Source organism: Blautia sp. DFI.9.10, from assembly GCF_024461705.1.
Lineage (GTDB): Bacteria > Bacillota > Clostridia > Lachnospirales > Lachnospiraceae > Blautia_A > Blautia_A fusiformis.
This window is the reverse complement of sequence record NZ_JANGAA010000027.1, coordinates 1-45,827: the sequence shown is the minus strand read 5'-3', so window position 1 is coordinate 45,827 and position 45,827 is coordinate 1. Positions and strand designations below refer to the sequence as shown.

General features: G+C 44.8%; 37 protein-coding genes and 1 riboswitch. Of the genes, 5 read left to right on the top strand and 32 right to left on the bottom strand.

From position 1 onward, the window contains the following. The first annotated feature begins 96 nt into the window (after positions 1–96). A complete protein-coding gene (locus tag NE671_RS14045; RefSeq protein ID WP_044962240.1) occupies positions 97–1,230 on the top strand; it encodes an ROK family transcriptional regulator in 1,134 nt (377 codons plus the stop codon). Between the two features lie 109 nt (positions 1,231–1,339). Here the strand turns inward: NE671_RS14045 and udk are convergent, their stop codons facing one another. From udk to NE671_RS13960, 17 genes are all read right to left on the bottom strand, one after another. After that, positions 1,340–1,960, bottom strand: coding sequence for a uridine kinase (udk, locus tag NE671_RS14040; protein WP_021976352.1), 621 nt, complete (start codon positions 1,958–1,960; stop codon positions 1,340–1,342). Between the two features lie 175 nt (positions 1,961–2,135). Then, positions 2,136–3,014 carry a methylenetetrahydrofolate reductase gene (locus tag NE671_RS14035; protein ID WP_015526188.1) on the bottom strand — a complete coding sequence of 293 codons (879 nt, stop codon included), beginning with the start codon at positions 3,012–3,014 and terminating at the stop codon, positions 2,136–2,138. A gap of 124 nt (positions 3,015–3,138) precedes the next feature. Continuing rightward, positions 3,139–3,759, bottom strand: a complete 621-nt coding sequence (locus tag NE671_RS14030) for a methylenetetrahydrofolate reductase C-terminal domain-containing protein (RefSeq protein ID WP_021976351.1) — start codon at positions 3,757–3,759, stop codon at positions 3,139–3,141. 1 nt (position 3,760) lies between these two features. After that, positions 3,761–5,725 carry an electron transport complex subunit RsxC gene (rsxC, locus tag NE671_RS14025; RefSeq protein ID WP_173740535.1) on the bottom strand — a complete coding sequence of 655 codons (1,965 nt, stop codon included), beginning with the start codon at positions 5,723–5,725 and terminating at the stop codon, positions 3,761–3,763. Between the two features lie 419 nt (positions 5,726–6,144). Further along, complete coding sequence (locus NE671_RS14020) at positions 6,145–6,669, bottom strand: hypothetical protein (protein ID WP_114001781.1); 525 nt, start codon at positions 6,667–6,669, stop codon at positions 6,145–6,147. Positions 6,670–6,780: 111 nt separating this feature from the next. Beyond that, positions 6,781–7,407 (bottom strand): response regulator transcription factor, encoded by a 627-nt coding sequence (locus NE671_RS14015; RefSeq protein ID WP_022426201.1) that lies wholly within the window; start codon positions 7,405–7,407, stop codon positions 6,781–6,783. Continuing rightward, positions 7,355–8,698 (bottom strand): ATP-binding protein, encoded by a 1,344-nt coding sequence (locus tag NE671_RS14010; RefSeq protein WP_244095962.1) that lies wholly within the window; start codon positions 8,696–8,698, stop codon positions 7,355–7,357. The genes NE671_RS14015 and NE671_RS14010 overlap by 53 nt, the downstream gene beginning before the upstream one ends. Further along, positions 8,695–10,362, bottom strand: a complete 1,668-nt coding sequence (locus tag NE671_RS14005) for a histidine kinase N-terminal 7TM domain-containing protein (protein ID WP_059086716.1) — start codon at positions 10,360–10,362, stop codon at positions 8,695–8,697. The genes NE671_RS14010 and NE671_RS14005 overlap by 4 nt, the downstream gene beginning before the upstream one ends. Positions 10,363–10,508: 146 nt before the next feature. Then, positions 10,509–11,495, bottom strand: a complete 987-nt coding sequence (locus NE671_RS14000) for a DUF4428 domain-containing protein (RefSeq protein ID WP_173733520.1) — start codon at positions 11,493–11,495, stop codon at positions 10,509–10,511. A gap of 162 nt (positions 11,496–11,657) precedes the next feature. Next, positions 11,658–13,394 carry a S8 family peptidase gene (locus tag NE671_RS13995; RefSeq protein ID WP_256164106.1) on the bottom strand — a complete coding sequence of 579 codons (1,737 nt, stop codon included), beginning with the start codon at positions 13,392–13,394 and terminating at the stop codon, positions 11,658–11,660. Beyond that, positions 13,376–13,666, bottom strand: a complete 291-nt coding sequence (locus NE671_RS13990) for a hypothetical protein (RefSeq protein ID WP_022426196.1) — start codon at positions 13,664–13,666, stop codon at positions 13,376–13,378. Before NE671_RS13990 ends, NE671_RS13995 begins: the two co-directional genes overlap by 19 nt. 50 nt (positions 13,667–13,716) lie before the next feature. Beyond that, positions 13,717–15,414, bottom strand: coding sequence for a carbon starvation CstA family protein (locus NE671_RS13985; RefSeq protein ID WP_022426195.1), 1,698 nt, complete (start codon positions 15,412–15,414; stop codon positions 13,717–13,719). A gap of 508 nt (positions 15,415–15,922) precedes the next feature. Next, positions 15,923–16,144 carry a hypothetical protein gene (locus tag NE671_RS13980; RefSeq protein WP_059086708.1) on the bottom strand — a complete coding sequence of 74 codons (222 nt, stop codon included), beginning with the start codon at positions 16,142–16,144 and terminating at the stop codon, positions 15,923–15,925. 178 nt (positions 16,145–16,322) lie between these two features. Beyond that, positions 16,323–16,820, bottom strand: a complete 498-nt coding sequence (locus NE671_RS13975) for a nitroreductase family protein (protein ID WP_114001788.1) — start codon at positions 16,818–16,820, stop codon at positions 16,323–16,325. Positions 16,821–16,853: 33 nt separating this feature from the next. Then, entirely contained in the window at positions 16,854–16,991 is a 138-nt protein-coding gene (locus tag NE671_RS13970; protein ID WP_161209391.1) for a hypothetical protein, read from the bottom strand. Positions 16,992–17,250: 259 nt separating this feature from the next. Next, positions 17,251–18,279, bottom strand: a complete 1,029-nt coding sequence (locus NE671_RS13965; RefSeq protein ID WP_129974772.1) for a zinc-dependent alcohol dehydrogenase — start codon at positions 18,277–18,279, stop codon at positions 17,251–17,253. A gap of 381 nt (positions 18,280–18,660) precedes the next feature. Then, entirely contained in the window at positions 18,661–19,845 is a 1,185-nt protein-coding gene (locus NE671_RS13960) for an SAM-dependent methyltransferase (protein ID WP_015526215.1), read from the bottom strand. Positions 19,846–20,193: 348 nt separating this feature from the next. Here NE671_RS13960 and NE671_RS13955 point away from each other — a divergent pair, with 348 nt between their 5' ends. Then, the gene (locus NE671_RS13955; RefSeq protein WP_015526216.1) at positions 20,194–20,715 is read left to right on the top strand and encodes a hypothetical protein; all 522 of its coding nucleotides are present in this window, start codon (positions 20,194–20,196) and stop codon (positions 20,713–20,715) included. Positions 20,716–21,234: 519 nt separating this feature from the next. Here the strand turns inward: NE671_RS13955 and NE671_RS13950 are convergent. Then, positions 21,235–21,846 carry an NUDIX hydrolase gene (locus tag NE671_RS13950; RefSeq protein WP_015526218.1) on the bottom strand — a complete coding sequence of 204 codons (612 nt, stop codon included), beginning with the start codon at positions 21,844–21,846 and terminating at the stop codon, positions 21,235–21,237. A 182-nt stretch (positions 21,847–22,028) separates the two neighbouring features. Here NE671_RS13950 and NE671_RS13945 point away from each other — a divergent pair, with 182 nt between their 5' ends. Further along, a complete protein-coding gene (locus NE671_RS13945) occupies positions 22,029–23,417 on the top strand; it encodes an MATE family efflux transporter (RefSeq protein WP_256164104.1) in 1,389 nt (462 codons plus the stop codon). A gap of 127 nt (positions 23,418–23,544) precedes the next feature. On the opposite strand, the gene NE671_RS13940 is transcribed toward NE671_RS13945, so the two are convergent. From NE671_RS13940 to NE671_RS13875, 14 genes are all read right to left on the bottom strand, one after another. After that, positions 23,545–24,180, bottom strand: a complete 636-nt coding sequence (locus tag NE671_RS13940) for an ECF transporter S component (protein WP_022426189.1) — start codon at positions 24,178–24,180, stop codon at positions 23,545–23,547. Positions 24,181–24,310: 130 nt separating this feature from the next. Beyond that, positions 24,311–24,428: riboswitch (FMN riboswitch) on the bottom strand. A 110-nt stretch (positions 24,429–24,538) separates the two neighbouring features. Further along, positions 24,539–27,715: a fibronectin type III domain-containing protein gene (locus NE671_RS13935; RefSeq protein ID WP_173740532.1), complete on the bottom strand. Its 3,177-nt coding sequence runs from the start codon at positions 27,713–27,715 to the stop codon at positions 24,539–24,541. Between the two features lie 314 nt (positions 27,716–28,029). After that, complete coding sequence (gene thiC / locus NE671_RS13930) at positions 28,030–29,334, bottom strand: phosphomethylpyrimidine synthase ThiC (RefSeq protein ID WP_022426187.1); 1,305 nt, start codon at positions 29,332–29,334, stop codon at positions 28,030–28,032. A 475-nt stretch (positions 29,335–29,809) separates the two neighbouring features. After that, positions 29,810–30,811: a bile acid:sodium symporter family protein gene (locus tag NE671_RS13925; protein WP_015526222.1), complete on the bottom strand. Its 1,002-nt coding sequence runs from the start codon at positions 30,809–30,811 to the stop codon at positions 29,810–29,812. Positions 30,812–30,814: 3 nt separating this feature from the next. Further along, the gene (gene panC, locus NE671_RS13920) at positions 30,815–31,654 is read right to left on the bottom strand and encodes a pantoate--beta-alanine ligase (protein WP_022426185.1); all 840 of its coding nucleotides are present in this window, start codon (positions 31,652–31,654) and stop codon (positions 30,815–30,817) included. Positions 31,655–31,755: 101 nt separating this feature from the next. After that, positions 31,756–32,148: an aspartate 1-decarboxylase gene (gene panD / locus NE671_RS13915; RefSeq protein ID WP_015526224.1), complete on the bottom strand. Its 393-nt coding sequence runs from the start codon at positions 32,146–32,148 to the stop codon at positions 31,756–31,758. Positions 32,149–32,659: 511 nt separating this feature from the next. Continuing rightward, positions 32,660–33,523, bottom strand: a complete 864-nt coding sequence (locus NE671_RS13910; protein ID WP_330604151.1) for a mechanosensitive ion channel family protein — start codon at positions 33,521–33,523, stop codon at positions 32,660–32,662. 284 nt (positions 33,524–33,807) lie between these two features. Next, positions 33,808–35,964, bottom strand: coding sequence for a Tex family protein (locus NE671_RS13905; RefSeq protein ID WP_015526225.1), 2,157 nt, complete (start codon positions 35,962–35,964; stop codon positions 33,808–33,810). Between the two features lie 72 nt (positions 35,965–36,036). Beyond that, positions 36,037–36,984 carry an L-lactate dehydrogenase gene (locus tag NE671_RS13900; protein WP_144095413.1) on the bottom strand — a complete coding sequence of 316 codons (948 nt, stop codon included), beginning with the start codon at positions 36,982–36,984 and terminating at the stop codon, positions 36,037–36,039. Positions 36,985–37,330: 346 nt separating this feature from the next. Continuing rightward, on the bottom strand, positions 37,331–38,944 hold the full coding sequence (locus tag NE671_RS13895) for an FMN-binding protein (protein WP_044962221.1): 1,614 nt from the start codon (positions 38,942–38,944) through the stop codon (positions 37,331–37,333). A 164-nt stretch (positions 38,945–39,108) separates the two neighbouring features. Further along, positions 39,109–41,358 carry a penicillin-binding Tp47 domain C-containing protein gene (locus NE671_RS13890; RefSeq protein WP_173740530.1) on the bottom strand — a complete coding sequence of 750 codons (2,250 nt, stop codon included), beginning with the start codon at positions 41,356–41,358 and terminating at the stop codon, positions 39,109–39,111. A gap of 126 nt (positions 41,359–41,484) precedes the next feature. Beyond that, positions 41,485–42,549 carry an FAD:protein FMN transferase gene (locus NE671_RS13885; protein WP_129974767.1) on the bottom strand — a complete coding sequence of 355 codons (1,065 nt, stop codon included), beginning with the start codon at positions 42,547–42,549 and terminating at the stop codon, positions 41,485–41,487. Positions 42,550–42,552: 3 nt separating this feature from the next. Next, on the bottom strand, positions 42,553–43,326 hold the full coding sequence (locus tag NE671_RS13880; RefSeq protein ID WP_173740529.1) for a 4Fe-4S binding protein: 774 nt from the start codon (positions 43,324–43,326) through the stop codon (positions 42,553–42,555). After that, positions 43,323–43,925, bottom strand: a complete 603-nt coding sequence (locus tag NE671_RS13875; protein WP_129974766.1) for an FMN-binding protein — start codon at positions 43,923–43,925, stop codon at positions 43,323–43,325. Before NE671_RS13875 ends, NE671_RS13880 begins: the two co-directional genes overlap by 4 nt. A 448-nt stretch (positions 43,926–44,373) precedes the next feature. Between NE671_RS13875 and NE671_RS13870 the strand changes: the two genes are divergently transcribed. Together NE671_RS13870 and NE671_RS13865 are read left to right on the top strand one after the other, a co-directional pair. Continuing rightward, complete coding sequence (locus tag NE671_RS13870) at positions 44,374–44,748, top strand: NusG domain II-containing protein (protein ID WP_129974765.1); 375 nt, start codon at positions 44,374–44,376, stop codon at positions 44,746–44,748. Positions 44,749–44,863: 115 nt separating this feature from the next. Beyond that, complete coding sequence (locus NE671_RS13865) at positions 44,864–45,352, top strand: Gx transporter family protein (RefSeq protein ID WP_022426176.1); 489 nt, start codon at positions 44,864–44,866, stop codon at positions 45,350–45,352. The last annotated feature ends 475 nt before the right edge of the window (positions 45,353–45,827 follow it).

Below are 45,827 nucleotides of genomic sequence, written 5' to 3'. Positions count from 1 at the left end.
GAGCAGGAAGCCCCCACTTCAAAATCGTAAGATTTAAGTGGTGGGAGCATGTCACGACTTAAACATATCTATAATTACTTTTATCAGGAGAATCTCATGAGTGAAAAAGGATTAACCACCATCAATTTAAAAAAAATAAACCGCTCCAAGGTTTACCAATATATATACAAAACACACCAGACTTCCAAAATGCAGATCGTCCAGGATCTTCAGATGGGGCTTTCCACCGTAAGCCAGAACCTGAACCTGCTGGAAAAAGAAGGGCTTATTGACAGAAACGGATATTTTGATTCCACAGGTGGTCGAAAGGCCCAGGCCATCCAGATCGTCTCGGATTTCCGGATTTCCATTGGAATCGGGATCCTGAAAAACATGTTCCATATCACAGCAATCGACTTATATGGAAATGCCTTTTATACAGAAACCATTGCTCTTCCCTATTCCAACACAGAAGAATATTACAGACAGCTGACCGATAAAGTACGAAAATTCATCGCAGAAAATCACTATCCGAATGAAAAGATCCTGGGTATTTCCATTGCCACACAGGGGATCACTTCTCCGGATAATTCCACTGTGATCTACGGAAACATCATGAACAATACCGGAATGAAACTGGAGGATTTTTCCCGGCATCTTCCTTACCCCTGCCATCTGGAACATGATTCCAAATCCGCTGCTTTTCTGGAGCTGTGGAATCACCCGGAGCTTGACAGTGCTGTCGTGTTCCTTCTGAACCGAAACCTGGGCGGTGCCATTATCACCAATCATCAAATTCATCAGGGAAGTTCCATGCACAGCGGAACCCTTGAGCATATGTGCGTCAATCCTGACGGCCCTTTATGTTACTGCGGAAACCATGGCTGTCTGGAAACCTACTGCTCTGCCAACGCTCTGGAACAGTCTGCCGGGATGCCTGTGAAGGAATTTTTCCCTCTGCTCCGCGAAAAAAAATCCCCCCGGCTTGCTGAGCACTGGGAAGATTATCTGAACCATCTGGCCTTTGCCATGAAAAATCTGAACCTGATCATCGATGCACCGATCATCATCAGCGGATATCTGGCACCTTATTTTACAGAAGAAGATATTAATTATCTGTTAGAACACATCAACACAGACGCACCATTCACCCTGGACAGAAGCCAGATTCTGGTCGGCACCCACGGGCAGTATACACCTGCCATTGGTGCAGCTTTATATTATGTAGAGAAATTTACACAGAGCGTGTGAATACAGACATATTCACCTGAACCGGTCAAAAAAGCATGTCATACACAGCCAGACGGATACAATCTGATCCGCTCTGTCCTAGAGTATGACATGCTTTTTATTTTACTTATTATTTTTTCAGTTCTTTCAGCAGCTGCCCGATTTTTGACACAAACAGATCAAAGGCCACATTATTCTTACCGCTGTTGATCACAATATCTGCTTTCGCCCGTGTGGGCTCCACGTACAGATAATGCATCGGTTTTACTGTGGTAAGATACTGATCGATGATTCCGTTTAAATCCCGTCCACGTTCCTCCACATCTCTGGAGATACGTCTTAAGATCCTCTCATCTGCATCTGCTTCCACATAAACCTTGATATCCAGAAGATCTCGGATACGGGGATCTGCAAGAAGCAGGATTCCCTCTACCAGAATGACCGGTCTTGGTTCGATCTTCAGCACTTTGTCGGATCGGTTGTGCTGACTGTAATCGTATACCGGACATTGGATGGTTTTGCCCTCCTTGAGTTCTTTGAGATGCTCGACCAGAAGATCGGTTTCCAGTGAATCCGGGTGATCGTAATTCACCTTCACACGTTCTTCAAAGGGAATTCCGTCCTGTCTGCGGTAGTAATTATCATGATAGATCACCACCACATCGTCTCCGAAATGCTTCTTCAGTCTGTTTGTAAATGTAGATTTGCCGGAGCCTGACCCTCCGGCGATCCCGATAATAATACTTTCCATCGTCTCTTTACCTCTTAAGCTAGAATTCTTCCGCTGTGGATCCCGCAGGCTTCCCGAAGAGTTTTTCCGTATAAAGAAGCTTTTTCTTACACAAAAGCTGCCCGGTCGGTGTGCATCTCCTGCATCCGGTTCCGGACAGCTTTTCTGGTTATTTTTTATAAAGCAATCGTTCTGATCAGATCTCAGCCTGCTCCAGAAGTGCCGGGATCTTGGACTCCCATCCAAGTGCCATGATATGTACACCCTGGCAGTATGGCTTGCACTCTTTAATGATACGTGCAGCGATCTCAACACCAGTGATACCAGCTTTTGTTTTCTCTTTGTCTGCTTTCAGCTCCTCGATCATCTCATCCGGAACATGGATGCCGGCTACGTTGTTGTTCATGAACTTAGCCATTCCAGCAGATTTCGGAATGATGATACCAACCTGTACAGGTTTTCCGAACTGTTTTGCCTTTTCCATAAATTTGATGAATTTCTCCGGCTCAAATACAGCCTGTGTCTGGAAGTAGTCTGCACCTGCAGCAACCTTTCTTTCCATCTTTGCAAGCTGAGCGTCAACGGAATCGCTGCATGGAGATACAACGGCACCCTTGGAGAATTTCGGTGGCTCACCAACCAGCTGGTTTCCTCCAAGATCTACACCGGACTCGAGAAGCTGTACTGTATGAAGAAGAGATACAGAATCAAGATCGAATACCGGTTTTGCCTGCGGATGATCACCCATCTTCGTATGGTCACCTGTCAGACAGAGGATGTTCTCAATACCAAGCATAGCAGCACTTAAAAGATCAGACTCCAGTGCAATACGGTTTCTGTCACGGCATGCAAGCTGGAAGATCGGATCCATTCCGGCGTCTTTGAGAACTTTACACATTGCAAGGGATCCAAGACGCATAACCGAAGACTGGTTATCTGTTACATTGACTGCATGAACGCCTTTGAGATAAGTTTTGGCTTCTTCTACCAGTTCATCTACATGGATCCCTTTTGGCGGTCCTACTTCTGCAGAAACTACAAATTCACCACGGTCGAATAATTCTTTCATTTTCATATTATATTTGCTCCAATCATTTAAAATTTGGGGTACGGTCCACCTGCTCTGCTGCATACATTGCGGAATATTTCCGGTGAACCGTATCATAATTTAATTTGGCTTCTTAATAAATCTTTGCTTATTATTTCACTTCATCATCTGTAGCGAAATTATGGATCTGTGTCGGGCATTTCAGTGCGTCAAGGCGTCCGATCTCTTTCAGACGTCTGTAGATGCGCTCCCATCCACACTCCATATCACTGTCCACTTCGCATTTACCATTCTTGGAACCGCCGCACTGGCCGTTGACAAGACTCTTGGAGCATGCTGTGATCGGGCAGATCCCGCCGGTAAGGTTCAGATAACACTCACCACACTGGTCACATTTATATTCTAACGGTGTTACACCCTGGAAACCAGGTACCGGGTATGTATCGCAGGCTGCGCATACCATCTTGTCTTCCAGATATTCTGCGATGGTCTGTACACCAACACCACAGGAGAATACCAGGACCAGATCCGCTTCTCTGATCTTATCCATGTGTTTCTGAAGACGTAACTGCATATTTTCCGGATTACAGATATAATCCGTTGTCATGATCCCTGTCACATTTCCTTCAGCGGAAAGCTCCTTCTGAAGTTCAACAGCTTCTTTTTCCGGAAAACGAACTTCCTTGCATCCATGGCAGTTGATGATAAAAACTTTCTTTCCGGCTGCCAGTGATACGATAGTTTCTTTTGCTTTTAACTGGGTAATCAACATATCACTTCATCCCCCTTACTGCATTTTTTCCGGCTTTGATACTGTTAATGATCGGAATCTTGGAAGAACAGATATACTGACAGCATCTGCACTCAACACAGTCCATGACATTCATATCCTTCATGCCCTGCCAGTTCTCTTCTTTCGCATATTTTACGAAATACAGAGGAGAAAGTTCCATCGGACATACGTCCACACAGCGTCCGCACTTGATACATGGCTGCTCTTTGGTCTCGTCTGTATCAATGACGATGATACCGTTGGAGCCCTTCATCATAGGTACCTCCAGAGTGTTCAGAGGGAATCCCATCATAGGTCCGCCCATCTTGACCAGAACATCGTCATCTGTAAATCCACCGCAGTAATCGATCAGCTCTTTTACGCTGGTACCGATCTTGATGATAAAGTTGCCAGGATTCTTGATCTTCTCGCCTGTTACGGTTGCAACACGCTCGATCAGCGGCATACCCTTCTGGATCGCATCGGAGATCGCTTTTACAGTACTGATATTATCTACGATAACGCCAACATCTGCCGGAAGGCCGCCGCTTGGAACCTTTCTGCCCATGACACGCTTGATGAGAGTTTTCTCAGCACCCTGCGGGTATTTGGTTCTTGCAACAAAAACTTCCATATTTCCGATATCGGCAACTTTTTCCTGCATTAATTCGATCGCATCCTGCTTGTTATCCTCGATGACAATGATGCCCTTCTCAGCACCTGTTGTCTTAAGGATCGCTTTCAGACCGAAAATAATATCATCAGCAAACTCAAGGAGAACCTTATGGTCTGCTGTTAAATATGGCTCACACTCACATCCGTTGAGAAGGATGGTATCAACCGGTTTTGCAGGTTTCAGCTTGACACAGGTCGGGAAACCTGCACCACCCATACCAACGATTCCGGCTTCTTTTACGATCTCAATGATCTCATCCGGTGTAAGTTCGTCCAGGGCTTTATGTGGCTGTACGGATTCGTGCAGAGTATTTTTTCCGTCGGATTCGATGACAACTGCCATCACCTCACTGCCTCTTGTACCATGCATACGTGGCTCAACAGCAACTACGGTTCCGCTTACACTAGAATGTACCGGTGCGCTGATAAATCCGGCAGCTTCTCCGATCTTCTGTCCAACCTTTACTGTGTCGCCTACTTCCACGATCGGGTTGGCAGGTGCACCAAGATGCTGGGACATGGAGATCACAACCGTCTTCGGATCCGGGAATTTCTTCAGATCGATATGCTCGCTGAATTCCTTATGCTCTGACGGATGAACGCCACCATAGTATCCGTTCAGTCTATCCTCTCTGATAGACTTCACGTAATCATTGATCACCTTAAAGTTAACCTTGGAGTAATCACGTACCTGTACCGGCTGATTCAGGAACTCTTCCAGACGACCCTGTTTTGCCAGTCTCTGGTAGATCTTCTCCCATGCGCAGTCCTTGTTAGGATCCACTTCACATTTCCCGTTCTTTGCTCCGCCGCACTGTCCATTCACAAGACTCTTGGAACAGTCGACGATAGGACAGACGCCTCCGGTAATGTTCAGATAGCACTGTGCACATGCATCACAGCTCTTTTTGGTAAGTGCCATGCCGTGATGGCCTCTGTAGTTAAGGGTATTACTTGCTGCGATCACCGGCTTACCGGTCAGATCTGCAACAGTCTGGATACCAAGACCACAGGAGATCACAACTACATTCTCTGTACCTTCCGGCAGCAGATCCTGTAATTTTCTTTCTGTGTGCATCTTGTTGCACAGAAAATCGAATTTCGCACTGCCTGTGACGGTTTTTCCCTGCTCCGCAGCAAATTTCAGGAATTCCTCGCAATCCGGTTCGTCAACGGTCTCAAATTCCTTGAAACACTTGTTACAGGCGATTACAAACAGATTGTCCCTGCCGTTCAGCACTGATGCAAGCTCATCACTGCTTTTCAGCTTGTACTTAGTATAGTTTTCCAATTGCTCACCTTCCTTATAAAGATTATATCCTTATGATTATCTGCTCTTATCCGTTCCCTCCTTCTCTGCACTCCCAGGAAAGAAACAATAAAACCAAATAAATAAGTTCTTTGTTATTTGTTCAGCCCTTCGAAAATCCCGGTCCAAAAAAAGGCCGCAGTATTTCCTCTGACTGCTACAATAAATGTACCATAATTTGAACATATTATCCAGTTTTATTAGCTATTTTTATAAATTTATTCTATGATTTCATTCCAATCGTCTATGGATGTACGGATATTTGTACAACTTCTGTTATGCTGCATGCGTTAGTTATATGCAACTTATATAATTTTGTTTATAAAATATCCTTTTTATGCATTGAGCATATTGCACAAGGATTTTATCTTTAACAGGGCAGATCCGAAAGGTGTCTTTTGTCATGGGGTAAGACGCTGTCCGCAATATTCACAGGTGCTCAGACGACCTTTTATTACCTGATTCTTTGCACCGCAGCTGGGGCAGGTAACTGTAATATAGATCTTCTCATTTACGCGTCTGTTCGGTGCAGTGATCATAATATAATTTCCTTCTCTGTCTATCTGGATATTCCGGATATATCCCCCCGCAATAAATTTTTCCAGCTTTTTCACTGCACCTTTTCCCAGTTCCTGCTCAAGCTTTTCAAATGAGACGGTATTCTGGGCATAGGATTCAAACCAGCAGGCAATTTCTCCAGCTTTTTTCTTCTTTAATGCTTTTTGAATTTCCCGGAAGGTTGGATACAGAAACAGCAATCCAAGTATGATCTCTGTTGCTGCCATTCCCCAGCGCCCTTCACCGATATACTTCTCCGATGCGCCAATAGCTCCCAGGGAAAAAAGTATAAAAAAGCCACAAAGAACCCATTTCAGTTTCCCAAGTATTCCTGTTTTTTTATTTTTTTCTGTCAAAAAATCGCTCATGTCTGTTTCCTCTTTCCTATTATTCAAAATCTTATGCTATATTTGTGAATGCTCCGTCAGCTCACGCCAAACTCCCTCTGTCCGAATATGTTTCTGCATTCTGTGGATCTTCTATTTCAGTGTGGTTACGATCAGTTTACTTTCCAGTGCAGCTGCTATCAGATCCTCTTTGCAGCTGTATCCCGCCTTGGCGATCATTTCCTGAAAATTCCATCTCACCCCAGAAGCAGAACAGTCCATTTTCCTTGCGATCTCGGAATATGACATCCCGTGAATATACAGGCGCAGCATCTCCAGCTGTCTGGGACTGATATCACCGCTTGTGATCCAGTTAAGTTCCACCTCCGGTGCCACATCCGGAAATACATGCTCCCCATTTAACGTTCTGTAGATCACACTCCGTATTTCCTCTTCACCGTGATCCTTATACCATAGACTGTCTGCACATCCGCTCTTTGCTCTTTCCAGCACCTTGGGATCGATCAGCGAAGTAACAACCAATACCTTTGTATATGGATATTTTTCCCGGATGATCTTTCCGGCACTCAGCCCATCATGATTATGAAATGTCTGCACATCCATAAGCACAAGATCAATTGCCGAGTAAGAGCAGATCTTTACAGCTTCACAGGCATCCGAAACTGTCTGGACATGTCGGAATTCCGGTTCCCGCATAATAATACTTTCAAAATACTTCTGCATGATCCTCTGATCTTCTACTATCAGTATCCGTACCATAGACTCCCATCCTTTCTGTCAGTGGCATTTTCAACACCAGACAAAACTCCGGCGAAAAAGAAACCTGCATAATACATTTCTCTGACTCCGCAGCTTTTCTCAGTGCAGACAGACCACCACCTTCTTCTGCATTTTTTTCAGGTGCATCTCCATCATTCGTTATCCGGATGCTGTATTCATTTGCACCTTTTTCTATCTTCACCAGAACTGTACTTCCATGGGCATGTCTGGCACAATTTGTCACACATTCACGGATCGCTCTGTCTGTCAGCAGCCTGTAGGAGGGATGCTGAGGGAAATTCCCGCTGATCTGAACATAAATTCCAAGCTCTTCTGCATGCCTGATCGTATCCGCGCATAATTCTTCCATATTCTCAACAGAAGAATCTGTAAGAATATAGACCAGATGCTTTAGTGCAGATAGCTGTTCATCCATTTTATCCTGATTTTCTTTTCTTTCCAATATCCTGCGTATTGACAGAAGGCTTCGGCCAAAATTGTCATGAACCTGCATTTTCATGGCAAGTGTCTCCTGCTCTCTTATTTTATCTCCGATTTTTTCATACATTTCCTCCAGCTTATGATTCAGGATTTCCAGCTTTTCATTATTTGCTCTGATCTTTTCACCATTGTAATAAATTTCTGATACATTAACTGCCACTGTCTGCAGATATCCTGCACAATCCGGCTCCTGCAGACGATATTCCTGAAACATCCAGACGGAATCATCCGGAAAATAAAATACATTACTGTCACTGTTTAATCTGCGAAGTCCCTCTGCTTCGGATCCTCCATTTATTACTTTCCGCAATGCCTCAAAATCCTGCAGATAGGAGCCTGTCATTATCCTGCTCAGTTCATGCATCTTAGTGTTGCATAAAACGATCCTTCCAAGAGGATCCGAAAAACACACCCCACAGGGAACATCATCAACAGCTTCATTCACAGACCAGTAAGACAGAGAATGATGATATCTGCGTCTCTCTCTCCAGATTGCCCAGCAAAGATAAAGCAACAATACCACCATCGCTGCCATCAAAACACTGACCGGACACATTCGGAGCATTAGCTGATATGCGCTTTCCCCCTGGCAATATCTGTGATCATTCATCAGGAACCCCATAAGCATAAAAGAAACTGCAAAAACAGTCACTGCTGTTATAATTTTCTTTTTCCCGTAAAAACAGGTTATCCTGATCAACAGAAGGATCAATTCCAGAATCAGGCAGATTTCAAGAAGGATCATCAAAAAATCCTGCATTGCCATACTGCATTCCGCAAAATCAGTCATCTTCCGCCTCTCTTTCTGAATACGATACATCCGATAAACCATTCGTTTTCATCTTCCTGCTGCACATTTAATTCCGGTCTTTCTGACATTAATCCCCGAAGATCTGCTTCTGCTACAATATGAACCGAGATCCGCAAAGCATCATCGATCTGCGACACACGGTAAAAAACAGACTGCATTGTATCAAACAATCGTTCCACAAGCCATTCAAAGGTATCATAGCATTTTAGTATATCATCTGCATTCAGCTGCACTTCACCATTTTCGACATAATAAGCTGCCCGGATCTTACATAATTTTAAGCTGTCACAGGATTCCGCAAGACTCTGTCTGAGATCCTCCATTGTAAGCAGATTTCCGTCTGATGCATATTGTGTCAATACCAGATTTTTTCTTCTTTTTAAATATGTACCAACAACCACGATTTTTCCCAGGATCCGGTCATAGTGTTCCCTTGACTCCGTTCTTTCCAGCTCATCCATCAGCTGTGACAGCAATTCCAGCTGCCCGGCTGTCTGATTCTGTATCATGTTCAGCAGTCGGTTCTGTTCTTCTGTTTTTCTCCGCTCAGCTTCTTTCTGATAGGTTTTCTGCAGCAGACGATTTCTGGCAGTCAGCTCCTCCTGCTGTTCCCGGATATCCTGATACTGATCCAGAAGCACCGAAATATCTTCTGACCAGAACAAATGTCCTCCTCTTATAGGAATATGGTTGATCCGGATTCCCTGTTCCTGTACAGCTGATCTATTTATTACAATTTTACGCAGTTCCGGTGACAGCTCAGGAAAATCACCGGAATGATAATATCGCTGAAAGGAATCATCCGTAATCTCTGCATCCAGTCCTCCGGAGGTCTGGAATAATTCAAAATATCGATTGTTCGTCTGTATCAGGCCGCATAATATACATCCCTGGTAAATTGCCGCCATCAAAAGGCAGCATACCGCTGTCATATCTCCGGCAATTGTTTTGATCAGAGGCAGACGGAGTAAATTCCCGATATTCCATCCCAGAAGCAATATTCCCGGAATAACCGGCAGCCAAAATTGCTTTCTTCCCGGAATCCTGCTTTTTCTGATCAGCATGATTTCCATCCATATCAGGCAAAATATGATCCATCCCTGGATCACTATAAAAAGAATGCCATAGCTGTAATCTCTATCTGAAAGCGGCGGCCGCCCGGAAAACCGAAACACCAGCTGATGCAGATCATTTGTAAAAACACTGATGATCAAAACCACCGCAAAAGCAAGCAAGGCAATAATTTTTCTGACTGTTTTCTCTCCATCCTTTTCCCCTAGAAACATCGCTGCTGCCAGTCCAAGGACCGGGATCAGGATCATCGGGATATAATACAGATACCAGCAGATATGTTCTCCAAGCGGATCATGAAAAATATGAAATTTTACTGTCCGTACAAAAAACCAGAAGACCATCAGACAGCCAATTGCAGTCAGACATCTGCGCGTTTTTCTATGCACTACATGCTTTTCCAGATAAATCACCCAGGCACAATACATTCCCAGATAAATACAGTTACGACACTGATCTGCGAGATTTCTCATAAAAACATTTTCCGGTCTTCCCAGCCTGCAGAAATACGCCAGAAATACACTTATCAGGATTCCTCCATACGACAGTGCCCTTTTTTTATTGTATGTCATGAAAATTCCTCTCTCATTAATACACCTCTGTGATAAGTATACTATAAAACTCTATTTTATTATATAGTTTTCAGAGAAATCATCCATTCTCAACCCCTGTTATCACAAACAGAGTGAACAATTCTGTCCACTCTGTCTATCATCACTCAAAATGGTCTTGGCTGACCACAGTATTCGCAGAACCTTCCGGTATTCTCTGCACCGCACTGACATTTCCATAAACTGCCGGGCTGCTGCATTCCGTTGTTCATCTGCATTCCAGATTGCTGCATTCCGTTGTTCATATTCATCCCAGGCTGCTGCATTCCACTGTTCATGTTCATTCCGGACTGCTGCATTCCGCTGTTCATGTTCATCCCGGGCTGCTGCATTCCATTGTTCATGTTCATTCCGGGCTGCTGCATTCCATTGTTCATGTACATCCCGGACTGCTGCATTCCGCTGTTCATGTTCATCCCGGGCTGCTGCATTCCGCTGTTCATGTACATCCCGGACTGCTGCATTCCGCTGTTCATGTTCATCCCGGACTGCTGCATTCCAGCCGCATTTGGTGTCAGGGCGGCTATGATCTGATGACCTGTCTGCTCCACTTCCATCAATTCCCCTCTGTTATCGCTGCTTATGGAAAAAGTATTCAAACGAAAATCCATATCATCAAACCATGGAGTTTTTACTTTAATACGCATAGTATAATCAAATTCATACTTATATACCGGTGGCTGATAGCTTACGGTTTCTCCATCCTTTGTTGTATATGTTTCCTCGTTCTGCTGTCGCTCTACATCAACTCTGCACTGCACAACAGCGGATAAAGGAACTATATCCGGATTTTCATTGACATCCAGCTTCCGTGCAACAGTAAAATTCCCCTTATTGTCATCAATAAAAACATTGTAATTTCTGGTATTGATCTGACGTGTTATACAAAAATCCATTACGGCTTTTTTATTTTTTTCACGATATTCCAGTTGACGTTTTATATCCTCTACCGTACTGTGCCGCCGGTCTTCAAACCATGGTGACAATTTTTTTGCACAATCCTTACACAGATTTCCGTCATCCAGTTTTCTGTTGCCTAATAAACCTATTTTCTCTCCGCAGATATCACAGATCTTCTTATCAAATAATCCCATACCCAATCCTCCTTCTTTTTATATTTGTGTTTTTGTTTATCTACATTATGCGTGAATGCTTCGCCATTTGCACTAGCATCTCTGACAGTAACTGAATTCATCTTCATATCAATGTCAGGATCATAAGGCTCGTATCTGAAAATCCTGTCCGTTTCTATATGTTCAGGATATACCGTATGGGATACTCTCTGCCAGACACAACCGTCCCCATCCCACCTCCACATTCGGATATTCCTCATACCCGCCCACACGCTGTGCACCTTTCCGCAGGTATGCCTTTACCTTTTCTCCGTAAAGAAACGGATCATTTCCTTTCACGATTCCCCACTCCATAAGCAGAGCTGCGCTTCCGCTGACAAAGGGTGCCGCAAAGGAGGTTCCGGTAACAGTGGCGTAGCTTCCACCGGGAACCGGGGCGGTGATGGATACGCCGGGAGCTGCGAGGTCAGGCTTCCGGATCGGCAGGAACTGACTTCCCCTTCCGGAAAAATCTGCGTAGGCATTCTGTCTGGAATCATAAGCTCCAACAGAAATAACTTTTCCGGCAGTGGAAGGAATCGTCAAAGTTCCCACAGCCCGCGGAGAATAAAACCCAGTTCCGCGATTCAGTACATTTCCACCCGGCAGCCAGAGGAAATACTGTCCGGAGCGCACACGTTTTCCACTTAAAAGAACTTTCCAGACACCGCTGTCCACATAATTCCCCTCAGGAATGAAATCTATGTAGATTTCCTGTGACAGCTGATAGGGACCGGGTTTTCCATAATAGATCAGAAGCTCTGTATTTTCCAGCAGATGCCGCTGTGGCCCCAGCCTTTCATATAATGGACCGATCCGTTCTCCGGACGGACTTTCCAGATAAATTTCCATCTCATCTTCATAATCCTTCCATAACTGTACATTTAATGTGGGCTCAAAAGCTCCCACTGCCAGCTGGATTTCTTCTGTTTTCCCCTGCTGCAGGATTCCTCCTGCATGCCAGGGCTGGCTGCCGTTATTTCCGGTTCCTGTAACGATCACAGTCCGCCCCATGGCCGCAACTGTATCAATATAGTTTTCCAGAAGGGAATCCCCTCTGTGAGAACCATAATTATTCCCAAAGCTGACGTTTATAACGATCGGTTTTCTCATCTTCACTGCCTGCCGTATCAGGTAATCAATACCCTCCATCAGCTCCGTTGTCCGCGGAAATGAATTTTCCCGTGGATTTCCCATCTTTACCACCAGAAGATCACTTCTATACGCAACGCCTCGATTCACTCCATCCGATGCTCTCCCATTTCCTGCTGCTATTCCAAGAACTGCTGTTCCATGTCCGCTGAAATCTCCAGACGGAACAAGGCGCCTGCCTTCGGTTTCCCCGAGTGCAAGCGCCTCATCAATTTCTTCCTTCGTATATTCAGTTCCTGATACATAGCCTTTCGGTGGATTTCCAGCTACACTCTGATCCCACAGTCGCAGGATCCGGGTACTGCCATCCTCGTTTCTGAAATCCGGATGGAAATAGTCCACTCCGGAATCCACAATGCCCACCAAAATACCTTCGCCGGTTAAGCCATCGGCTCCATTCTGCACTGGTAAAATGCAGCTTGCCTCCCGCTCTTCAAAGGTCTCAAAGTAGAGTCTCTTGGGCTTTTCTATAAACTCGATCTGCTCTCTGACTGAGTATGCAGAAATTTCCGCTTCCGGCAGTGTCACTACTGCATAACCACCAAGCAGCGGGACCACCTGGATCCGCTCACCACCAAGTCCGCTTTCCGGGCCACTGTATTTCACGATCACATCCCACAACCTGGTGGTGGGATCATATCCCACATTCAGATTTTCCGATTTTGCCCGTTCCTGCGGCAGGGCATTCATGGCAAGATTAAGAAGATTCTCTATTTTCTGATCTGGCATAAGGCTTTCATTTCCATTGATACATTTTTTTTATTATATGCAAAGCCTTCGTTTAAAGCACCAACCATCTGTTCCAGCATTTCTCTTTTAATTCCGGGAACGAAGCTTAACAACTGACGAAGCGGCATTCCTTCCATCATCGCAGCCATCATTTCCTGATTATTTAAAAAGACCCTTGGTTTTTCTGTCAGCGCATTTATTTTGCGCAGCAAGCTGGAGGAAGGTAAAGAATTGCTGCAATACACTAACAAATCCATCAGTACGATCAGCACCTTTTATGCCTCTTCAGCCAAACAGAAATCCGTGATCTCATCCGATAATATTATGCTGTTGCTTTTTTATCATCTGTCTTCTCAAGCAGTTTCTTCACGCCCTGGATCGCTACCAGTACACCAAGGATCAGCAGTAATACTGCAAATACAAGCTGTAAGGTGTTTCCAAGATCCAGCCCTGTTGTTACCAGTGCCTTTGAAAGCTTTGTGATGGTCATGCCAAGTGCTGTGAAGGTAACTGCCATCATGAATACCATCGGGATCCAGAGCATACAGCCCTGACGTTTTGTTTTCTTTAAGAATACTGCACAGGCTACAAGAGCGAGTACAGATAACAGCTGGTTTGCGGAGCCGAACAGCGGCCAGATTTCTGCATAACCGACCTTTGTAAGCATGTAGGCAAGTACCAGTGTAATGACTGTTGCGAAATATTTATTTGTTACTACCTTCAGGAACGGGCTCATGTTTTCCTCATCTGTATCAGAATCAAGGAAAAATTCCTGGAATGACAGACGTCCGACTCTGGCTACAGAATCAAGAGAGGTCAGTGCAAATGCGGATACAGCAAGGTTGATCAGGGTAAATACCAGGGAATGCGGAAGGCCAACTACAGAAAGGAAGTTTGCGATAGCACCTGCAAAAATCTGCGGCTGTGTTGTAAGTCCCTGTGCTGCTGCTTCACCGTCTGCAAAGGATGCAACTGCGATCAGTGCGATGATGGCAAGCATACTTTCCATCAGCATTGCTCCAAAGGAAACAGGAAGCATGTTTTTCTCATTTTTGATCTGCTTGGATGCAGTACCGGAAGATACCAGTGAATGGAAGCCGGAAACAGCACCGCAGGCGATGGTTACAAACAGGATCGGGAACATATACTGTCCGTCTACGTTAAAGCTTGTAAATGCCTTCAGGTTACAGGAAGGATTGGCAACAAATACACCGATAACCGCACCGACGATCATAAAAATGAGCAGATAGCTGTTCAGATAATCACGTGGCTGAAGCAGTGCCCATACAGGAGCGACACTGGCAATCAGGATGTATACAAAAATGATGATATGCCAGGTTCCAAGACTTACATACATGGGGAAATTAAGTCCCAACACAATTGCTGCTACCAGCAGTAAAATTGCGACTGCAGTGTTGACCCATTTGTTGAATTTTGTATATTTAAGGAAAAATCCAAGTGCAACAGCCTCAAATATAAATAACATGGAAGTGGTTGCAACAGCTCCGTTTGCCGCTACCTTTGTAACTGTTCCTGCATCATTTACGGCAAATCCGTTAAAGGTTCCTGCTACAACATCTGCAAATGCGGCAACGACCAGAATACAGAACAGCCAGCAGAATAAAAGAAATAATTTTTTTCCAAGCTTTCCGATATACGCTTCGATGATATATCCGATCGTACGTCCTTTATTCTTTACGGATGCATACATGGATGCAAAATCCTGCACAGCTCCGAAAAATACACCACCAATGAGGATCCATAACAGAACCGGCAGCCAACCGAAAATTGCGGCCTGGATCGGTCCGTTGATGGGACCTGCACCTGCTATGGATGCAAACTGATGTCCAAATACTACATTTGTATCAGCCGGTACATAATCAACTCCGTCCTCCATTTCGTATGCCGGAGTTTTTGCTTTCGGATCAATGCCCCATTTGTTCTGGAGATAACGCCCATACAGAAGATATGCGCCTCCGAGAACTACAATGGCTATGATCATCATTGTTATTCCGTTCATAATATCAACTCTCTTTCCTTTGTATTTTTATATATTAAAAAAGCCCCTGCTATCCTTTCGGATAACAAAGGCGGAATGTTCCGTGGTACCACTCTGTATTCTCATATTTATCACTAAATACAACCACTTAATGCTGTCTCTTCAAACAGCCTCTTCTGTAACGTGAAGACTACGTCCCGGCTTACTTAAAGATTTCTATTCAGCGGGATGCTCCCAGGTGATATCACAAAATACCTTCTGCCGCTTCTCACCAGCTACGGCTCTCTGTAATCCGGTCTGCTTCTTGTGAGCTGTCCTGTTCCATGCATTTCTCTTTTTTATTTATCTAATGTTTTACTCCTTTTTTTATAAAAATTCAACAAATAATTTATATATATTTTACAAATTCGCATATGTTTTTTTATGCATTTTTTAGGTAAAAGCCAAAACACGGCGTATGTAACGAAGCCAGATCTGATCCCAGCTCTGCTTTACGATCCGTTTTCCGTCACATACGCCGCATTATCCATTATTCAGAAAATGTATATCTTACCATGTATCCTTTTCCGTCACCGGTTACGATCACGACTCCGCCATCGGGATTCTCGATCTTATCAATGATCGGAAATCTTCCCTTTTCTTTTACGAACGCTTCTGGGCTCTCGATATTTGCTTCAATGATCTCCTGCTGAGAATGACGATCGCCACCGCAGGGATTAATGGTTTCAATAATGATCTCATATTCCTTCATACCCTTCACCTCTTTCATTTAATGCAGTTTTTCAGTTCTTATACTTACATTTTATCGTAAAAATCCCGGTCATGCAAAATGCGTTCTGCACAAATTTTCAGAGGATTTATTGGTGTTTTTCACTACATTCAAACTTCTTCTGTTTCCGGATGTTATCTTCCTCAAAGAAGGCTTTTTTTTATTCTACAAAGTGGATCCTGCTCTTATCAAAACGATCCTGCTGCTTTCTGCTCTCTGCTGGGTATCCCAGGGCAAAAAGAGAAAATACCTCCACATTCTCCGGAAGCTTCAGAATATCATGGACCAACGCCATACGATCCTTAAGCGGTGCAATTCCGATCCACACGCCGCCAAGTCCCAGTGCATCCGTTTCCAGCCAGATATTCTCCTGTGCGATAGACATATCGATCTGTGCCATATCCTGAACAGGCAATCCCTCTTTCCGATATACCGGAACGATCACAACCGGTGCACCTGCTGCACATCCGGAATAGGGAGTGGCTTTGGAAAGCTCCAGGATCTTCTCCTTATCTGTCACAACATAAAATTCCCACGGCTGCTGATTACATGCGCTTGGCGCCTGCATACCTGCTTTCAGGATCTGAAGGATCTTTTCCTTCTCTACGGGTTTATCTTCATATTTACGGATACTTACTCTGTGAAAAATATTCTCCATGCTATTTTCTCCTCGTCATACTCATATCACTTGTTACAGTTCATACTCATCATACAGCTTCTGACGCCATTTTACATCCGTCATCACACGCTGCACTTCATCCGACCGTCCATCCAAAAACAAACGATTGATCACTCCCACCGGTATATACAAATTATACCACATCATCAAAACATAAAAACCCCATAAAACGTATTTTTACAAACTCTACAGTAACTTAAAATGGAAAACGCTCCAGAATACGAAGCTTTCAGAATGTCCATACAGACAAGAATCCTATAAGATATAATAACCATACCACACATCAATAAACAAATCACTCAAAACTGTTCCAAAAATTCTCCCATAATCTGACACCGCCACCATCTGAAAACTCCCGGACAGCCAAACATCCGGGAGTTTTTCTTATATCACTTATAATCTTCAGAAATTATTTCTCCTGCACATTGATAATAACCTTCATGGTTGTCTCACGGTTCTCATCAATATACTGATAAGCCTTCAGATAATCTTTGAACTTGAATGTTTTTGAGATCAGTGGTCTTAAATGAACTTTTCCGGCATTTACAAGATCAATGGCATCTACATAATCCTCATGGCGGTACATCATGGTGCTCTTGATATCCAGCTCATGGTCGTTGGCAACAGCAAGGTCAACAGTCGCCATGTCCGCAAATACTGCTACCAGTACGATAACGCTGCCCTTTCTCGCATACTGGATCGCCTGTCCCATAGTGATGTTGTTTCCGGCACAGTCATAGATCACATCTGCCTTGTCCGGGCCAAACGCTTCCACCAGAGCTTCTCCGAAATTTTTCTCTTTCGTGTTTACGCAGATATCAATGCCGCACTCTTTCGCTTTTGCAAGACGGAGATCGCTGACATCGGTGATCATAACTTTGGCTGCGCCCATTCCCTTGGCTGTCTGTGCAACAAGGTTTCCGATAGGACCTGCGCCGATCACTGTGATGTTCATCCCTTTTACATCGCACATCTGCTTCACTGCATGGACTGCAACTGCCAGCGGCTCGATCATTGCACCTTCCTCGTAAGACATCTCCTCCGGGATCGGTGTTACCTTAGATGCATCTACTGCGAAGAATTCCGAAGCTGTTCCTGTCGTCTGGAAGCCCATAACCTTCAGTTCCTCACAGAGATTATACTTTCCATGGCGGCATGGATAACAGTGTCCGCAGTATACCTGCGGCTCGATGGTAACTTTCTGACCAACCTTAAAACCTGTCACATTCTTTCCAAGTCCCGTGATCTCACCGGATACTTCGTGTCCCTGTGTTACCGGATATTTGGTAAACGGATGCTTGCCGTGATATACATGGATGTCCGATCCACAGATACCAATGTTCATGATCTTAACCAGAACCTGGTCATCTTTTACCTCCGGAACCGGTACCTCTCTGAAAATAATCTCTCCTGGATTTGTCATTACCTGCTGAAGCATCTTATTCTCCTCCTTTGATTTCTTTCTATTGTATATCATCTTTTATTAATTATTTTATTAAAGTAATTACATTATTATTCTTTTCTCCTGATCTGTCAAGATAGTTTTCTATGATTCTGCTTATTGAACAAGTTTGCAGCTTTGTTTTTATGCACATTCCATAATTATCGGTAAACGGAATAGTCAAACGAATATTCGCAATACGCTTCGCTACTTGCTCATGACCGAATAACTCCTTCGCGGTTTATCGGTTAAAAAACGAAGCCTGCGGATTCAGCATTTCTGTAATCATATGCTGAATCCACAGGCTCCTTATACGTTTTTATAAATAGTTTTATAGAAGTATGATATTCCTTTCCGGCAGGTTTGTAAAGGCTTTTATCAATACCAGCGTGTCATCGGCAGATCATTATTCACACCCTTGGTCATAAGAATCTGGTGAAGATCGATAATTCCGTTGTGGAAGGTTGCCGCACATGCTGACAGGTACAGATCCCACATACGCAGGAACTCTTCGTCAAACATAGTCTTTTCTTTTTCAATATTGTCCCGGAAATTCTTTTCCCAGTGAAGCAATGTCTTATTGTAATGCAGACGGAGATTTTCGATATCCAGGGTATGGAAATTGTCCTCTGCCATATGGTTCAGGATCTCACGTAAGCTCGGAACAGTTCCGCCCGGGAAAATATATTTCTTGACCCACGGGTCACCCGGATGCTCCTTCAGAGCACTGATAAAGTGAAGCAGAAACAGTCCGCCCGGCTTCAGAACCTTTTCCACACAATCAAGAAACAGCTGATAATTATCACGTCCAACATGCTCCAGCATACCGACACTGACAACACGGTCAAACTGATACTCCTTCTTCGGCAGATCACGGTAATCCATCAGCTCTACCGTAAGATAATCTTCCAGCCCCTGATCCTTAATCCGTCTCTGAAATTCTGCATACTGTTCATGACTTAAGGTGATACCGGTACCATGAACCTTATATTTCTTAGCTGCCTCGATCAGCAGAAAACCCCAGCCGCAGCCGATATCCAAAAGACTCATACCCTCTTCCAGATGTAATTTTTTAAGGATATAATCAACTTTATTTACCTGTGCCTGATACAACGTATCATCCTCATGGATAAAATACCCGCAGGAATAACTCATAGTCTCATCCAGCCAAAGTTTATAAAAGTCATTTCCAATATCATAATGGCTGGTCACTTCCTTTTCCTGGTTCTTCTTTGATGTTGAACTGAACATGATCTTTTTCAGAGCAGATTCATTGGTAGAAAATTTCCCCATCTGACCTAGAAAATGATCCAGCGCTTCATAAAGATTTCCCTCGATATCCAGATCCCCACGCATATACGCCTCACCCAGTGCAAGGGATGTGCTCTTCATCAGATCCGCCAGAGGAATCGCTTTCTTAAAATTCACCGTAAATGTAGGTTCACCCTCTCCAATGTGATACTCGGAATTCTTGAACTTTACCAGAAATGGATAATCTGTAAAGCGTTCAAGGAACTGTACCATTGCTTTCTCTTCCGTCTTCTCCTGTAATGTCTCAAACATAATAGTCTACCTCCTTTAACACAGCACTATGATACACCCGGAGGAAGGCTTTATGTCAAGGGAGATATACAACAAAATTTTATCAATAAAATGAGAATATTTGGTAAAACTCTTCCTTATAATTATTTATAGTTATCCAAATTAACTCGATATTTAAAGTCCACATTTAACCCAGCCCTCAAAAGCACTGACATTTTCAAAACATAATTGTCAATTATATATCATTTCCCGATAATCATCTTTGTATTTTACGCATTTTTTATTGCTTTATATATAATTCAGACTTATAATAAAAGATACAAAAAAAGAGCGAAAACCATATAAAAATCCAACACTGGAGGGAACCTTATGAACGAAGAACTTTTTAATGAAGCATCAAAATCCAACATCCTGTCAAAACAACTGGTCGATCAACTTCAGGAAAGCATGACCTACAGCAGCATCTCCTTCATCAATTGGACCATCGAAGTCCTCAAGCTCCTGAAAGCCCGCATCGAACGCGGCGACAAGATCAAAGATGAGACCACCGGCGTGATCTACGATTTCTACACCTTCCGCCAATTTGTAGAAACCAACTTCTCCACCTACATCACCGGCCAGGTCTTCAACACCTCCATCCGGTCCCAGAAAGTCTACTTCACCCTGGAAGCCTGCCCAGGCGGCTACAACCTCCTCATGGCAGACTCCGGCAACGAAAAAACCTACCGCTGGATCTCCAGCTTAAGCAAACGCTTCTCCCTGGTAGAAATGATCGCCACCGGAATCGTCTACGTCAAAGACAACCGTACCGACACCTACCAGCCATTTATCTCCGAAAACGGCAAATACTGCAAATACAACAAAGACCTGGGAAAACTCATAGAACTCTGATCAAAACGGGGAATCCGCAACCGCAGATTCCCCGTTTTTCTCATCCATCCAGTGCAGCGCCGATGACCCATTCCCCTCTTCAAGCCACAGGGAATCTCAGCCTTTCCTCCCAGCCATCCAGCGCAGCGCCGATGGCTCATCCAACTCCCGTCATGCCACAAGGAATCTCAGCCTTTCCTCCCAGCCGTCCAGCGCAGCGCTGACGGCTCATCCAACTCCCGTCATACCACCCCACTAGCAACACTCCCCACGAGATTTAACACGTCTCACGGCCAACGCACAGCCAGTGAGGGGCTTCTTTCCAGGCTGACTCTGCAGGAGGGGAGCTGCTTCTTAGGTGGCGGAAATCTGCGTTGCTTCAAAAAATCTCGCTGTTTGAGCGGCTTCAGACGCGAGTTCGAGATTTTTTGAAGCGCTTTTAGCAGAATTCCGGCACCTTAGAAGCCAGCCCCCGACGAAGCCCCAGCCTGGAAAGAAGCCCCTCACTGGCGTCCCCTTCCGCCATATAACTACCTCCGTTTAAATCTCCCCAAGAAATCCAAACACCTCCTCATCCTCAAGAAAATGCATCAGCATATAAGCACACATGATCGCAACCCTCTCCTCCTTCAGTATCCTCCTGACCTCATCCCGGTCCGCGATCACAACCTCGATCTCCTCACTATCCTCCTGAGCCGCCTTACTAACCTCACCACTGGCATACCCATAAACCGTAGCACAGGATTCATCCGTCATCCCAATCGTCGTAAAATAAGGCTTCTCAAAAGCCTCCGCAACCTTGATCGGCTCCAGCTTCAACCCGGTCTCCTCAAACATCTCCCGCACAGCACCCTCATGGAAATCCTCCCCAGGCTCCACAAGCCCCGCCGGAAACTCATAAATATACCCGCCGATCGTATACCGATACTGACGGATCAGCACAACCTTATCCCGCTTCTCTCCATAAACACTGTAAATGATCACCCCATCCGGATGATTCTCCCCTGTAGAAAGCTTCATATCCTCCACACTCTTCGCCCTGGAGGCCACAAAATAAGAAACCGGCGTATCATGTACACTGGTCGCATCCACTCCATAAAGATTCACGAACTTATTATCTGTAAGTTTTTTCACACTGTTGATCTTACCCATCTGAAAAGCTCCTTCCCGAAAATTTTTCTAAAAACATTTTATCCCATCCAAAACCAAAGGTCAATTTTTTATACTTACACTCCCTTCACAATAGTGCTATAATAAATACCCTGCTATAAAATTAAAAATCCACTTATCACATTACCAAACAGCTACTGTAGACAAGAAAGAAGGAAAAAACATTGAAAAACCAGACCAATGCTGCCCAGGCCGAAAACCCTCTGGGAACCGCCCCTGTAGGCAGCCTGATCGCCAAATTCGCCATTCCCGCCATCATCAGCATGCTGGTCAGCGCTCTGTACAATATCGTTGACCAAATCTTTATCGGACAGGGCGTAGGAATGCTTGGAAACGCCGCCACAAACATCGCATTTCCCGTAACCATTATCTCTACTGCTGCTGCACTGCTCCTGGGAATCGGCAGCGCCTCCAATTACAACCTGGAAATGGGCGCAGGAAACGAAAAAAAAGCCAGCTCCATTGCAGGAACCGGACTCTCCGCGCTGATAATCTCCGGTACGATACTCTCTGTCATCGTCCTTCTGTTCCTGAAGCCACTGCTTCATTTTTTCGGCGGAACACCGGACGTCATGCCCTATGCCATTGATTACATGGGGATCACCGCCATTGGACTTCCCTTTTATGTTTTAAGCACAGGCGGCAACCACCTGATCCGAGCAGACAGGAGTCCTACCTATTCCATGACCTGCATCCTGGCCGGTGCCGCCATCAACACCATCCTGGACCCGCTTTTCATCTTTGGATTCGGCTGGGGCATCAAAGGTGCAGCCTGGGCAACCGTGATCGGCCAGATTGTATCCGGACTTCTGATCATCTTTTATTTTTCCAGACTCCGAAAAATGTACCTGGACCACTCCATGCTGATTCCTAAGGCACGCAATCTGTCTGCCATTTTTTCTCTGGGAATGGCATCCTGTATCAATCAGGTTGCCATTGCTGCAGTGCAGATTGTCATGAACAATACACTTCGCCATTACGGAGCACTCTCCGCTTACGGAAGTGATATTCCGATCGCTTGTGCAGGGATCATTTCCAAAGTCAATCAGGTATTTATGGCCATCTGCATCGGAATCTCCCAGGGCTCCCAGCCCATCTGGGGATTTAACTACGGCGCCGAAAAATACAGCCGTGTACGCCAGACATACCGCTATTCCGTAACCTTATGTACTGTGATCGCAACCATATTTTTTATCTGCTTCCAGTTCTTCCCGCATCAGATCGTAGGCATCTTCGGAAACGGCAGCGACCTGTACTTTCATTTTGCAGAAAAATATCTCCGCATCTTCATGCTGATGACCTTTGCCAACGGGATCCAGCCTATGTCCGCCGGCTTTTTTACCTCCATTGGAAAAGCCAGGCTTGGTGTGATCATGTCCCTCACAAGGCAGGTGCTCTTCCTGCTGCCGCTGATCGTCATCTTCCCGGTCTTCTTCGGAATCGATGGCGTCATGTACGCAGGACCAATTGCAGATACCTCTGCATTTGTGCTGACCGTTGTTTTTGCCAGACGTGAGCTTGGAGTCATGAAAACTGCAGAACAAAACGCCTGACATAAAAAATGCCATGTAATTTACTGCCCATCGGCAATATATTACATGGCATTTCTCACATTCTCAGATATTTATCTGAAACCACCAATTTCTGATCTTTTCTTCATCCTCCGGCAGCTGCTTATGATCAGTCACCTTTCAGTACAACACGGATTTTCTTATAGATTACAAATACGATCAGAGATGTCAGTGCATATTTAAAGATATTAAACGGAGCAATGATCAGCAGTGCAAAGGTAAGCAGTCCGTTTACGGAGCTGTGTACTGCGCTTCCCATCTGGATAAAGGTCTCGATTGGCATTCCAAACGCCTTACCGTAAGCCGGAAGCAATACAAAGGCATTGACAAAGCATGCAAGGATCGCTGTCAGGACTGTTCCTGCTGCCATACCTGCAACTGCATGTACTCTGCTCTTTTTGTGACGGAAACGGTAGATCAGGCCGGCCGGTACCACATAGGCACATCCAAACAGGAAATTGGCAACATCACCAACACCGGCAGTCATGGTTCCCTTAGTCACAAGATGTACGAGAATCTTCACAAGCTCGATCAGGATACCTGCCACAGGTCCCATAGCGAAGGTTCCTACCATAACCGGTACCTCGGAAAAATCAAGCTGATAAAAAGACGGTGCAAGAAACGGGATCGGAAACTCAAGATTCATCAATACTCCTGCCACAGCACCAAGCATGGCTACCTGCGCGATGGTTCTTGTTCTGCTTCTTTCCACAGCATTTCCTCTCTGTAATATCTGTTCACTCATAACTCTCTCTCCTTCTTCAGAAATATTCAAAGAAAATTTCCACAAGAAATCTTTATGCGAAAAAAATTTCTTCACATAAAAAGCCCCGGGAGCTTCTTCCCGGGGCACTGAGCACGTTCTTTAAATACTGCGCGTTCTTCTCTCATCCAGACTTTACTGTCGGTTCCGGAATTTCACCAGATCAGCCGCCAAAGCGGGTCGCGGACTATACCGCCGGTAGGGAATCACACCCTGCCCCGAAGAAATTTTCTTTTTTATGAGTTCATTATAACGCGCTCTTTTTATAATTACAAGCCTTAATTCTGTCACAGAAGCATTCTGCTCCATTTATATAAATCTAAGATCCACTCCTTTATGATCAAACCCGGATTTTCTTTACCGTACTCCAGCTACTGTAAAGAACCTTTTTTCCGACTCTTTTATATGACCGGATGCGGACATAATAGGTCTTTTTGTTTTTCAGTCCTGATATCTTATATCTGGTCGCAGACTGTTTTCCAACTGTGACCGTTTTTCTTTCTTTTGTAAATCTGCTGTCTGCTGCATACTGGATCTGATAGCCGGTTGCCTGTATATTTTTCTTCCAGCTTGCGGTAAAGGATCTGTTTGCTTTTTTCAGTCCTGTCAGCAGAGTTTTTGGAGGCAGGATCTTAAAGGTAAGCGTTTTGTTGATACGACTGTATTTTCCGATTCCTCTGACCTGTACAGTTCCAATTCCGGAATTTTTATTATTTTTGTAATACAGCTTATAAGCACTCGCACCGATCTTCTTTCCATTTACAGTTACGGTTACTGATGGCCGGATGGATTTTCCCGTATAAGTGTAAGAGGTTCTGTTTAGCTTAACATTGCTGACAAACTTTTCTGTCTTTTTTATGATCTTGAAATGAATGGTTGCGGTACCTTTATAATAACCGGTACCATAAATGGTTACCGTTGCAACACCCGGATACTGATTATCCTCGTAGTACATATAATAATCTTCGCCGGCTTTCAATCCGGGGATTACGATGGCAGGTGTAAGTTCTTTTCCTGTATATGTCTGATCAGCTATTGGATCCGCAGCCGGCAGTTTTCCGTAAATAGTAAAATATAATGTTTCCGATCCTTTATAATTGCCGATTCCCGTGAGCTCTGCACGAGCTTCACCAGGCTTTTCATTATTAACATAGGTTACCGTATAATCTTTTCCCTGTACCAGTCCGTCAATTACCACTTCCGGTTCCACTTTTTTTCCTTTAAAGGTGGTTTCCAGGTATGTTTCATTATTTTCCGCAAAATAGCACACATACATTCCATTTTCATCTGGCGTAATCTTAAAACTCCGCTCTACTGTACCGCAGAAAATATCTTTTCCCGTGATCTTTACAGTCGCAGTTCCTGCATTGATGTTATTTTCATAAGTTACTTCATAATCGGAGCCCTGCTCAAGTTCCGGTGCGGATTCACTGGATTCTATTTCAGGTTCATGGCTTTTTCCATTATATTCATAGTCTGAAGTGATCTGTTCAAACCATTCATTCTGAAGCGGTATCCGGTTGTCTGCCGACAGCTCCACAAACGTGTAGCCACGGTCCTCTGCGTATTTCTGAAGTGTGGAATCCTTTTTTCCCGCGATCAATGCTGAATCCCTGAACGCATCATCCGCCCAGACAGTATCTGTGCTCAGTACTCTTATCCTGCACCCGGAAGACAGACGAAGTCCATTTTTCCCAACTGATTTTACAGATGCGGGAATTATAATATCACGGATCCCTGAACTGCTCTGGAATGCATATTCACCGATTTCTTCCAAGCCTTCGTTTAGGACAGCTTTCGTAAGCGACGAACAGTTTCCGAATGCACCTTCTCCAAGGCTTCTGACACTTCCCGGGACTGTTATGGAAGAAACATTTACACAGTAATAAAAAGCATAGTCTCCCACGCTTACAGTTCCATCCGGGATCTGGTAATCTCCGGAACGTCCGGACGGAAACACGATCAATTTTGTGCCATCTTTGCTGAATACCACTCCGTCTTTTTCAGAAAAATACGGATTTTCCGGATCTACTTTAATTTCTGTCAGACTGGACTCAGACAAGCCCTCCACAAAAGCAGCCAGCCCTATAGATGACACATTTGGGGGAATCGTAACAGATTTCAATTTCTCACAGTTGTAAAAAGCATTCTTTTCGATGGTTGTAAGCGAATCCGGCAAAGTAACAGACTCTATATCAGAAGCCTGGGTGCAATACTGGAAGGTACTGTTTCCAAGAACCGTTACTTTTCTTCCGTCAATAGTATCCGGAACTACGATATTTGTATCTGTCCCTTCATACTGATACAGCCTGAGTGTTCCATCATTCAGGATCTCATAAGAATAGTCATAGTCCATTTTGGACAATTCATAATGTCTGGGGGCATTTCCCGTATATCCGCAGTCAACCAGATATCTTTCGCCGTCAATAATGACTACGGAGTTCCTGTGACCGCTTCCTGCCCCCGGATCATTGGCCGCATACCTTGCATACACGGTCAGTCCCAGTTTTTCGCACATATAGTTCACTGCGCTGGTATTGGCCCAGCAGTCTCCGCCGCCATCCAGCATCAGGCCTGTATAACCAGAATGATACTGACTGTAATTAAAGTTGTTGGCAAGCCATCTGGCGATCGTCTCAACCTTTTTATAATCGGACATTTCCGCAGTAATATTTTCTTTGAGAAATGTATCCATTTTTTGTTCTGCGTAATACTCCGCATAATCTTTGAGTATGAATTTATAATAAACGGTACTGTTTCCATCCTGTACAGAGATCAGGGTCTCTCCAAACATGTATTCCCACTGGCTCTTTACGTCATTTCCGTTTTTGTCTACATAGGTTACATACTGCATTTTAGGAGTAACAAGACCGGTTTCGCTGACTTTCGCAGTATAACCGGAAACAACCGTATATACCGGATTTTTGCCGGATGTCTGGATCTGATAAGATGTCTGCATGGTATCCGGCATGGAGATCACACTGCTGTAGGTATCATTCATCGCATACAGATATATTTCTGTGCTCTCTACATCTGTTTCTTTTTCGGAAGTGCCTGCTGCCGGAATATCATCTGTGAATATATCTTCCTGCTGCTCCTGGTTTTCTCCGTCACCAAAAATTTCTTCCGGTGCCGCAGCCTCCTCTGTATCCTCTGTTCCTTCTGCTTTTCTGATGACCGCCGAAGGTTCTTCCAGAATTAATCCCTCATCAGAATCCTGTTGTATTTCCTCACTCTCTGAGCTTTCAGCTTCATCCGTTTCCGTTCCGATATCTGATCCCGGAAACTCTTCTTCTGTAATCTGATCTGTGCTCACGGCAGTATCTTCTTCCGTGATCTGATCTGTGTTTACGGTATTTTCTGATTCCTCAGAATTCCCGTCATCTGTAAAAGTATCAATGGTGTCTGTCATATCCGTCTGTGCATCTGTAAAATCTTCGGCCGCCACCGGTCCACATGGAACAACAGCCATACATAACGACAGGCCAAATGCCATCAATTTTTTCGGAAATTTCATTTCGTACCTTCCCTTCCTTTATTGATCATATAAAATTTTTATTATAGTGCGCTTTACCATTTTATTCCAGTAAAAAGTTCTGTCAAATATCGTGTTTCCTATCCTTGCCGCACAAAGTAACATGCTGAATATACAAAAAGAGCCACCCTGACGTGATATTTTACCACAGACAGCAGCGGCTCTGACGTGTCAATCTTTTATATTGTAATCAGGCGAATATACCCAATCCGCATTCGATCAACCAGTTTTCTGGCTGGATACTGCCAACACCACGTTCTACTGTGATGCTGCATGCTCATATGCATTCTGTATTCTTACAGAATATCGATATGCTCTCCTGCAAGTGCCTTGTTCATGCTTCGTACTGCGCAGAATTTACCGCACATGGAGCAGGTATCATCATGCTCCGGTTTGCGCTCGTTCCAGATACGTTTTGCCGTTTCCGGATCCATGGCGCATTCCCACTGTGCCTCCCAGTCAAGCTTTCTTCTGGCATCTGCCATCTTGTCATCGATCTCACGGGCACCGCGGACACCTTTGGCAATGTCGGCTGCATGAGCTGCGATCTTAGATGCCATGATTCCCTGTTTTACGTCCTCAAGATTCGGAAGTGCAAGGTGCTCAGCCGGTGTTACATAGCAGAGGAATGCTGCTCCGGACATAGCAGCTACTGCTCCGCCGATCGCGGATGTGATGTGGTCATATCCCGGTGCAACGTCAGTTACGATAGGTCCTAATACATAGAACGGTGCACCCTGACAGATGGACTGCTGTACTTTCATATTTGCCTCTACCTGATCAAGCGGCACATGTCCCGGTCCCTCAACCATAACCTGAACGTCCTTTTCCCATGCACGTTTGGTCAGCTCGCCAAGACGTACAAGCTCCTCGATCTGGCATACGTCTGTTGCGTCAGCCAGACATCCCGGACGGCAGGCATCACCAAGGGAGATGGTCACATCATACTCGCGGCAGATATCCAGGATCTCGTCGTAGTATTCATAGAACGGATTCTCCTCACCGGTCATACACATCCATGCAAATACAAGAGATCCTCCTCTGGAAACGATATTCATTTTTCTCTTGTGATTACGGATCTGATCGATGGTCTTTCTTGTGATTCCACAGTGAAGAGTTACAAAGTCAACACCATCCTGTGCATGGAGTCTGACTACATCGATAAAATCTTTAGCTGTCAGCGTATCAAGATCTCTCTGATAGTGGATAACGGAATCATAAACCGGAACGGTTCCGATCATTGCCGGACACTCGGATGTCAGCTTGCGTCGGAACGGAATGGTATTTCCGTGGGAAGAAAGATCCATGATAGCATGGGCGCCCATGTTTACAGCTTCCATTACTTTCTGCATCTCTACATCGTAGTCCTTGCAGTCTCTGGATACCCCAAGGTTTACATTGATCTTGGTGCGGAGCATGGAACCTACGCCCTCCGGATCGATACATTTGTGATTTTTATTTGCACAGATCGCCACCTTACCGGAGGCTACCAGCGGAAGCAGTTCCTCTGTTGTCATGCGTTCCTTCTTAGCTACGATCTCAAGCTCAGGTGTGATGATGCCTTTACGGGCTGCCTCCATCTGTGTACTGTAATTTCTCATGTAAAAAAAATCTCCTTCCATAAATTCTTTGTGTTTATACAACAAAAAACCGGCTGCTGCAACGCATACGCATCACGGCAACCGGCTCTTACTCTTACGTACTTAATGAAAATCTTCTGTACTTCTGATCTCTTCTGTACTCTCTGATCTTCTGTGTCTTTAAGAATCCTTCGTGCATATGTCCCTACGTTGGCATTATCCAAATCAGGTTATGGGTCAAGACATTTACAGTCTACTCTCAGCTCGCTTCAGCGGGCCCCCCTGTTTTCATATGTTGGGGACGTTTGTTCGTCCATGTGGTTATTATAGTATACCGGCTAAAATTTGTAAACCACAATTCTGCATTTTATGACTTTTTCTTTCGACATAATCTGCCATTTTATCTCTCAAACTCCCCCGGATCTTTCTTTACAGACATTCTTCCACAGCTTTGCTGTTCCCCGTCAGGAGGATATCCGCGATCCGCATTCACTACTTATTGCTTTTCGCAATTACAGCAGTCGATTTCCCTGATCCGGTCAAGCTCTGCAAGGTTTTCTGCACCTGCACGGCGGATCCCCGCAAAAATGGAACCCGCAATATTGTGCCATACACTGAAGATCGCGCCCGGAAGTGTTGCAAGCGGATTGGCTGCAAAATTAGCTGCTGCCAGTGAGACAGCAAGGCCACTGTTCTGCATGCCTACCTCTATAGCTATAGCTGTTGTTCTGGAATACTCCACATGGAAGATTTTTGCAGCCAGAAATCCCAGCATCATACCACAGAAATTGTGGATCGCCACTACTCCAAGCACCAGAACTCCACAGCTTACGATCTTCTCTGCATTTACAGCCACAATTCCTCCGATGATCATAACAATAGCTACAACCGACACCAGCGGCATAACATCGGATACCTTATCCACATGCTCTCCCGCAAGACTCCGAAGAAAAACTCCCAGGAGAACCGGGATCAGAATTACCTTTACCACAGAGATCACCATAGCCCAGAAGGATACTTCCACCCAGGTTCCTGCCAGAACATATACAAGAAACGGTGTCATCAACGGTGCTGCCAGTGTGGAAACTATAGTCATTCCCACAGAAAGCGCCACATCACCTCCTGCGATATAGGTGATCACATTGCTGGCTGTTCCGCCCGGACAGCATCCCACCAGGATCACTCCCAGTGCCAGATCTGCCGGAAGGTTCATCACTTTACACAGAAGCCAGGCGATCACCGGCATAATGGTATACTGAGCCACTGCACCGATCACCACTTCTTTGGGTCTGGAAAAAATTGCCCGGAAGTCATCCAGCTTTATGGTCAGGCCCATACCAAACATGATCACTCCCAGAAATACAGACGTATAATTCGTCATCCAGGAAAATCCGTCACGCCAGAAAAAAGCCAGGCAGGAAAAAGCGATGATAATGATCCCGATATATCTGGATGCAAGGCTGCTGATAATTCCGATTTTCTTTAAAACTTTTCCCATGCATTACACCTCGTAGCTGAAGTTGTCGATCAGTCTTGTTTTTCCGATGTAAACAGCCATTGCTACAAGAACGCTGCGGTCAGCTTTTTCCACCGGCTGCATGGTAAGTGCATCTACCATGGATACATAATCAATCTTTGCCAGAGGCTCTGCTTCGATCACTGCTCGCATTTTTCCGAGAAGCTCTTCTGCCGGGATTCCTGCGTGAATGGCTTCCTGTCCGGCTTTTACTGCCTTTGACAGGCAAAGAGCTGCTTTTCTCTCTTCAGGGCTTAAGTATGTATTTCTGGAGGATTTTGCAAGTCCGTCCTCCTCACGGATGATCGGACAGCCTACGATCTCAATATCGAAGTTCAGATCACGCACCATCTTGCGGATGATGGCCAGCTGCTGTGCGTCTTTCTGTCCGAAATATGCTCTGTCCGGTGCCACAATGTGGAACAGCTTGGTCACAACGGTACACACACCTTTGAAATGGATCGGACGTGTTTTTCCGCAAAGTGTCTCTGACAGAGTATCTATACTTACAAATGCGTGGGGATCATGATACATCTCGGAAGGCTCCGGGCAGAAGATCAGGTCTGCTCCCAGGCTTTCGCAGAGTTTGCTGTCACGCTCAAAGTCTCTCGGGTAGGCTTCCAGATCCTCGGTAGGACCGAACTGTGTAGGATTGACGAAATCGGATACCACTACGATATCATTCTGCTCTCTGCATTTTTTGATCAGGCTTGCGTGTCCCTCATGGAGAAATCCCATGGTTGGCACAAGGCCTACTGTTTTTCCTTCTTTTTTCCACGCTTTGATCTGTTTTCTTGTTTCTTCTACTGTTTTTGTTACCTGCATTGTGCTCTCCTCTTTTCCGGTTCTGAAACCGGTTTTCTTAATAGATTCGAGATAGCCTCTTTTCTGAATTCACCTTCGTCTTATTATCTTCCTGATCTGCGTCAGGCCATATCCTTCAGCAGTCCGTGTTTCTCATAATTGGTCACTCTGCTGATCCTGTTCTCTTCATCTACAAATACAACTGCAGGCTTGTGAGTACGGGCTTCTTCCTGCTCGTACTGTGCGTAAGCCATAATGATGATCTTGTCACCGGTGCTTACACATCTTGCTGCTGCTCCGTTCAGGCAGATCATACCGCTTCCGCGTTCTCCGCAAATGGTGTATGTCTCGAAACGGCTGCCGTTGTTCACATCTACGATCTGAACCTTCTCATATTCCAGTATCCCGGCAGCTTCCAGCAGTTCCTCATCCACAGTGATACTTCCTACATAATCCAGTTCCGCCTGGACAACGGTTGCTCTGTGGATCTTTCCTTTTAACATCTCTATTGTCATCTTATATAAGTCCTTTCCTGCAGGGAATAATTTTCAAGTGGATAAAAGCATCCGCTTCTGTATTTAATAAAAAAGCGTCTCGGGGTACACTTCGACCCTGAAACGCTTCTGATTGATTCCCTGTATATTGAGTCCTGTTTTTTATACACGAAAAGCATGCTCTTCAACAGTTGCTCAAAATTCCCATAACTGTTGTAACGCCTTCGTTATCATCGATACAGGCTCGTATCTTTTATAATTTTCATATATCCGTCCGTTCCCGATCCCGGGTTCCGGTGGCTATTTTTATATAAGATTCCAGTGATTTCAGCCAGAGTATAGTTTTGAGTCCAAATACTATCTCTGTGGGGTATTATTGCACCCCGACACTGGTTTGTCAATAATTTTCATATTCTCTATTATCGTGAATGGCAGTAATAATCTCAAAACCAGTTACTTTCACCAAAAAACCCTCCCACACAGCAATTTCTCTGCCATGTGAAAGGGCTTTAGCTTTCTTCCTTTATGCACATTATTTATGGATATGCACATCCAGCTGATTATAAGGAATCTCAATTCCATAATAATCAAAATCTTCCTTGATCCTCTGGTTCAATCTCCATCTGGCTGCCCAGTAGCGGTCGGTATCTACCCAGACACGAAAGCCCATGATCACAGAGCTTTCTGCCAGCTCGTCTACGAATACCACCATCTCTTCGTCTTCTCTTGTATCCGGATCCTCGGTGAGGATATCTTCCAGGATATCCTTGGCCTTCTGGATATCTGCATTGTAAGAGATCCCCACTTTGATCTCCAGCCTTCGCTGATCCCTCGCTGTTACGTTGGTGATGGTCACATTGGAAAGAGTACCGTTCGGGATCACGATGTGCTTGTTATCAATGGATAACAACGTTGTATAACAGATCTCGACCTTGGCTACCGTTCCCTCGCTTCCGTCCTGTCCGTTAACGATGATGTAATCCCCTACCTGGAAAGGCTTGAACAGAAGAAGCATCATACCTCCTGCCAGGTTGGCAAGTCCGCCCTGGAGGGCAAGACCCATAGTAACACCTGCAGTTCCGAGAAGTGCTGCCAGAGATGATTCCTTTACTCCAAAGCTTGTGGATATGTTAAAGATCAGGAGTATGTAAAGTACGATCTTGACCAGTGAGGACATAAACTGTGCCACTCCTGTATCCAGCCTGGATTTTGTCAGTGATTTCCTCACAAACTTTACGATCCATTTAATTACCGTGCTTCCTACCCAGAAAGCAACAATAGCCAGAACAACCTTGATTCCGAATTTCGTGATGTCCGGCAGATAATTTTCAAACATCTGCCTGTACTGGCTTACCTGATTTCCGACCTCCTGCACGGTCTGTACAGTACTATCCAAATATAATCCCTCCTGTCTGATCGATCATTCGATATACATATGCGGATCGATCTATGAGCTTCAAAGCTTATTTCTGATATAAGCATTTCCTATAATCCGCATCTGGTAATATAATAATACAGCAGTGGTTTTTCCCTGTAAACCTGATTTCTCCGGTTCTATAAAGTATAGGGTATAAACCACTGCTGTATTTCTGTTATAGCTTTATTGTATATCTGTCCGGTAATCCGCCGCAGAATGCTGCAGAATATACTTGCCTGCTTCTCTTTACTCAGTTTTTCTCTTTATTTACTGATTCCCTTCATGGAAAGGCTGATCCGTTTTTTCTTCATATCAACACCAAGAACACGGACATCCACGATATCTCCCACACTGACTGCTTCCAGCGGATGTTTGATGAATTTCTCGCTCATCTCGGAAATATGGACCAGGCCATCCTGATGCACACCGATATCCACAAAAGCACCGAAGTCAATAACATTGCGGACAGTTCCCTTGAGGACCATGCCTTCTTTCAGGTCCTTCATATCCAGGACATCGGTACGGAGGATCGGTTTCGGCATCTCGTCACGTGGATCTCTGGCAGGTTTTTCCAGTTCCTTTACGATATCACGTAAGGTTGGCTCTCCGATCTCCAGCTCCTTTGCCAGTTTTCCGTAATCGCGGATCTGCCCGGAAATACCGGTAAGCTTACGCTCTGCCACATCTTCCGGTGTGTAGCCCAGCTTTTCCAGGAGTTTTTTTGCTGCGTCATAGCTTTCCGGATGGACACTGGTTGCGTCCAGAGGATTTTTGCCTCCTGTGATCCGTGTGAAACCTGCACACTGCTCAAAGGCTTTCGGACCAAGCTTGGCAACCTTAAGAAGTTCTCTTCTTGTCTGGAAACGGCCGTTTTCCTCACGGTAGGCTACAATATTCTTTGCGATGGCCTTGCTAATTCCGGAAATATACTCCAGAAGGGATGCAGACGCAGTATTCAGATCCACTCCGACCTTGTTTACACAATCTTCCACAACGCCGTTAAGGGCTTCTCCCAGCTTTTTCTGGTTCATATCATGCTGATACTGACCGACACCGATGGATTTCGGATCGATCTTTACAAGCTCTGCAAGCGGATCCTGTACACGTCTTGCGATGGATGCGGCGCTTCTCTGTCCAACATCGAAATTCGGGAATTCTTCCGTGGCAAGCTTGCTTGCGGAATATACAGAAGCACCTGCCTCGTTGGTGATAACATACTGGACCTTTTCCGGGATTTCCTTAAGAAGCTCCACGATGATCTGCTCGGATTCTCTGGATGCCGTTCCGTTTCCTACAGAGATCAGTGTCACATGATATTTGCTGATAAGCTTTTTCAGGGTTTCCTTTGCGGCACGGATCTTGGTCTCATTGGTTGGTGCTGTGGGATAAATAACTGTGGTATCCAGAACCTTTCCGGTAGGATCTACCACTGCCAGCTTGCATCCGGTACGGAAGGCAGGGTCCCAGCCAAGAACTACCTGTCCTGCAATTGGAGGCTGCATGAGAAGCTGCTCCAGATTTTTGCCAAAGACATGGATGGCACCGTCCTCTGCTGCCTCTGTAAGGGCGCTTCGGATCTCACGCTCAATAGCCGGTCCGATGAGACGTTTATAGCTGTCCTCAATGGCTTCTTTCAGAACCGGTGTAGTGTATGGATTATCGCGGACGATCACCTGTTTTTCAAGATAACGGATGATCTCTTCCTCAGGTGCAAGGATCTTCACAGTAAGGAATTTCTCTTTCTCACCACGGTTCAGAGCAAGGACACGATGACCTGCAAGCTTTTTCACCGGCTCCTCAAAGTCATAATACATCTCGTATACAGACTGCTCCTTCTCATCTCTTGCGGTGGAACATATAGTTCCCTTATCCATTGTTCTCTTACGGATACTGATACGATAATCTGCTTCATCAGAAATGTGTTCTGCAATGATATCTCTGGCACCGCTGATGGCCTCTTCCACAGTTTTAACTTCTTTTTCCTCAGAAAGAAATGCTTTTGCCTCTTCTTCAAGAGGTTTCTTCGTCATCTGGAGAAGGATGATGTCGGCCAGCGGTCCCAGACCTTTTTCCCTGGCGATGATGGCACGTGTACGGCGCTTCGGGCGGTACGGACGGTAAAGATCCTCTACCACAACGAGTGTCTGCGCTGCCTCGATCTGTTTCTTCAGCTCCGGAGTCAGCTTGCCCTGCTCCTCGATGCTGCCCAGAACCTGAGCCTTTTTATCCTCAAGATTTCTTAAATAAGTAAGTCTCTCATTAAGATTACGAAGCTGTTCGTCGTTCAGTGTACCGGTTGCTTCCTTACGGTATCTGGAAATAAAAGGAATGGTGCAGCCTTCATCGATCAGCTTAACCGCTGCCTCGACCTGCCATTTCTCAACGTTCAATTCTCTGGTAATTACCTGAATAATATCCATTTTTATCTTTCTCCCGTTGTTTCAAATTTGCCTGAGGCTGCTTTTTCCTTTTTACACAGCTTCTGACATTTATCAAAGATCAATCTGTGCGATCACGTCCTTCAGAGCATTGGCGCTTGCATGAAGCTTCTCTGTCTCCTCCTCGGTCAGCGGAACACGAACGATACGTTTTACACCTTCCGGTCCGATAGAAGCCATGGTACTAAGACATACGTCTTCAACACCGTACTCTCCGTGAAGCATGGTTGATACACTGACTATTGTATCAGATGCTGCAAGAAGAAGCGAGCAAAGTCTGCAAACAGATACGGCTACCGCATAAAATGTAGCACCCTTCTTGGCGATCACAGTTGATCCTGAAGTATGAACATACTCCAGAACCTCTTCTCTGTCAAGTGGCTGCAGATCTTTCTGATCCTCATGAACGATCTTGTCAAACTCATCAAGGGTCGCACCTGCAACAAAGGCTCTGGACCACGGTACAAAGGAAGTATCTCCATGCTCTCCGAATACATAGGCGTGGATGTTTTTCTCAGATACACCGTAGTGCTGAGAAAGTCTGCAGCGGAGACGGGCCGTATCCAGGGCGGTTCCGGAACCAAGGATCTGATTTTCCGGCAGTCCGGAAAGCTTTGCAAATGCATAAGTCATAATATCACATGGATTACTTACGATAATATAAAGCGCTTTGGGAGCCACCTTTACGATCTCCGGAGTAATACTCTTCATAATGTTGACGTTGGTCTGTGTCAGCTCGATGCGAGTCTGTCCCGGTTTTCTGGCAATACCGGAAGTGATGATCACAATGTCAGAATCTGCAGCATCCGGGTAATCTCCTGCCACGATGGAGATCGGCTCACGGAAACTGGTTCCCTGCTCAATATCCATAACCTCACCTTCAGCCTTATCTTTGTTAATATCGATCAGAACGATCTCTGATGCAATACTCCTCTGTGATAAGGTATAAGCGATAGTTGCTCCTACACTTCCTGCTCCGATGATCGTAATTTTACTGCTCATATTTGTTCTCCTTTCAGCATTGTTTGTCATTTTAATAACAACTTTAATTACACACATTCAAACATAACATAAAATATTGCCCTGTGCAACAAAAATTTTATTGTATTTCTCAGGTTAAATCCCTCTAATTTACTTTTTAAATCATTTAAACCACTTATATTTTCTGATATTTCTCCTATTATTCTGTATACATACCTGTTATTTTTTTATCGATTTATGAAAACAATTTCAGAACCATAGTAAAAAACCTCTGAACTTCAAGAAAATCAAGAAGTCCAGAGGTTTCTTTCACATCTTATTTATTGGCTTAAAATCAAATGTTTATAGCTGCCCACTGTTCACCCGGTTAATTCTTCGCCTGGGCAAGGGCCTTTTGTGCAGCGTCTATGATACCCTCGGATGAATATGTTGCTCCGCTGACGGTATCGATGCCATCTGCCGACTGGTTTGCCATGATCTGAGAATAGATCGTGCTCCATGCAGGATCAAAAAATTCCGGTGTATCCTGATTGGTCTGCTCAATGGATGCGATCTGGCCTCCTGAGATCGTAATTGTCAGATATGTTTTTCCTCCATATCCAAAAGCTGATCCCGTATACGTTCCATCTCTGTACATTCCCACCGGTTCCGGTGCTTCCGTTGGCTCCGGTGTCGCATCCGGCTCATTTGTTCCTGGTGTTGGAGTTACATTAGGCTCCTCCGGAACCGGCGTCACATCCGGATCTTCCGGCTCCGGCGTCGGGGTTGCTGCCGGTGTCTCTGTTGGCTTCGGTGTGGCTGTCAGTTTCGGCGTTGCCGTGGGTTTCGGTGTGGCTGTTGGCTTTGGTGTCGGTTTCTTTGTTGGAGTTGGTGTAGGTTTCTTTCCATACTCCGGATTGACCGCTTCTTTGAGAGCTTTTTTTACAGCGTTCAGAATTCCGTTGGAGGAATAGGTGGCTCCGCTTACTGCATCAATATCATCCACAGAATCCGTGCCAATGATCTGTTCTTCCAGCATGCTCCATGCTTTTTCAAAAAACTGCTCCGTGTCCGTATTTTCCTGTTTCAGAGCTTCGATCACTCCATCCTTGATGGTCACAGTTACTTTCACATCTCCATTGAAGCCCTTTGCCGAAGCTGTATATTTACCGTCCAGATATTTTTTGGGACTGTCCGGATCTTCCGGTTTCTTTGTAGGAGATGGTTTTTTGGATGGTTTTTTTGTAGGTGACGGAGCTGATGTCGGAGTTGGTAAAGCAGTTGCCGCAGGTGTAGGGGTGACCTGCTGGCTGTTTCCATCTGCCGCTGCCTGGGAGAGGGCATTCTGAACTGCCTGGATGATTCCGTTGGAGGAATAGGTTGCTCCACTTACTGCATCTACATTCGGTGTATTTCCGGCAATCATCCTGCTGATCACACCCTGAGCTGACGCAAAATACGACGCAGTTTCTCCAGATGCCTCCAGAATATCAATGGCTGCGATCTTTCCTCCGCTGACTGTTACCTGTACACGGATCGTACCACCGAATCCGGTTCCAGATCCTTCATATACTCCATCTTTATAGCCATTGGCCGGAACTGCCGCTACCGGGGTCTGGGTAGAACCCTGTCCTGCCGCACCGACATTGCTTTTTGCTGATTCTGAAACCGTTCTCGTACCAGAACTTTTTTTTGCTGCTGTTTTTTTCGCACTTTTCTTTGATGAGCTTTTCTTTGATGTACTGTTTTTCTTATCTGAGGCAGATGTGCTGTCAGAAACAGTATTTCCTTCTTCATATCCGAGATATTTTTCCAACTCCGAAGCAGACATCACGGTTGTCTCTGCTTTCTGTACTGCTTCCGTTGATTCCTCGGATCCCTTCGCCTTTATGCCCGAAAACGCAAGCGCCGCAATCACAGCTGCTGCAGGGATCATTTTCGTCCAGGGCACCTTGGGTGTGCCATTTTCGGCTGGTTTTTTATCTTTTAACTCTTTTTCCATGGATACTTGTTCTCCCCTCTTTCTATGCGGCTTCCCGTCAGGCATATGCTCTGTATCGCATTCCAGGTGATTTTCCGGATTGCTGTAGAAATGAGCAGACCTCTGCCGCAGACATAAAAGGGTCTGCGGCAGAGGTTGTTCTTACTCTTTGCTAAACAGTTGCATTATTTAACAGTTACCACAAATTTCTTTGTAATTCCGTTGCATTTCACTGTGATTGTTGCTTTACCTTTTTTGATTCCCTTTACAACACCCTTGCTGTTTACAGCTGCAACTTTTTTATTGCTGCTTGTATATGTAATCTTGCCTGCAGGTGCTGCTTTGGATCTGATGGTTGTTGTTTTACCTTTCTTGATCGTTGCAGAGGATTTTACAAGGCTGAATGCAGGATTCTTGATAACTACCTTGCAGGTTGTCTTCAGAGTTCCTGCCTTTGCTGTAATCGTAACGGTTCCTGCTTTGATTCCTTTTATAACACCTGTTTTGCTGTTTACGGTTGCAACCTTTGTGTTGCTGCTTGTGTAGTTTACAGTTGCAGATGGTGTTGCAGTTGCTTTTACAGTTGCTGTTTTTCCTTTGTAGATCGTTACGGAAGCCTTTGCGAATTTAATTGTGGAAGCTTTTACTGTTACTTTGCAGGTTGCTGTGGCATTTCCGACTTTTGCTGTGATAACTGCTGTTCCTGCTTTTACACCTTTAACAACACCCTTGCTGCTTACCGTTGCAACCTTTGTGTTACCGGACTTAAATGTCACTGTTGCATCGCTGTCATTTGTTGTTGCCTTAAGAGTCGTTGTTTTTCCTGTATATACAGCTGCTGCTGTCTTATCAAGTGTAACTGTTACCTTCTGAAGCTCTTTCTCTGCTCCCTGAAGATGTTCAAGTGCTTCATTTACCTCAGCCTGACTTGCATCTGTTTTTGCAAGAATGTCTTTTGCTTCCTGAAGCTCACCGGCAAAGGACTTCCAGGTTGCAATTGTGTAATCCTTCTCTGCCAGAGCTTTTGCAGCTTCCACTTCCGTTTTAAGACTTGTAAAATCAGTCGGCTCCATTGTAGGATTTACGATATTCTCTGCAGTTGCCTGGAAGCTGTAGGTATAGTCATTATATCCAAGAGCATACACTGTCAGTTTCCAGTATCCTGTTCCGTCTGTTCCTCCCGGAAGCTTGCAGCGTGCAGATTTTGTAAGTCCAAGCTGGATTCCCATTGCTTTATGCATCCAGTTATCTGCGGCAAACTTGGTTCCATAAGAAGCGAGGCATTTCGTATATGTAGAATCATCTCCATAATAATCCCAGCGTACAGCCTGCATATTTGCACCAAGATCGCCATAATTTCCATTGAGATCCACACGGAGAAATTCGCCGTAGCTTCCGCTTGCTGCTTTTACACTCGGCTTGATCTCTGTTGCTGTTTTTAACGCCTGATCCTTGATACCGGAAGCTGTTCCGTCTGATTTTCTTGCTGTAAATGTAAAGCCGTCACCATTTTTCTCCGCATATTTCAGACCATTTGTCTGTGCATTTACGTCTGCCACAAGGCCTTTATAATACTGGAGATTGTTTTCACTGTATCCTCCGGAGAGCACAGCTCCATCCTGTACAACATTATACTTTTTGCAGAAATCTGCAAAATCTGCGGTCTTAACTGCTACCGGGACATATTTCAGACCATATATCTCATAATGATCCATCGTATAGGTTTTTCCATCTTCTGTTGTTATACTGCCTCTGTTCCATTTTACCTTGGAACCGTCTGTAAGATAAAGTGTGCTTCCTTTATCCTCCCAGTAGGATACGTCGAATCTGGTTCCGTCTTCAGCAATGATCGTAGCTTCTGTCTGATAGCTTCCTCTGTGAAGTCCATGATTTGCAGTCGCTCTTGTTACTGTATCAAAAGCTCCTATATCAAACTCACTATGTGAATCCTTCTCTTCTGAAGAGCTTGTATCTCCAGCTGCATATACGCCTTCTGCTGCCCAGTACTCACCCCAGGTAAGTCCTGCATATACGTACTGATACTCGCCTGTCAGCTGGTCAGAATCGGAAAATGCTTCCGCCACTTCATCGCCTTCTGTGAAATCCTCTTCCCCTGTAGAGAACGGGTCTGCTTCCTCTGCTGTATCTTCCTGCTGGATATCCTCTGTCTCGTCTGCAGCAGCTTCTGGCACTGCTGCATCCTCTGCTGCTTCTTCTGTTATGTCTGCAGCATCCTCTATAGCTTCTTCTGCTACAGCTTCAGTATCCTCTGCCGTTTCCTCTGTGCTAAAATCCTCCGTATCTCCTGCCTCTGCCTCGGAAACCACGGCTGCATCAAGATCAGATGCCATTACAGCGGTCGGAAAGGTTGTTGCTGCCACTGCAAGACTTAAAATGCATGGAGCTGTTTTTTTCAATAGATTCCACTTCTGCATTGCTTATTCCTCCTAAAAATATGATATATTTATAGAACCCTTTCCAGGTTTACTATCGCAAGTACTGCGGATATGAGCATTCCCCTCTGCCAAACAATCATAAACCGGATCGCCGGGAGATCAGCTTCACTCTGCAATATCCTCCACACTATAGGAATCCGCAAGCAGGCTGAACCGCTCCTTCATCCCCTCAGTGAGATATACATGATGGTCTTCATCCACAAAAAGTCCGTCTGCACCGTAAGCTTTCAACAGCTGTGTCCCTTTTTCCACCCCCAGCACAAAACATGCTGTGGAAAGCGCATCTGCCTCCAGACCTGAGTCACAGACTACCGTTACCCCGGTCACTCCGCTTTCTGCCGGATAGCCGGTAGACGGGTCCATAATGTGGTGATACCTTACAGCATTTTCGATAAAATATTTCTCATAATCTCCAGATGTGGAAAGAAATTCTGTACCATTTAAGGCAACCACACCAAGATAGTCATCCTCATTTTCAGCTCTGGGATCTGTCACTGCCACATTCCAGGAAGAACCATCCGGCTTGCTTCCGTAGGTCATGACACTGCTTCCTCCCAGATTCATAAGTGCTGCTATTACATCCTTCTTTGTTTCCAGTTCTTTAAGGATCAGGTCACAGCCAATACCCTTTCCCGCTGCTCCAAGATCCAGAGAACAGCCCTCTTCCATGTGAACCGTATTTCCGTCAAGAAAAATTTTCTGATATCCGGAATCCTTCAGAACATTCTTAATTTCTGCTTCTTCCGGAATTTTCTGGTTTTCCCCTCCAATATCCCACAGGCGGATCAGCTTCCCGATGGTTGGGTCAAAGGCTCCGTCAGAATCCTCTGCGATCTTCAGAAGACGTTTCAGGTATCCGGAAAGCTCGTCGGAAATCTCCGTATCTTTTCCGCTGTCTGCATTCACCTTATAGATCTGGGACTTCTCATTGGTCCAGGAAAGAAGGTTCGTCTCCACATCTGTCAGCACAGCTGTCAGCTTACTGTTTATATCGTCACCTGTGGTATAGAGTGTTTCTGATACCACAGTATCCATTGCAAAATCTGTATCGGTATATGTCTGTACATCATTTTCCGAAGCAGCCATGCACAGCACAGGAAACAACACCGCAATTCCTGTAAATGTAGCTGCTGCCAGAAAAGTTTTCTTTTTCAGAGCCTGATATCTCATAGATCATTTTTCCTCAATTGTTCCAATGTGAATATTTTTTCTCGGGCATGCTGCGGCACATGCGTGGCAGCAAAGACATTCGCCGGATCTGCCTGTGTCGCCGTCGATATCCAGATGAGCCGGACATCTTTTTTTACAGAGACCACATTTCGGCGGACATTTCTCACTGGTTCTCCGAAACAGTGCACCCGGAAGGATTGGCATTAATGCAAAAACCGCTCCCATGGGACAGAGAAACTGGCAGAAAAACCTTTCCTGTGTACACATTCCCACAATGATCAGCACCAGGAACACAATTCCCACCAGATATTTGCTGTTCGGGAGCCGTCCTGCCGTGAGCATGGAAAAAACATCCCACGGGCTGGTTCCCGTAAGCTTTCCGTATACACCTGTAAGGCAGAAAAGCAGGATCAGTGCCAGTACGATATATTTAACTTTCTGAAGCCCGTGAACCATTTTTTCGGAAAGAACCGGTTTCTTTTTTTTGTGAAAGCATTTCATCCGGATCCAGGAAAAGCCTTCATATACGGCATCTCCGAAAGATCCGAATGCACACGCATATCCGCAGAAATGTCTTCCGAAAAAGCAGGTAAAGATCAGAAGCACTGCCGTTACAGTCAGAAAGGAATTCCACTCCACCGGCTGACCGGCCGCAATGGCAAGAAAGATCGATTTGATACCTGCAAAGGCTGTAGAAAACAGAGACGGGGCGGCAATAAAAAATGCCAGCTGTATTCCCGCACGCATCAGCCTTACCTCCCGCTGTCTTTTTTTCATGAGTTTTCCGCCTTTCCAAGTGCCGCATCCACTGCGTTCAGGATTCCTGTGGAGCTGAACGTTGCTCCGGATACGGTATCCACATCTGTACTCTGAGCACTCAGGACGGAATCGATTACGCTCTCTGCCTGTGAAAGATATGCACTGTCCTCGCCTGGGGCGCTGACTACGTTGATGGATGTGATCTCATCACCGACAAGTGTCACTTCCACCTGAATGGTCCCGCCGTATCCCTCGGCTTCTCCTGTATAGGTTCCATCTTTATATACATTATCGGAATCTGCGGTTGCTGTGTCCTCTGCGTCTGCATCGGATACATTGCCGTCTGAAGTGTCTGTTGTTTTGTCATCGCCTGCTGTATCTGTATCACTGCTGCCTGATCCTGCAGATGCTGCCTGATTCTGCATACGATTTACATAACTCGTCTCCAGCGCACTGAGAAGTTCATTCTGCTGCTCCTGAAGTGTATCTACCTTATCTGTCAGAGCCGCGATCTCTTTTTCATTTGCCTGGGCTTTCATGCTGCTGTTATAAAAAAGTACAGCCAGGATCACCAACAGTAAGGAGATCACTCTCATATAAAAATTCTGATTTTTCATCTCTTTTCTCCCTTGTATTTTTAACAATTCTGTAAATTGCTGCATCAGACTCACGCTATGCGAACATATATTGCTACGTCAGATGCTCTCGATCCAGTCCTGTAATCTGCGTATAACTGTCTTTTGGATAAATTATATAGTTTTTATCCATATACATAAATTAGTTTTGATTAATCTTTTTTGTAAAATTAGACGATGCTAACTTACAGTTAGGTATTATATCACCTGTTTTTTTTCTTGTCTACACTTTTGTTAGCAGTCTATAACTTTTTCCAATATGAATTTTTCTGTTTTATGTCTTTTATAAAAGAAAAATCATCGCCACTCCTCCCTTTCCGTTGGGAACAGCTGTATGAATTATGGTTAGATATCATTAACTTATGTTTGCCTTTTAATTTCGATTATGATATGATTTTTTCTGAATCTGTAACAGAAATGGAGATTTGTTTTGAAGAAAAAAGAATTGATTTTTATTGCCGGGATCCTGATTCTGGCGGGGGTTCTCTGGCTTGGTTTTCAGATTGCGGGGAAACGTTCCCATAATACGATCCGTATTACCGTTGACGGAAAAGAATTCGGAACCTATTCGCTTTCCCAGGACCAGATCATCCACATCGGAGACACCAATGTCTGCGAAATCAAAGATGGAAAAGTTACAATGATCGAAGCAACCTGCCCGGATCATTACTGTATGAAACAGAAGGCTGTGGACGAGCACGGCGGTTCCATCATCTGCCTTCCTAATAAGGTTGTGATAGAAGGGGAAAATACTGCAGAGGATTTGGATTCGGAGAGTTCGCCTAAAATTGATGCGGTGACATAAAATTTCCGGAGAATATGCGTAATACGTGTTCTCCGTAGAGTTTTCTCTGACAGACGGTATTCTGTCTGTGCTGTTTCTGCAACGATATTCCTGCAACAAATGAAAGGATTTATTTATGAAACGAAAAACAGCTTATCTCGGATTATTTGCCGCAGTAGCGATCATTTTTGGATATGTGGAGTCTCTGGTCCCTGTATTTACAGGAATTCCGGGTATCAAGCTCGGGCTTGCAAACCTGGCGGTACTTTTTATACTGGACCGATATTCCTTTAAAGAAGCGGCTCTCGTGTCCGTTGTCAGAATCCTGGTGATCGGATTTATGTTTGGAAATCTGTTCAGTATTTTGTATAGTCTGGCTGGCGCTGCGCTTAGCCTGACTGTGATGGATCTTTTGAAAAAACATTCCGGCTTCAGTCTGATCGGTATCAGTGTGGCCGGTGGTGTCACACATAATATCGGGCAGCTGATCGTTGCCATGATCGTGGTGAGCAATACGAGTTTGATGGTTTATGCACCGGCACTGCTGGTAGCAGGAGTCCTGGCGGGGATTCTCATAGGTGGGTTGACAAAGGAGGTTGTGGGACGACTTCCTTTGAATCTATAATTATGTGGTTTGCTTTTTGGATTATGTTTTTCACTTTTTAAAGTGAGGGGAAATTGTGTGGTTTGATTTTTTAGATTATAGTTTTCACTTTTTGAAGTGAGATAAATTGGGTAGTTTGATTTTTTGGGATTGTAGTTTTCACTTTTTGAAGTGTGAGGAAATTGGATGGTTTGATTTTTTTGGATTATAGTTTTCACTTTTTGAAGTGAGATAAATTGGATAGTTTGATTTTTTGGGATTGTAGTTTTCACCTTTTGAAGTGAGAGGAAATTGGATGGTTTGATTTTTTTGAATTATAGTTTTCACTTTTTGAAAGTGAGAGGAAATTGGATGGTTTGATTTTTTTGGATTATAGTTTTCACTTTTTGAAAGTGGGTAATTTGCGAGAAGGGGAAGCACTCATAGTTGCGAAGGCCGTCTCCAATGCCATTTAGTTAGAACATAGTATTCCAAAAGATTGCAATGTATGGTAAAA

What these genes read in the sequence shown, in the direction of transcription:
- NE671_RS14045 (WP_044962240.1), top strand. Translation starts at nt 97, where the DNA reads ATGAGTGAAAAAGGATTAACCACCATCAATTTAAAAAAAATAAACCGC.
- udk (WP_021976352.1), bottom strand. Translation starts at nt 1,960, where the DNA reads ATGGAAAGTATTATTATCGGGATCGCCGGAGGGTCAGGCTCCGGCAAA.
- NE671_RS14035 (WP_015526188.1), bottom strand. Translation starts at nt 3,014, where the DNA reads ATGAAAATGAAAGAATTATTCGACCGTGGTGAATTTGTAGTTTCTGCA.
- NE671_RS14030 (WP_021976351.1), bottom strand. Translation starts at nt 3,759, where the DNA reads ATGTTGATTACCCAGTTAAAAGCAAAAGAAACTATCGTATCACTGGCA.
- NE671_RS14020 (WP_114001781.1), bottom strand. Translation starts at nt 6,669, where the DNA reads ATGAGCGATTTTTTGACAGAAAAAAATAAAAAAACAGGAATACTTGGG.
- NE671_RS14015 (WP_022426201.1), bottom strand. Translation starts at nt 7,407, where the DNA reads ATGGTACGGATACTGATAGTAGAAGATCAGAGGATCATGCAGAAGTAT.
- NE671_RS14010 (WP_244095962.1), bottom strand. Translation starts at nt 8,698, where the DNA reads ATGACTGATTTTGCGGAATGCAGTATGGCAATGCAGGATTTTTTGATG.
- NE671_RS14005 (WP_059086716.1), bottom strand. Translation starts at nt 10,362, where the DNA reads ATGACATACAATAAAAAAAGGGCACTGTCGTATGGAGGAATCCTGATA.
- NE671_RS14000 (WP_173733520.1), bottom strand. Translation starts at nt 11,495, where the DNA reads ATGGGATTATTTGATAAGAAGATCTGTGATATCTGCGGAGAGAAAATA.
- NE671_RS13995 (WP_256164106.1), bottom strand. Translation starts at nt 13,394, where the DNA reads ATGCCAGATCAGAAAATAGAGAATCTTCTTAATCTTGCCATGAATGCC.
- NE671_RS13985 (WP_022426195.1), bottom strand. Translation starts at nt 15,414, where the DNA reads ATGAACGGAATAACAATGATGATCATAGCCATTGTAGTTCTCGGAGGC.
- NE671_RS13980 (WP_059086708.1), bottom strand. Translation starts at nt 16,144, where the DNA reads ATGAAGGAATATGAGATCATTATTGAAACCATTAATCCCTGCGGTGGC.
- NE671_RS13975 (WP_114001788.1), bottom strand. Translation starts at nt 16,820, where the DNA reads ATGGAGAATATTTTTCACAGAGTAAGTATCCGTAAATATGAAGATAAA.
- NE671_RS13965 (WP_129974772.1), bottom strand. Translation starts at nt 18,279, where the DNA reads ATGCTTCAGCAGGTAATGACAAATCCAGGAGAGATTATTTTCAGAGAG.
- NE671_RS13960 (WP_015526215.1), bottom strand. Translation starts at nt 19,845, where the DNA reads ATGTTTGAGACATTACAGGAGAAGACGGAAGAGAAAGCAATGGTACAG.
- NE671_RS13955 (WP_015526216.1), top strand. Translation starts at nt 20,194, where the DNA reads ATGAACGAAGAACTTTTTAATGAAGCATCAAAATCCAACATCCTGTCA.
- NE671_RS13950 (WP_015526218.1), bottom strand. Translation starts at nt 21,846, where the DNA reads ATGGGTAAGATCAACAGTGTGAAAAAACTTACAGATAATAAGTTCGTG.
- NE671_RS13940 (WP_022426189.1), bottom strand. Translation starts at nt 24,180, where the DNA reads ATGAGTGAACAGATATTACAGAGAGGAAATGCTGTGGAAAGAAGCAGA.
- NE671_RS13935 (WP_173740532.1), bottom strand. Translation starts at nt 27,715, where the DNA reads ATGAAATTTCCGAAAAAATTGATGGCATTTGGCCTGTCGTTATGTATG.
- thiC (WP_022426187.1), bottom strand. Translation starts at nt 29,334, where the DNA reads ATGAGAAATTACAGTACACAGATGGAGGCAGCCCGTAAAGGCATCATC.
- NE671_RS13925 (WP_015526222.1), bottom strand. Translation starts at nt 30,811, where the DNA reads ATGGGAAAAGTTTTAAAGAAAATCGGAATTATCAGCAGCCTTGCATCC.
- panC (WP_022426185.1), bottom strand. Translation starts at nt 31,654, where the DNA reads ATGCAGGTAACAAAAACAGTAGAAGAAACAAGAAAACAGATCAAAGCG.
- panD (WP_015526224.1), bottom strand. Translation starts at nt 32,148, where the DNA reads ATGACAATAGAGATGTTAAAAGGAAAGATCCACAGAGCAACCGTTGTC.
- NE671_RS13905 (WP_015526225.1), bottom strand. Translation starts at nt 35,964, where the DNA reads ATGGATATTATTCAGGTAATTACCAGAGAATTGAACGTTGAGAAATGG.
- NE671_RS13900 (WP_144095413.1), bottom strand. Translation starts at nt 36,984, where the DNA reads ATGAGCAGTAAAATTACGATCATCGGAGCAGGAAGTGTAGGAGCAACT.
- NE671_RS13895 (WP_044962221.1), bottom strand. Translation starts at nt 38,944, where the DNA reads ATGGAAAAAGAGTTAAAAGATAAAAAACCAGCCGAAAATGGCACACCC.
- NE671_RS13890 (WP_173740530.1), bottom strand. Translation starts at nt 41,358, where the DNA reads ATGCAGAAGTGGAATCTATTGAAAAAAACAGCTCCATGCATTTTAAGT.
- NE671_RS13885 (WP_129974767.1), bottom strand. Translation starts at nt 42,549, where the DNA reads ATGAGATATCAGGCTCTGAAAAAGAAAACTTTTCTGGCAGCAGCTACA.
- NE671_RS13880 (WP_173740529.1), bottom strand. Translation starts at nt 43,326, where the DNA reads ATGAAAAAAAGACAGCGGGAGGTAAGGCTGATGCGTGCGGGAATACAG.
- NE671_RS13875 (WP_129974766.1), bottom strand. Translation starts at nt 43,925, where the DNA reads ATGAAAAATCAGAATTTTTATATGAGAGTGATCTCCTTACTGTTGGTG.
- NE671_RS13865 (WP_022426176.1), top strand. Translation starts at nt 44,864, where the DNA reads ATGAAACGAAAAACAGCTTATCTCGGATTATTTGCCGCAGTAGCGATC.